Raw genomic sequence first — 55,914 nt, 5'->3', positions numbered from 1 at the left:
AGGAGGGTGCCTGCCGGCTGGTGGTCGCCGAACTCCTCGGTGACCGCGTCCCACGCAACCACCAGATCGGCCTGCAGCTTCTCTGCGACATACACCGTGACCTTCACGACGTCGGTCAGTTCGGCGCCCGCATCGGCAAGGGCCTCGCGCAGGTTCGCCATGCACTGGTGGGCTTGCCGGGTGACATCACCCGGCGCGACCGTCGCCCCCTCTGCATCGATGGGCGCGGCACCGGCGGTGAAGATCAACGCCCCCGGCGAGACGGTTGCACTGCTGGTGTGTCCACCCGAGGACCCATTGATCTGCACTGATGACATGGCGTCATCGTAACTGTCCGCTCCGACGCGCAGATTCGCTCCGCGTGCTCGCATACGAGCCAGTTGCACACGGAGCGTGCGGCGGCATGTGGTGCGAACTGCGCGGTGGCCATTCACCCTCGCGCCTGCGGGCGCAGCGGCTGCTGCACTGACACAATGCGTCCATGGGAGATGAGGTGACACCGCAGAGCGCCTACTTTGTCCTGGGGATGCCCGACCATGCTCGAGTCGGAGCCGGCCGCGACATCAGTCAGGCCCAGGTGTTCTTCGACGAAGACCATGCGGTTGCCTCGGTCGACGAACACTACGAGCTGGCTCGGTCGAACACCTCCGCGCACGTCTTGGCCGCCACCGAGTGGTTTGTGCTCACCGCTCTGATCGGCGACGGTCTCGGCCCCGCCTATGGCGAACACTTCCTCACCTACCGCACCAATGACGTGCTGTGGGCCATCGCGGGCGGATTCACCCGCCCCGAGGAGATGACCGACTGGCTGCCGTTCATCTTTGCTGCCGAGGATCTGCACGACCACTGGTCACCCGGCGGGGTGGAGCATGGCCTCGTGCCCAGCAGCGCCAAGCGGACCGGCACCATGGATCTGTCTCGATTGTGGTTCGCACCCGTCATGTCGCAGCGTGTCTTTCCCGTGCGGGCTCGCTGACACTTCCCGGCGACGCACCGGAACTCGGCGACACGGGTGCCTATGCGAAAAATATGCACCTTGCCGGTGAAGTATCCCCATGTGCGCGAAACCCGCTGAAACCCTGCCTGCAACGGCACACACGTCATGATCAAGACCTCGTGGCGGTTGCCACCCCGGACCGGCGTGACGGGCGCGCTGGTCACAACTGCAGCATTGCTGCTGGTGCTCGGCGGATGCGATGACGATGATTCGTCTTCGTCGGACAGTCGCGACGGGCTGGCGCCGATCCCGACACGGACCACACCACCGACGGCGTCCGTGGTGCCGGCAACGGATCCGGGCGGCGCACTACAGGTGGACGACTTCACCGTCCTGCCGACGTTCACGTGCCTGAAAGACACTCCCCCGCGGTCCGTGGTGACCGTCGGGTGGCGCGCACCATCGGCCACCGGGGTGGAACTGCGCCTCGACGGCCAACTGCTCCCCGTGGGCATCAAGGACCAGGTGCCTTTCCAGGTGCCTGCCGGAGGACCGACCGGAATCGGGGCATCGGTGGTCTTCGCGTGCGACGGACCGGTGCAACACACGATCGACGTCACCTGGACCGCGAACGGTATCGGCTCCACCTCACGCACCGTCACCATCACCAAGGAGCCCACCGATGGCTGAACCGAAACTGCCTGTCCCAGCGGTCAATCGCCGACTTTTCCTCACCGGCGCCGCAGCCCTCGTCGGCCTTCCCCTGCTCGGCGGGTCAGTCCTCACCGCATGCGCTTCGAGCAAAGACAACGCCGGCGGGGTCACCTGGTTCGAGCCGAGTGTCCGGGCGAGCGAGAGCGGTTCGCTGAAAACACAACTGAAGGTGGCTCGCAGCGATGTGGCCATGGGCGGCGGGAAGGTCTCGGCGGTCACCTACGAGAGCAGCTACCCCGGACCGACGCTGGACGTGCGACCGGGTGACCGCATCGAGGTGTCGTTGATCAACGACATCGACGAGCCCACCAACCTGCACACACACGGATGGCACGTCTCGCCGAAACAGCCGAGCGACGACGTTCTCATGGCCATTGAGCCCGGCGAGACCTTCGATTACTCCTACGACCTTCCCGCAGACCATTCCGCGGGCACGTTCTGGTACCACTCGCATCAGCACACCATCAGTGACACACAGGTTTTCGGCGGTCTGTTCGGGGCCCTCATCGTGCGCGGCGAGCTGGATGAACTGCCCGGCGTGAAGGGGCGCCCTGAACGCCTCCTGGTCCTGAGTCAGACCGAAATGCAAGACGGCAAGATGGTTCCGGGCGACAAGAGCTCGAACAGCCTGCAGCAGACACTGGTCAACGGCACCTTCCAACCCACCACCGAGATCGCGCCGGGTGAAGTGCAGCGGTGGCGCATCATCAACGCGAGTTCCTTGTTCCTGCGTCTGCAGCTCGACGAACATCCGATGCATGTGATCGGGATCGACGGCGCTGCCCGCACCTCGGTGTCCACCGTCGACGTTCTCGAGGTGGTGCCGGGTGGACGCGCCGATGTACTCATCGAAGGCGCCAACATCGGCACCTACCAGATGCGGTCTTTGAGCTGGGATGAGTTCGGCCCCTTCTACTCCTCGATGGTGCCCGCACCGATGCCGCTGCTCAACCTGGTGTCACAGGGGGCCAAACAGACGCCCGAGCCCATACCGGGCGCCCTGCTCCCCTTCGACGACCTGCGCGACGCCGCCATCGACCGCCGTCGGCAGTTCGTCTTCGAGGAGATGGAACCGCGCGGAACCGGCGACACCGAGCACTTCATGTACTACATCAACGGCACGATGTTCGACCACCATGTGGTCAACGAAACGATGACGCTCGGCGACACCGAAGAGTGGCACTTCATCAACCGCACCTACGAGCCCCACCCAGTTCACATCCACGTCAACGACTTTCAGGTGGTGGCGATCAACGACCAGCCGGTGGATGAGCAGCACTACCGGGACACGGCCATGCTCCCGCCGTTCGGAACACTCACCATCCGCCACCGATTCGAGGACTTCACGGGTCAATTCGTCATGCACTGCCACATCCTCTTCCACGAGGATCACGGCATGATGCAGCTACTGGAAGTGGTTGACAGACAAGCATGACCGACACCGCCAGAAACCGCCGAGGTCAGCGCATGGTCGGCAACACCCTCCAGGTCGTCGCCGGACTGATCCTCGGCCCGATCGCCGTCGCGGCACTGCTGCAAGGTCTTCCGATCGAATCAGGCGCAGTCGTCCTCACGGTGTCGATGGTCGCCACGCTCGCGGTGGCCGGCGCAGTCGCGGCACGATTACGCCCGGCCCGGCCCGGAGCGATCGCCTTCGCAGTGTCGGCAACCCTGATCAACGTCTTGGTGGCGCTGGTCGTACTCGACTTCTGAGGCCGATCCCGCCGGACGAATGTTCTGGTCGGCAACTCGACCGCAGCGGGATGCCACGGGCTGCGCTCAGCTGCTACCGAACGCGCCGCTGATGCTCTCCAAGAAGTCATCGAAGAGACCCTCGAGATAACCGCCGCCGACCGGGGTGTTGATCACGAGGTCGCCATGAAGATAGAAGTCGACCCACCGGTCACCGGTGGTCTGGCCGTGATCGGTGGTTCTCACATCGAAGTACAACTTCTGTCCGGTGCGGGCCAAGACGCCGAACGCCGGAGAGCTGAAACTCGAGATCGTGAAGTCGGCGGAACTGCGGGACGGAATGTTTCCCTCGATCACTTCGCCGGCCTTGGTATAGAACTTGAGGTACGTGCCGCCGTGGCCGTCGCTGTCGTAGACAACCCCACCATCAACGTTCACGAATCCCGCAGCTTGACTGTCATCGTAATAGCCGTGTGCATCACATCGACTGCCTTCGCGTCCGAAGGGCTGGTTCTTGACGCAGTGCACGCCACCTGCGCCTCCATCGGTCGAGCGAATATGAATGTTGAAGTGTTTGAACTGCGCACCCGGCGCAACAGGCTGCGCCGACGCTGAGCCGGATGGCACGAGCACCCCGGCCGAAAGTGCTGCGCCCACCACAACCATGGCGGCGAATCGTCCAAGACGAGAGAGCATGGAGCAAGTCCTTACGGTTGCGACGAAGTACTGATTCGGCCCAGGGGCGGACACGATCACTCTTCACCTGCGCCGCATGGATTTTGCAACCGTAGCCGGTCGCCATCCACGCGATCCCCGGTTGTCGACGTTGCAAAAATATGCATTCGGCCCCTAGGTTGCGAAGCGGGTGTGGCCGCAGCCATTCCCGCCTGTGCAAAAAGGGAGTCACCGAATTGTTTCCACGCCGCAGCAGCACAGCCCGGTTCAGAGCGGGCACGGTGTTGCTCGTCTCGGCCGTCACTGTCGCAACCCTCCTGGGCTCAGGGGTGGCGGGCGCGGAGGAGCCCACGTTTCCCTTCGACCTCCCCGGAGCCGGGTCGTCGGACAGCGGCTCGACAGACAGCGGCTCGACAGATCCGGAGAATCCCACACCCGACCCGAACACACCCGGTTCCACAGGTCCAGGTGGACTGCAACTCTTGTCCCCGAACGCCGGTGAACCAGTGCTCGGCGTCCCGATCGAAACGCTTTCGGACAACCCCTCGGCGTCCATCATCGTGGGCGGTGAGGGAATGCCGTTCGCGGCCGACCGGCAGAACCTACTCATCGCCGTCCTGGACGCCCGGACCCGTGCCCGACTCGAATCCGGAACGGCGCCCAACTTTGTCGGCGGCGTGCGACAGCTCGCTGCGATCGCCGACAGCTACAGGAATCGCAACGACACGATCATCATTGTCAGCGGCCACCGCGGCATCACCAATGCCAGTCGCGAGCCGGCTGTGGGCGACCTGCTCCGAGCCCTGGGAGCATCTCCGATCAGTGGCAATGACCTGAACCGAATGGAGGCGGGCGCACCTTTCTCGATCATCGGCAAGACCGGAGCTCCCGAGGGCACGGCATATACGCGCGTCGGCGTCGACGTGGGCGACCGCGCAGGCGCCAACATCACTGGCCTGCTCCGCTGGAGCGCCGCCGGACAGCGTTACGATTTCACCCCGCCTGCACCGCTGCCCTTCACAACGGGACAAGAAGCGACCGGCGGACCCACGGTGACCATGACGATCGGCGGCGCCAGCTACCCATCGACGCCGAGCGGCTCAGACGGCTTCGTCATCCGCGGCTTCGACAGCCAGACTCTCGAACCCGCATACAGCGCCACGGTGGTCACCAACAATGACGCCGGCAATCGTGACCTGAGCGCGAGACTCGTTGCAGCAGCAAATGAGGTCGATGCGGGTGGACGTCCGCTCCTTGTCGTCATCCAGAGTTTCGGCCGGCCCAAACCCACTGGTGCGTGGCACGATGGCGCCGACGCCATCGTTCGGCTCGGCGGGTCGAGGCTCAGCTTCCTCAGCCTCAACGGAACCAGCGACTACACCCTCGTCGGCGGAACCGCCGCCGGGTCATCTGTCGTGGAGAGGGGAGCAATTCTCGGGAAACCCGGTCCCGCAATGGGATTGATCGCCCGAAGTCACGACTCCTCCTTCCTGCCCTTGCAGTCCGGCCCGCTCGGTGGTGTGGATTTGCGACAGAACGCCATCATGTATCAGCCCTCATATCAGGGTGGCTCGGATCGAGCCCCGAACTTTCCGCCGATCAATGCCGCGGCCGAGGCTTACATCGGATCGAAGGCGAACGTACCCGGGTGCACATCGCCGACTGCGGCCACGTGCAACGTCCGCGAGAAGTACCGCACGAACTACAACGCGGCGTGGACATCGATCAAGCAGGACCTCGCGACCTCAGTCACGATGCCCACTGACGGGGCTTCCTACCCCTTCACAGCCGCAGAGTTCAACGCAGCGCTGACACAGCTTCGCACCGAAGTCACCTCGTTCGTTGCCGTCAAGACCTACTACGACAACTCGCAGAAGTCGATGGGGCTTGTCGGCACGGACGCAAAATTGAGCGTCACCCAGATCGGCGACGCCATCGTTCGCGAGGTATCACCGCCGGCTGGTAGCACCACGTTCGCTGACGGCGTCCAGCTGACGAACGTGATGATGAATGTCGTGGGGCTGGTCATACCGGAGCTGAAAACGGTGTGGGGCCCGATATCAACCCTTCTCGGACTCACCGCTTACACCAGCGCTGCCTCCGACAGGAACGCGATGTCGCTTGCCAACAAGACCAGGGTCCGAGTTGATCAACTCTCACGCCAGGTCAATGATTCGCTCACCGCCTCGACCTACGCGTTCACCACGGTTGCGTTGATCATGGCGTCCGACTACGGCAAACTCCAAGCAGCGAACGCCGAGATCTCAGCGGAACACTGGGTCGCGCCGACCGAACCCGGACAGCTGCTGAACGATCTGAAGACCGGACTGCGCACGTGGTTCACCACCACGCTCGTCCCGATCACATACCCCTGGTTGATTCGCGGAACACCGCCTCCCTTGGGTCCCGGGGACGTAAACGGGCTGAGTTGCGGTGAACCCGCGGGGTTCGGGCGCCTCATACAGCGACATCCTTGGACTCGCATGCCCAGGAACGCGCAGATGCGCGCGACTTGGAGTTTCGACGGCAACGGACCGATGCTGTGGAATATGTTCTTCACCCGGGAACGGCCGGAAGTCGACAACGACGATCAGTACAAAGACATCATCACACCGGGAATTGCCAACATGATGTTCGGAAATGGCGCCGACCAGCTGAATATCAATCTGTACGATTTCATGAGTCCCAGGCACTTCGGACCGATCATGCATCAGGCCAACGACGCTGCCCTCTTCTGCGACCTCTACTGACGCCGGGTGCTGAAGCCGGGAGTGTCGATCGGCGAGCGCGACGATCATGGCGCTGATGCGCGTCCAGCGAGCTGCCACCTCCGTCACCGGCGACGATTCAGTAGGGTCGACTCTGCCGGCCTGTGTCGTCTCGGAGGAGGGCTCGATGCCTGAGCAACCAGTGGTCCTGTACGACGGCGTCTGCGGATTCTGCAACCACGCCGTGCAGTTCCTCCTCCGCGTCGACCGTCGAGAGGAATTACGTTTTGCTGCCCTGGAGGGCGACTTCGCGCACGATGTCATCGAACGGCACCCGGAACTGGCAGGGATCGATTCGGTTGTCTACGTGGAGAACCCGGGCACGAAGCGCGAGCACGTGTCGGTGCGGTCAGACGCTGCACTACGTGTGATCACCCATGCCGACCGGCCATGGCGGTGGCTGAAGGTCGCCCGGGCGATCCCCCGCCCCGTGCGGGACCGGCTCTATGACGGCTTCGCGGCCATCCGATACCGCGTGTTCGGGAAGCTCGACACATGCCCGCTCCCCTCTCCGGAGGTACGCGCGAGATTCCTGGACTAGGACCGGTCGGTTCAATCACATGCCGGTCGCGGGTCTGAGAAATTCACCGGCGACCGCCACGGCCGGGGCAGAGCTGTTGCCACCGACCACCAGCGACGCAAAGGCGATGTCGCCGACGATCCCGGCGAACCACCCGTGAGAACGGGTGTTGTCGCCGTACTCCGCAGTACCGGTCTTACCCCCCAAGCCGTCGATGTCGCTGAGCTGGGAGGCGGTACCCGTCGACACGGTCTGGCGCATCATCGCCCGTAAGGCTTCGACAACCTCGGGATCCAGTGGCTCCGGCTCCACGCTGGCCGTCGTCGTTCGCCCGGAGATCAGGGTTGGAAGAACCATCGATCCATGTCCGAGACTTGCCTCGGCGACAGCCATGCCGAACGGCGAGGCGGTGACCTTGCCCTGACCGATGCCGTTCTCCACCCGCAGAGCCGCGCTGTCGGCACGTGGCACCGTGCCGGTGACCGTGGTGATTCCCGGGACCACGAAGTCCACGCCGATGCCGAACCGGGTGGCGGTCGCCGGGAGCGCATCAGCCCCGAGGCGGTTCGAGAGCCCCGCCATGGTGGTGTTGCAAGACCGGGCGAATGCAGTGGTCAGCGGCACCGTCCCGAGATCGAAGTCGTCTTCGTTCGGAATGGTCCGGCCTTCGATGGTGGCGCGTCCCGGGCACGGCAGCGGTGTCTGCGGTGTCACGATCCCCTCCGACAACGCTGCCGCGGTGGTCACCGTCTTGAATGTCGAACCCGGTGGATACAGTCCGCTGAGCGCAATCGCACCTTCCCGATCCGCCGCAGCGTTCTGTGCGACCGCGAGGATTCCTCCGGCGTTTGTCGAAATGGCCACCAGCGCAGTCGGTTCGGACCGGGTCGCCACAGCTCTTTGCGCGATCAGCTGAAGACGTCGATCAATGGACAACTGTAGCGGCTCGGTTGCTCGGGGTGGCACCGCCGTGAGCTGATCGATCGCGTTGCCCTCGGCATCCACCAACGACACCGACCACCCGGCGCGTTCGGTGATCACGTCGTTCCAGGTCCGTTCGATGTCGCCCAGAACCGGTGACCGCAAGGCGCGATCGGTGGTCAACAACTTTCCCTGGTCCACGATCGTGACGCCCTCGATTGATTCGAGCTGCGCACGAACGGCGTCGACGTCATCTTCCCTGAGCGTGACGACGGTGACGGCATCGCCCTGCTGCTGTTCCGCGGCCGTTCGAATCGACATCTCCGTGATAGACGCATCGAACCGGCGCAGCGTCCTCGCCAACGCGGTGGATGCTGCGTCAACGGCGTCGCGTCGCACGGAGACCACTCCGACCGTCTGCCAGTCGAGGAGCGCCGCTCCACCGCGGTCCACCACCGGTGTCATCAGATCTTTGTCGTCCGAATATCGGAATGTCGAACCGGGAAGCAAGTTGTCGTGCAGCAGCGTCGGATCCCAGACCATCTTTCGGTCGCCATCGGATTCGACTGTTCTGCCGCGCGTCTCGTACCGGAGATCCTTGCCCGGCCCGAAATTCCATGCCATGGTCAGGCGACCGTCGCTCCCATCGGACTCCACGTCGTTCGCGGTGACCACCACCTTGGCCCCATCGCCGAGACCCTCGAACATGTCGTTGATCGCCGTGGTTGCCGCGGCAGGATCGGTGGTCAGTTCGGCGGCGTCTCCGACGTGCCGCCCGCTGAGGGCTGAGGCGAAATCGCCAAAAGTGTCTTCGGGGTCGTCACTCAGCCATGAACAGCTCGAACCGACAAGAGCAAACAGGATCAACGGGATGATACGACGCAAGTAGGGCGACCGGTGTTTTTCGTCCACGCTCCGACTCAAGCAGGCGGGCCGCGGCCCGGCAATGTCGCATCGCCTCCGCAGCCGATAGCGATTCGCTATCGGGCGTGGCAGAGCCCGTGACGATCACCGTGTCAGAGGGGGCTTCGCACTGCTGTCACCGCGATTCGCGCAGCTCGCCCGACGGCTGCCTCCACCGTCGGCAGTGACAGTTCGGCTCTGGCTGCCAGCGTGAAGACGGCAACCGCGATCGGGTGTTCGCCGGGATATTCGACAACAGCGATCTCGTTGCGGATGGCGCCGAGTGTGCCGGTCTTACCCGCGATGGTTGCCACGCCCAATGGGAACCCCGACGAAAGACGTTGTTGCCAGGCCTGTTTACGCATCGTTGACCGAACGAATTCGCTCATCTGTGCCGATACCGCCTGATCGGTCCAGATGAGTTGCAACAGACGTGTGGCGTCGCGGGGCGTCGTCGCGCTGGCAAGCGCCGGGTCGTAGGCCGTGACGGTCATCGTCCGGTCTGCGTCGGCAAGCACCGAGAACGCCTCCACCACAGTGTTGGTGCCCGTTTCCCGGACCAATTGTTGTTGCAGTTCTGCCATGCCCCCGACCACTCTGGTCTCGGTCAGGCCGAGCGCATCGAGTTTCTCCTGCACCCGCGGTAGCCCCACCCGGTCGAGGATCACGTCGGCTGCCGCGTTGTCAGAAATCACCATCATCTGTACGGCCAGATCACGCCAGCTCAATGTCACCGGGTCGTGCAAGGTCGCGATACCCGTGGGCCCCACCGCCCAATCCGCCGGGTCTACCACCACCGTCGCAGTCAGGTCGATCTGCCCGATTTCGGCCAGGTCACACAGAGCAAGAAGGAGCGGCAGCTTGTAGACCGATGCCATCACGACGGGATCATCTGCCGCCCAGCCGAATTCCCGTTCGACCGCCCGACCGATCGTCCTGGCATGTACCCATCCGGCACATCCGGCATCAGCGAAGACCTCGGCCATCTGCCTCGACGCGTCCGCATCCTGAGCCGGCCCGCTCACCGCGCGAGCTTCCAGAGAGCTGATTCGATTGCGTCGACCGCGGGCTGGGCAGTGCCCGGGTGGCGAACTGTACGCAGGCGCAACGCCACGTCGTCCGGAATCATCGCCACGCGCTTGACGCCGCGGACCTGTGAGGTACCCGTTGCCAGAGCGAAGGCCTCCCCACAGGCGACAGCTGCCACCAGTTCACCTGCCGAATGCGTGGGCAGCACAACCGGATCGAGACCGCGCACGTGCAGCGTGTCGATCAGCAGGTCGAAGGCCGGTGGGTTGGTGGCCCGCGGCGCGTGGGCACAGGCCAGCCCGTCGAGCATTCGCACAGTCGGTTTCTTTGCCTTGGCCACCGGGTGATCCGCAGGCACCAGAAAGGAGCGGGGTATCCGGGCGGCCGGTCCCGCATCAAGACCTTCGACCACGGACGGGTGTTCCACCACTGCGCAATCGAGGAGACCGGCGCGGACATCCTTGACGAGGTCGATGATGGACGCGGTGGTCATCCGGAAGTGATGGTCGGGGCGCAGGCGGCTGAGGGAGACAGCGCATGCGGCCGCGATCGCAGGGTCGAGGTCGCTCGGCAACCCACATCTCAGGACATCGTGGTGCCCCCGAAGTCGACGGGCCTCGCCGACAAACCGTTCGGCGTCATCAACCAGGACACGTGCCCGCGGCAGCAGATCCCGGCCCGCGCTGGTCAGCTCGGCGCCCTGGGTGCTCCGGCGGATCAGTTCCACCCCGAGTTCCTTCTCCAGGCGACGCAGGCCCTGCGACACAGGAGGCTGGGTCATCTGCAGGCGCGCGGCAGCGTGCCCGAAATGACCCTCCTCGGCGACGGCGACAAAGAACCTGAGATGCCTGACAAGATCCACGTCACCACTGTGACAGCTGTGGAACGCGTACAGCAGGGGTCGGGGTCAGGCGCAACCCCCGTGGAATCGACGTCAGCCGTTCGGAGGTCTGCAGTCGATAGCCGGGCTCGGCGGCCAGATCGTATTGCCGCGTAAGACTGGCCAGCGTCAAAACGGCTTCGTGGATTGCGAATTGGCGGCCGATACACGCGCGCAGACCGGTTCCGAACGGCTTGTAGAGATGGGCGGGGCGGGCACGGACGCGGTCGGGCAGAAATCTGTCCGGGTCGAAGAGGTCAGGATTTGGCCCCCAGGCCGGGTCTCGATGCAGGCCTCCTACCAGGACGAGGAACCAGTCGCCGGCCGCCACCTGGTACCCCGTGCACAATGTCGTGGCCTGACGGGCCTGACGAAAATACCCGGGAACGGTCGGATGCAGACGAAGAGTTTCATCGAGTACCCGTCGGACGTATCGCAGTTTGGTGATCTGCTCGAATGTCGGACGGTCGGCATCACCCCACACCCGATCAACCTCCTCACGGATCGAAGCCACCACATCGGGCCGCCCTGAGAGATGATGCAGAGCAAAAGACATTGCGCCCGCGGTGGTTTCGTGGCCAGCGATGAGAAACGTGATCAGCTGGTGGCGGATATTCTCCTCGTTCAGCACCGGATTGCCATCCGGACCCGGCGCCAGCATCAGGGCCAGCAGATCGCTGGTCTCGGCGGACGATCGCCGCCGTTCGGCCACGATGGTGTCGACGATGTCTTTCATGTGGTCGCCGTGCCGCCTTACTCGCCTTTCAGCCAGGGTCGCGGTCCATTTCGGCAACCAGGAGCGTCGCAGGAACGCCTCAATCGAGCTGCCCTGCAGGGCTCCCACCATGTGCCGCACGAAGGGGTGTGTCCCGGTCGACTGAAGACTGTCGAAACTGTGACCGGCCGCCGACCGGCTGATGGTCTCGAGCGCGACCCTGGTCATGTCCGCGGAGACGTCGACAGGCTTGCCGATCCTGCGGTCCCATTTCGCGACCAGTTCGGCAACCACATCGACCATCACCGGGTGATAGTTGCGCATCGAGTTCTGACTGAACGCAGGAATCAAGAGCTGATGCGCCGCTGCCCACTCGGGGTCTTCATTGGTGGCGGTGAAGAGCCCGTTACCGGCAGCGGGTACGAGCCCCTCGAGTTCAGGCCCGAGGTGTTTGGCGAATCGCTTCTCGTCGTTGATCTCGGCAACCACCTCGGCGCCGACGGCCAGCACATACCGTGCGCCCAATGTGGTGGTCTCGAACAACGGCCCGACTTTCGGCGCAATGTCGACCAGCGCCTGCATCGGTGCCCGCGCGCTCATCCCGATGATGTCCCCGAAGACAGGTACCCGCCTCGGCGGATGCGGCAAGTTCACAAACGCCCCCTAGTAGATGAATGTCTACTAACAGACTGAGCTACTATTCAACACGTGTCAACTAAAGCCGGAGACGCGCCGAGACGTCGGCTGACGCCAGAGGTCCGCCGAGACGAGATCGTCCGCGTCGGCGCCCGCCTGTTCGGTGCCAACGCATACAACTCGGTGCGCATGGAGGCCGTCGCGGAAGCCGCGGGCGTTTCCAGAGCGCTGATGTATAGATACTTCCCCGACAAGCGGGCTTTGTTTGTCGCCGTGGTCACTTCGCTGTCGGACGAGATGCTCGCACGAACTGCGGAGTCCATCGATCCCGATGCCGGCGCGTTCGCTCAGTTACGCACCGGCGTCCTCGGGTATCTCGAACAGTACGAAAAACACCCCCACGCGGCCGAAGCGATCGTGTTGGGCGTCGGCAGCACCGATCCACAGCTGATCCGCCGCGACCGTCATGACAACGAGCGCCTGAGTGAACTGGTGGTCGGTCGCGTATGCGCAATGCTCGACATCGATCGCTCGGACAAGGCCGTCCAACTGTTGCCGTCCGTCACCCATGCTTGGCTGGCATTCACCAACGAGATGATCCGTCAGTGGTTGATCGATCCAAACCTCGGGCGTGATGAGGTGGCCGATCACTGCGCGCATGCCCTTCTCGATGTATGCGGGCGCATACCAGGGCTGCCCGACCACGCGCTCACACTTCTCACCGACCGGTCCTGAGCCGCACGCAACTCTCCAAGAGCCTCCGAAGGAATGCTCGACGCGCAGCGCTCGAAGGGCGGCCGACGGTCGAGAGGGCGGCGGAAGACGTTCTGGCAGCCGGCTACCCGAGGGACCTCCACCGCCTATCAAGAACTGGCGGATCTGGTCCGACCGACGTCAAGAAGGTTCGGTGAGTTCCCGGAGCAAGGCGAACCCGTGCTTGTCCACCGACACCGCAGTTGCGGACAAGATCACCAGGCCTGTCCCGGCGGCACGGTCCACCCCGATCCAGCTTGCGAATCCCCCCGTTGCTCCGTTGTGCCAGCTGATCTTTCGGCCCTTCACGTCAAGGGTCATCCAGCCGGCACCGATGCGCGCAGGACCCATCAGCTTGGCAACCGGGTCGAGAGCTGCCATGCCCGGGGAAGATTCGTCGAGCAGAGCGCAGACGAGGCGACCCATGTCCGCGATGGACGCACGGACGCCGCCCGCGGGTGCGATGGCCTCCCCCGTCCAGGGCTGCTGAATCCGGCCGAACCGGCTTCGGCCGACCACGGTGTCCGGGGTCAATTCTGCCGGTGTGTATGGGGCATAGGTGTTCTCGAGTCCGAGCGGTCGCGCCAGGCGATCGCTCAACAACGTCCGGAAACTCTGGCCGGCGGCCTGGGCCAGCGCATGCCCGAGTAGCTGAAAACCGAGATTGGAGTACCTCGTCTTGGGCGACCTCAGCTTGGTGTTGCGTACCTGCGCGAGGAGTTCCTCGAGGGTCTCACCGTACGGCGAGGCACCGTGCGTCCACATCTGCACGGTGCGACGGAGCGGGTTCATGCCCGCGGGCAGCCGCGGCAGTCCAGATCGGTGTGTACTCAGCGATCCGAGTGTGATCGCACCGATCTCCTTGTCCGGCAACGGAAGCAGCGTTCCCAACGTTGTCTCGGGTGTCACTTCTCCGCGCGAGCATGCATCTGCGTACAGCAGTCCGGTGAGCGCTTTGGAGATCGAGCCTATCTCCAGGTCGGCTGTGGTGGTGGCCCCGGTGGTCGCCAGTGACAGCCCGCGGGGACCGATCGAAGCCACCGCCACGATCGGATGACGCCCACCCAGACGCCGGCGAATGTTCGAACCCAGCGCGGCGTCGCCATCCATTGCGGTCATATGCGCCTTCGGTTTCCTGTCACAGGGCGACCCTAGTCAACCTCTGCGCGCGGGAGTGAAAGACGGTTGACGCGGGGCACCAGCTGGGTCGGCGACGGGATCACAGCGCACACAGGGGCTGTTCACGCCCGGTCGGTTACCTGGCGTCTGGGTGCAGCACGCACGTGCGCGCGTTCCCCCTGTTTGCCGACCAGGCTGAGGAACTCCACCGGGCCGGAGCTCGTCGCACCGAACCAATGCGGGGTGCGGGTGTCGAACTCGGCAGCCTCTCCGGGCTCGAGGATGAGGTCGTGCTCGCCGAGCACCAGCCGGAGTCGTCCGTTGAGAACAAAGGCCCAGTCGTAACCCTCATGGCTCCGCAGCTCCGGTTCGACCTCGTCGCGTCCGGCAGGCAAGACGAACTTGTACGCCTGGATGCCCCCTGGCCGACGGGTCAGCGGAACCACGGTGGAACCGTCGCCAATGGGGATCGGACGCATGTTGACTCGCGGGTCTCCGGTCGGTGGCGCGTCGACGAGCTCATCCAACGTGACCCCGTACGCCCGAGCCAGCGGCAACAGCTGTTCCAGTGTCGGTCGCCGCAGGCCGGCCTCGAGTCTGGACAGAGTGCTCGCCGAGATGCCCGTCTCTCCGGCCAGATCGATCAGGGTGAGGTCGCGGTGCTGCCGAAGCTGTTTGAGCCGCGGCCCCACGGCATCGAGAGTGCGGTCGATCGAAGCGTTCATCTCCTGCACTTTGCCATTCGGCAATGAACCTTGCCATCGCGACCGACGCCAACGCACCATCAAGCGATCCCCGGTGCCACTGCGCAGCCGGCACCGGCAACCCGAGAAAAGAGCACAATGACGCACTCGTTCGACAAGAAGTACTGGGATGAGATCTGGCAAGGCGACCGCGCCACGGCGATGGCGGCCGGCGCGCCCAACCCACACCTGTTACACGAGGTGGCGGGCCTGGCGGCCGGGACCGCTCTCGACGCGGGATGCGGCGGCGGGACCGAGGCAGTGTGGCTGGCAACGCAAGGCTGGCAGGTGACAGGTGCGGACATCGCCGCCGAGGCCCTGGCTCGAGCCGCCGACAAGGCGGCGCAGGCGGGGGTTGCCGATCAGATGCGATGGGTCGAGGCCGACCTGTCCACCTGGGAACCCGAAGCCCGCTACGACCTGGTCACCACGCACTACGCACACCCCGCGATACCGCAGCTGGACTTCTATCGCCGCATCGCCGATTGGGTGGCTCCCGCCGGCACGCTGTTCATCGTCGGTCACCTCCACCACGACCACAACGGCACAACCGCCTCGGGGGGTGCCGACCACGGCCATCACGACGGAGAGAATCAACCGCCGGAGTCGGCGTCGGTGTGCGCAGCCGACATCACCGCACAGCTCGACCCGACCGAGTGGGAGATCTCGACGGCCCGCGAGACACACCGATCGGTGACCGGACCCGACGGGCGAGATGTTCAGCTCCACGATGTGGTGGTCGCAGCGGTTCGCCGGAGCTGAGGCAAGCACCGCGACGCCTCGACATCCGGCGTAGGCCCAGCCGAGCAGCCGAAACGCACGTTCCATGAGAAACGTTCTCTGGCGGAACATATTTCGGGTGACCCGGACCACTCTCGTCCACATCGTCGGACCAGGAGATCCCGCGACTTTGGTGGTCCTCAGGTGGTCGCCCTACCCTGTCTCCGGGAGGTTGATCCGCCCCCGTCGGGGCACCCGGATCGTCGGAGCCCCCTGTCAGGATTGAACTGACGACCGCTCGCTTACAAGGCGAGTGCTCTACCACTGAGCTAAGGAGGCAAACTGCGTGCGCGAGTATATCGCGACTCTTGCGGGCCGCCTCGTCGGGAACCACCGAGCGACGATCGACACCATCGAACCGTTCGAACCGGCGGTGTCCCCACGTCGGCCGATCGACCTCACCGACGACGGCGCCGTCACCGAAGTCCTCGATCTGGCGATCAAGGTCGGTGCGGTGCTGCTCGACTCCGGAACCGGTGCGATCGACACCCAGACACAGGTGCGGTTCGTCGCGAGCATGTACGGAGTCGAGAACTGCGAAGTGGACGTCACGTACAACACCATCTGGGTCAGTGCCCGGCGCGGCGCATCGATGCCGCCCGTGACCGCGATGAGAACGGTGCACTACCGGTCACTCGACTTCACCCGGCTGGCGGCGGTCGACCGCCTGGTCCGCAAGATCCGCAGTCGCGCGATCGACCCCGGCGAAGCGCACGAGGTCATCGACTCGATCATCGCCGCGCCGCACCCGTACCGTCGCTGGATAGCAACTCTGGCGTGGTCATCGATGGCAGCGTCGCTGTCGGTGCTGCTGGGAGGTGGCTGGCTCGTCGCCTTGGTCGCCTTCATCACCACCGCTGTGATCGACCGGACCAATCGACTGCTCAACAAGATCGGCACACCGCTGTTCTTCCAGCAGGTCACCGGCGGCTTCATCGCGGTGATCCCCGCCGCGCTCGTGTTCCAGTACCAGGACACCCTTGGCGTCGACATCGCTCCCTCGCAGGTCATCGCGGCCGGCGTCATCGTGCTGCTGTCCGGTCTGTCCCTCGTCGGTTCGGTGCAGGACGCCATCACCGGCGCGCCCATCACCGGCGCCGCCCGGTTCTTCGAACTGATGATCATGACCGGCGGCATCATCAGCGGTGTCGGTATCGCGATCCGCGCCCTCGAAGGCACGGGCATCTATCTGCCGACCATCACCACCTCCACGTCGTTCGACCTGGCCACCACACCGACGCGCGTCGTCGCAGGCGGTCTGGCCGCGGCCGCATTCGCGCTCGCCAGTTACGCCGAGCGCCGCGCACTCTCCACCGCCTTCTTCGGTGGTGCCCTCGGTGCCGCGGTGGTCGCGGCAGCCGAACACTTCAGCATCGGTTCGGTGATCTCCGCCGGATTCGCCGCAGCCCTGGTCGGGCTGGTCGGTGGTCTGCTGGCCCGCCGAGCGGTGACCCCGCCGCTTGTGGTCGCGGTCGCAGGCATCACACCGCTGCTCCCAGGTCTGGCGATCTACCGCGGCCTCTACGGAATCCTGGGCGACCAGACCGTCGACGGCTTCACGGCCTTGGCAGCCGCGGTGGGTACGGGCGTGAGCCTGGCGGCCGGTGTGACCCTCGGCGAGTTCATCGCACGCACCCTGCGACGGCCTCGTATCCCGACCAAACCGACACGGGTTCTGTTGACCGCCCGCTCGGCCATTCGGCCCGGTCGTCTGACCGAAGAACCAGACGCCGATCCCGACGCCGCCACCGAGCCGATGCACCAGATCCAGGCGCGCCCCGGCGTGACCGAACATCAAAACTGAACAGGTATTATGGTCGCCATGCCTGCCAAGACCAGCGATAAGACTGACCTCGCAGACGAGGATCTGGAGCCCGTCGCCGACGAGACCGCCAACTCCGCGCGGCGAGTCGTCGCGGCATACGCCACCGACGCCGACGAATGCCGGATGTTGCTGGCAATGCTCGGAATCGCGCCGGGCGAAGCCTGATTCGTGACTCCGCAGCGATCGAATGAGTCCGATACCCGTGCCGATTTCGTCGTAGTCGCGAATCGCCTGCCGGTAGACAAAGAGACGCTCGCGGATGGCACCGTGCGCTGGAAGCGCAGTCCGGGTGGACTGGTCACCGCCCTGGAGCCGATCCTGCGGTCGCAGACAGGCGCGTGGGTCGGGTGGTCGGGTGTGGCCGACGCCGCGGAACACCCCGAGGTCGAAGGGCTCCAGCTCTACGCCGTATCACTGAGCGCGCAGGAGATCGCCGACTACTACGAGGGTTTCTCCAACGCCACCCTCTGGCCGCTGTACCACGACGTCATCGTCAAACCCGAGTACAACCGCACGTGGTGGAACAGCTACGTCGCCATCAACCGCAGGTTCGCCGAGGCAGCGTCCGAGGCCGCCGCCGAGGGTGCGTTGGTCTGGATCCAGGACTACCAGTTGCAACTGGTGCCGAAAATGCTGCGCATGCTGCGTCCCGATCTCCGGATCGGATTCTTCCTGCACATCCCGTTCCCGCCGGTGGAACTGTTCATGCAGATGCCGTGGCGCACCGAGATCATCGAGGGTCTGCTCGGCGCCGACCTGATCGGCTTCCACCTTCCCGGCGGCGCGCAGAACTTCTTGTACCTCGCCCGGCGGCTGGCCGGACAGGCGACATCCAAAGGACAGGTCGGCGTCCGATCCAAGTTCGGTGTGGTCCAGGTCGGCTTCCGTACGGTCCGGGTGGGTGCATTCCCCATCTCGATCGACTCCGGCGAACTCGACAGCCAGGCCAAGACCAAAGAGATCCGCAAACGCGCCGTCGAGATCCGTGAGGAGCTGGGCAGCCCGAAGAAGGTGCTGCTCGGTGTCGACCGCCTCGACTACACCAAAGGCATCGACGTCCGACTGCAGGCGCTGTCCGAACTGTTCGAAGAAGGCCGGGTCGACCCCAATGAGGTCACCATGTTGCAGCTGGCGACGCCCAGCCGCGAGCGGGTCGACAGCTACATCAAGATGCGCGGCGAGATCGAGCAGTTGGTGGGCAACATCAACGGCACCTACGGACGTGTCGGACACCCGGTCATCCAGTACTTGCACCAGCCGGTCCCCCGCGAAGACCTGATCGCCTTCTTCGTGGCCGCCGACGTCATGTTGATCACGCCGCTGCGCGACGGCATGAACCTGGTCGCCAAGGAGTACGTCGCCTGCCGCAGCGACCTCGGTGGGGCTCTGGTCCTCAGTGAGTTCACCGGCGCGGCAGCCGAATTGCGTCAGGCGTTCCAGGCCAACCCGTACGACACCGAAGGTGTCAAGAACGCGATCGTCGCCGCCCTCGAGCAAGACCCGGACGAGGGTCGACGTCGGATGCGGGCGCTGCGCCGCCAGGTGCTCGCGCATGACGTGCAGCGGTGGGCCGAGAGTTTCCTCGGCGCACTCGGCGCCGACCCCGAGACCATGTCGAGCGGCGACCGCCGCATCGATCTGGTCGAAGAAGTGTGACGAACGCAGCAATTATCGGTCCAGGGTAGGACGGATTGGACGCCACAGGGGTCGGCGGTCTTAGACTCGCTGAGTGAGTGCACAAGACCTCGACCCGGAATTGCGTCGCGCCCTCAAAACCATCGCACGTATGCCCCGGCTGCTGGTCGCCTCGGACTACGACGGCTGCATGGCCCCGATCGTCTCCAGACCCGAGGACGCCCGCCCCAACACCGACTCGGTGCGCGCCATGCGTGCGCTCGCCGAACTCGACAGCACCACTGCAGCCGTGATCTCCGGCCGCGCCCTCCGCGATCTGGCGACCCTGTCCCGGCTGCCCGCCGAGGTGCACCTGGTCGGTAGTCACGGCAGCGAGTTCGACATCGGCTTCGTGCACGAGATCACCCCGGCCGCCCACGAACTGCTCGACACCCTCGTCGTTGAATTCCGTGCGATCGCGGCCGACTACGAGGGCGTCACGGTGGAGGCCAAGCCGGCCAGTACCGCTCTGCATGTGCGCAACGCCTCCAAAACCGACGCCGACGCCGCCCTGCATCGCGCCCGCACGGGGCCGGCCACCTGGGACGGGGTCCAGGTCACCGAGGGCAAGTCGGTCATCGAACTGGCTGTGATCATCACCGACAAGGGCCAGGCGCTCGACATCCTGCGTCACGAGGCCGGGGCCAGCGCTGCGATCTTCTTCGGTGACGACGTCACCGACGAGAAGGCGTTCCTGCGACTGCACGGACCCGACCTGGGGGTCAAGGTCGGAGAGGGCGACTCGCTGGCCGCCTACCGCGTGGACGACACCGAGCAGGTCGCCACCGCGTTGGCCTTCCTGGTCGAGGAACGACGCACCTGGCTCCGCGGCGGCAACGCCGTCCCCATCGAACGCCTCACCATGCTCGCGTCGCCGCGCACCGTCGCCCTCGTCACGCCCGACGCCAAAATCTGCTGGATGTGCCACCCCGAACCCGACTCCGCCGCACTGTTCGGCAGCCTTTTGGGCACCGACGAAGCCGGCGAGTTCGCGGTCGGTCCGCCCATCGAGCCGGGCAAGGCAGCACCCTTGCCGCTCAGCCAGCGCTACATCGACAGCACCATGACGGTCCGCACCCGATGGGCCGGGCTCGAGGTCACCGACTATCTGCCCCACGATGTCCCGGTCGGCCGCACCGACCTCACCCGGGTCATCCGCGGCGATGTCCCCGTCCATGTTCGTTTCGCGCCCCGGCCCGAGTTCGGACAGGCGGCCGTGCGCATCGAGGCGTCCGACGAGGGGCTGCGGGTGCTCGGCTCCAACGAACCACTCGTCCTCCGGTCGCCGGGAGTCACCTGGGAGATCGAGAGCGAGCGGCATCATCAGACGGCCACCGCGGTGATCGATCCATCCGGCGGCGAGATCGTCCTCGAATTGCGTTGCGGCACGGAAGATCTCGATGCCCATCCGCTGCCCGAAGCCGAGCGTCGTGCCGCGGCCGAGAGTTACTGGAGCGACTGGGCCAAAACCCTGGACCTGCCCAACGTCAAACGCGACCTGATGAAGCGTTCGGCGCTCACCCTGCGTGGGTTGGTGCACGCCGACACCGGCTCGATCATGGCGGCGGCCACCACGTCATTGCCCGAGGAGATCGGCGGAGTCCGCAACTGGGACTACCGCTACTGCTGGCTGCGTGATGCCGCATTGACCGCGTCCGCGCTGGTCTCGGTCGGTTCGTACACCGAGGCCGAGGACTACCTCGGCTGGCTGCACCAGGTGCTCGGGACGGTCACCGGCCCCGAGTGGCTCCACCCGCTCTACACACTGGCCGGCACCGGCCTTCCCCCCGAGGCCGTGATCGACTCCCTGCCCGGATACGCGGGATCGCGTCCCGTCCGCGTCGGCAACGCCGCCAACCAGCAGGTGCAGCTCGATGTGTTCGGCCCGATCGTCGATTTGATCTCGACCCTGTCGCACGCACGCCAGGCGGCCGGTGATCCGAAACCCCTCAGGGACGAGGACTGGGATCTGGTGCGCGACATGGTCTATGCCGTCGAACGCCGGTGGACCGAACCGGACCACGGCATCTGGGAGATCCGCGGCAATCCGCGACACCACGTCTATTCCAAGGTGATGTGCTGGATGACCGTGGACCGGGCTCTCAAGCTCGGCGACGAGTTCGGCCGTCAGGTGCAACTCGGATGGTCCGTCCTGCGTGACACCATTGCGCGCCAGGTATTGCGCGAAGGCTGGAACGACACCGCGCGCTCGTACACCGCAGCCTATGACGGCATCGATCTCGACGCCGCCACACTGCACATCGGGCTGTCGGGGCTGATCGATCCGTCCGATCCGCGATTCACCGCGACGGTGAACGCGACGGAGGCCGAACTTCGCAGCGGCTCAACGGTGTACCGGTACCACCACGACGACGGCCTGCCCGGCGGCGAGGGCGGCTTCCACCTGTGTGCCGCCTGGCTGATCGAGTCCTACCTGCTGATAGACCGTCGCAACGATGCCGAGGCCCTGTTCGATCAGATGGTCAAGGCCGCCGGTCCGACGGGATTGCTGTCCGAAGAGTACGACCCGGTCGCGGAACGGTCCCTCGGAAATCATCCGCAGGCCTACAGCCACATCGGGTTACTTCGTTGCGCGAGGTTGCTGGGGGTCTGACAAGCGCCGGTGTCGGGCGTCGGCGGCGCCAAGTCGGTTCCAAGTGATCACCAAGCACCGCCGCGCACTGTTGTCGCATGAGCTACGCACCGCGGCACACCAGACGATTCCCACTGGCTTGTCCGGCGTCGGCGCCGGCACCGGAAAACCCGGGGTCGGCGGCACCGCCCGTCGGCCACCTCACCCGATGCACCTCACCGTCGTGGCGGTCGTACGTCAGACCGCGCTCCCGATGATCGACGCATAGGCAGCGATCAGCGCAATTGAACCTGCTCGGCATGGTCGTCGAGGGGAAGATCGCCCGAGACGACCGCGCTGACCTGGTAGCTGTTCAGCACGACGTCTCCCCCGTGGTTGTCGAGGAATGCGGTGTCGGCGGCGTCGCGACCGGTGGCGATGCGCACCAGTGATTGCCGGGGCGCCAGTCCGGTGGCGTCCACCACCACCCAACGATCGTCGATGAGCGCCTCGGCCACCGCGTGAAAGTCCATCGGCGACAGGCCCGGTGCGTACACCGCGACCAACCGGGCCGGAATCCCCAAGGCGCGCAACAGTGCGACCACGAGATGCGCGAAGTCGCGACACACACCCGCCCCCGACATCAGGGTGTCGGCAGCGCCGTCGATCGGGTCGCTGGCGCCGAAGATGTACGAAATGCGTTGTCGCACGAAGTCGGTCACCGCTACCAGCTGATCAGACGGAGAGGCGGTGGTGTCGAACTGCCCGGCCGCGAAGCCGAAGAACTTGTCCGCCTCCGCATAGCGACTGGGCCGCAGGTACAGCGATGGGTCGAAGCGGCCGACCCCCGCGGGATCTGCCTGCCCATCGACGCGGGCGCGGTACTGGACGTAGAGATTGCCCGGCTCGGCATGGATCCAGTGAATCCGGTTCCCGCTGTCGCTGATGATCTCGTCGGGGACGATGGTGTTGCCGTTCAGTGTGATCGACAACTCGTCGGAGAAGTCCAGCCCGGGCATCCGGGCGACCGCGACCTGTAGCTCTATCTCGGTGGCGGCGTTCACGGCGACATCGAGGTACATCGATACATCGCGCTGGGCTTGGGGATCAAGGTCGGCCATGTGCGGTGGAGGGTCCTTCCGGGAGTCGCGTCATACCCTCGCGTCCTGCAAGGCTCCGATGGGATCAGCGTAGATCGCACCGAGCGACACCACCATCGCGGCACCCTCCTGCACACGCGCACCGAACCGCGGCGGCGACAACTCCATCGGCGGCAACGTGCTCGCGGCGTCGAAAGCGGCCTGCACCGGCGCCAGCCCGTGCGGGTGTTCGGCGAACACCTGGCCCGCGAGAACCACCCGGTCGGGGTTGATGAGGTCTCGCACCAGCGCGACCGCTTCGCCCAACACCCGTGCGCGCTCATCGAGGACATCGTTCACGTTCGCCCCTGCGGCGACAGCCTGGTCGAAGACCTTGCGACCCACCACATCCTGCAATTTCGCGTCGGCAGAACCCGACAGTAGCGGCGCCATGACCGGGAGATGCGCGATGTTGCCAGGCCGCCGCTGCACCCGGCCGTCGATCGTGGTGGCCAGTCCCACCGTCTCACGCACGTAGAACAGCAGGTCCACGCCCGAACTGTCGCCTGACCCGGCCAGGAGCAACTCGGCCGCGGCCATGGCCTGCACGTGAGGGCTGACCGACACCGGGAGACCCAGCTCGTCGGAGAGCACCTGCCCCACCGGGGCCCGTCTCCATCCGAGCTGCGCATGGTCGACGCTGCCATCGTCATAGACCTCACCGCCGACGGCAGCACCGGCCCAGAGCGGAACCCGGTGGGTGAACGACGCCGCCTCCAGCGCAGCCCGTCTGGCGATCAACGCGAGGGCCGGCCCGACGGGCCCGCTGGGTGTCGACATCGCGGCGGTCTGCAGCAGTCGGCCACCGAGGTCGGCGACCACCAAGAGGGTGGACCGGGCACCGATGTGAATGGCGATCACACAGAACCGATCTCGGTCGATGGTCAGCGGGATCTTCGGTCGGCCGATGGCCCCGGCCGCGATCAGATCCGGTCGTTCGCGTACCAGTCCGAGCCGCTCGAGCGCCTGCAGCTGCCGGTTGACGGTGGCTGCCGAAAGCCCGGTCGCCGAGGGCAGACGGTCACGCGTCACCGGGCCCTGGGTGCGCACCGCACGCAGGACCACCGCCGCCGCGCCGTCGCCGCGCTCGAACGACACGGTCCGCGTGGTTCGGGATCGGGTGTTCACAGTCGACTACCGCGTCCTGGTCCCATGCTGGAGAAATCTACCGGGCACCACAGCTTTAGACTGTCGGCCATGACAATTGCAGGCAGCCCAGAGTCCAAACCTGGCGAACGCAAGGTCGCCGTAGTAACCGGTGCCAGTTCAGGCATCGGGGAGGCAACCGCCAGAGTTCTTGCCGCTCAGGGCTATCACGTGGTCGTCGGCGCCCGCAGGGTGGACCGCATCGATGCCCTCGCCGCCGAGATCGGCGGAACCGCCATCGCCCTCGACGTCACCGACGACACGTCCGTCCAGGAGTTCTGTGACCAGGTGCCCGCGGTGGAGATTCTGGTGAACAACGCCGGTGGGGCCAAGGGGCTCGCCACCGTAGCCGACGCGGACCTCGACGACTGGCGGTGGATGTGGGAGACCAACGTGCTGGGCACCCTGCGGATCACCAAGGCGTTGCTGCCCAAGCTGATCGAATCGGGCGACGGACTCATCGTGACCATCACGTCCATCGCAGCGATCGAGGCCTACGACAACGGCGCCGGATACACCTCGGCCAAGCACGCCCAGGCCCTCCTGCATCGAACGCTTCGCCCGGAGCTGCTGGGTAAACCGGTTCGGCTGACCGAGATCCAGCCCGGCATGGTCGAGACCGAGTTCTCACTGGTCCGATTCGGCGGCGACCAGGCCAAGGCCGACTCCGTCTACGAGGGGCTGACACCGCTGACCGCCCACGACGTCGCCGAGGTGGTCGGTTTCGTGGCGAGCCGGCCCCCGCACGTCAATCTCGACACGATCCTGCTCAAACCGCGGGATCAGGCATCCGCACGCCGGAACATCAAGACCGGATAGGTCTTTCTCCGATCAGCCGGCGGGGGGTGTGCCGGTGTTCTGCGGGGTCGGCGGGATGCCGGAGACGTCGGGGGCGTCGGTGGGTGTGGCCGGGGCGTTCTTGACCTCGGGATCCCCGCCAAGCGCCGACATCGACTTCCAGGTCTGCCAGTCGTAGATCCAGTCGTAGATGTCACCGTCGGCCTCGGACAACGGGATTCGGGTGTTGGTGACCTCCACCGGGTCTCCGTACATCGCGGTGTTGAAGTACTGCTCGGCGTTCGCCAGCGACAGATTGATGCACCCGTTGGTGACGTTGGACGAACCCTGCACTCCGACGGTGTCGGGGTTGGCGTGGATGAACTCACCGTTGTTCGAGATCCGTACGGCAAACCGTTCGCGGACGTTGAAATATCCCGCCGCCGGGTTGCTCATGTAGAAGTCTTCGTGCTTCTCGCTGACCACATGGATGCCCGATCGAGTCACGTTGCGGTCGAGGTCGCCCTCGCCGTAGCTGCAAGGCAGCGTCATCAAGGTGTTGCCGTCGTTCTGGACGACGATCTGATGCGAGTCGGCGTCCGCGAGCACCACCTGATTGCGCCCGATCACGAAGTCACTGGTTACGTCGGCCTCGCCGTAGTAGCCGTCACCGTGGTCGAGGCCGTAGAGCTTTCCAACCATCGAGACCTTGGTGCCTGGCTGGTAGTAGTCCTTGGTGCGCCAATGCACCCGCGACCCACCGTCTTCGCCGAGCCAGCCCCAGCTGCCCTCGGTCTCGGGTGTCGTGGTGACTTTCAGCGCCTGCTCGACCGCTTTCTTGTCGGTCACGACCTCATCGAACTTGATGATGAGAGGCGCAGCGACACCCACTTCCTGGCCGTCGGCGATGTTGATGACCACGCCGATCTGGTTCTGCGGGGTGACGGTGGTGAAGGTGCCGGCCACGGGAACCGTCTGGCGGTCGTTGCCGGTTGCCGAGCCCGCCCACGTGTACTGGCCGCCGTAGCCGAGGGGCTCGGAGATGGAGAACGTCGTGCGGTCCTCGGACATGGTGCCCGCCACCACACGCCCGTTTGCGTTGGTGAGCTGGACGTCGGGGTTCAGCACGCCGTCTTTCACGGTTACCGAGATCTCGCCGACCGGGGAGGCGTCCGTGGAGTCGAGGGCGGGGCTGTACGACACCTCGGCGACAGGCTCTGCGGGGCCCTTCTCGCCGGAGGCAGAGCTGCCAGATTTGTCATCGGCCGAGCAGGCTGCGGCGGTCACGCCGGCGACGCCGACGGCGAGTGCGGTGAGAGCCGAGCGCCTGGTGAGCAGCATGCGGTCACGGGGTTCGGTCATGCGACAGACAATACCTGCAGGCAACGATCCCAAACCACGACCTGGCCTGGTCAGCGTCCCAGGCCAGGACAGATGTCATTCAGAGGCTGCAACCAACCAGGACAGGCTCGGGTTCGAGCCAGAGGCCGAACCTGGCGTGAACTCCGTCACGCACCTGCCGCGCGAGGTCGATGATGTCCGACGTCCGCGCGTTTCCCCTGTTTGTCACCGCCAGCGAGTGCTTTGTCGACAGCCGTGCCGGCGCGTCCGTCCCAGGAAAACCCCGTCCGAAACCGGCCCGTTCGATGAGCCATCCGGCCGACATCTTGACGCCACCCTCAGCCGGGAACTGAGGCACCTTCGCGTCGTCGCCGAGTTCGTCGACGATCCTCGTCAGAACCGTCGGGAGGTGCTCCTGCGGAACGATGGGATTGGTGAAGAACGACCCCACGCTCCAGGTGTCGTGGTCGTCCGGATCGAGAACCATCCCCTTGCCCGCCCGTAGCGCGAGGACGGCCGCCCTCACCTCGGCGGCAGACGCCCGCTCGCCTTCCCCGACGCCCAGCGTCCGGGCCAGTTCGCCGTACCTGATCGGCTGGCTGAGTCCATCAGCGTTCAGCCGGAATGACACTCGGATCACCACCTCGTCGCTTCGGCGCTTGAGGCGGCTGCTGCGGTACGCCAGCTCGAGGTCGCCGGGGTCCACCCAGTTCACCGCACCCGTTTGGCGGTCGAGTAGCTGCACCGAACGCATCAACGCCCCCACCTCGACCCCGTAGGCGCCGACGTTCTGCACCGGGGTCGCACCGACGGACCCTGGGATCCCCGACAAACACTCGAGCCCACCGAATCCCCGCTCGACGCTCTGTGCCACCAGCGCATCCCAGTTCACCCCGGCATCGGCGGTCACCTGATCATCGCCCCAGTCCAGATCGGTGCCGGCGATGCGCACCACCGTGCCGTCGAACCCGTCGTCGCCGACCACCAGGTTGGATCCGCCGCCCACCAATAACACCGGGATGCCGGCCTCGTCGAGGTCGCGGACGGTCTCGATCAGCGAGCCGGCGTCGGGGCAGGTGATCACCTCACTGGCCGGACCGCCCACACGCAATGTGGTCATCTTTGCCAGAGGTACACGGTTGTCGGTTTGTGTGGCCACCCAGCAACGGTAGCCTGCACTCATGGCGACCAAGTTGCACCATTCCATCGACTTCCCCTGTCCCCCGGCTCAGTTCGCTGCGGCAGTGGCCGATGAGCAGTACTGGAAAGACCTGGTGGCCAATGTCGCCGCCGACCTCTCCGACCTCGATTCGTTCACCGACGAGGGCGACAAGGTCACCGTGGTGCTTCGACAGCGGGTCCCCGAGAAGAACCTCCCGTCGATGGTGACCAAGATCCGGCCGGGCGATCTGGAGATCACCCGCACCGTGGTGTGGTCCAAAGGCGAGGCCGCCGAAGGGACTTTCACCGCAGTCGTCTCGGGCGCGCCGGCCAAGGTCAAGGGGTCGCAAAGGCTGATCCCGACGTCCACCGGTTGCGAGATCGCGTTCGATGGTTCGGTCGAGGTGTCCATTCCGTTTGTCGGCGGAAAGGTAGAGAAGGCCATCGCCGAGAACGTGGTGCAGCTCATCGAGGCCGAGCACGAATACACCACCGAATGGATCAACACTCACTGACCGGCGTTACGCTCTCCCTCATGGCACGACGTCTCTCCTACTCCGCCCGGTACCACCATCCTGCGAAAACGGTGTACGAGGCGCTCTCCTCCCGGGAGTTCTGGGACGCGCAGATGGAAGAGTTCCGCAAGCTGACGCCACAATCCGACATCGAGTCGCTCACGGTGGACGACAACGGCGTGGATCTGGTCCTCAAGCAGGTCCTTCCCCGCAGCGAGCTCCCGGCGATCGCCCAGACGGTGATGAAAAAAGACATGATCATCACCCGCAAGGAGTTCCTCGGTCCGTTCGACCCGGAGAACACCAAGGGCACCTACGACGCCTCCATCCCCGCCGGGCCCGGCAGCCTGACGGGCTGGCAGGAACTGTTCCCGACCGAGACCGGCAGCACCATCCGCAAGACCACCGAGGTCAAGGTCTACATCCCGTTCATCAACGGCAAACTCGAGCAGCTCATGCTGGTGAACTTGGTGGACCTCTTCCGCGGCGAAGCGGAATTCACGTCGGGATGGATCGACGCCAACCTCTAGGCCCAAACCCGACGGCGCCATCACCAGGGGCACCACCGGGATCAACCGGTTGCGGCGGGTGGACCGCTGGATCGTCCATCACGACCTGATCATCGAGGCCCTGGCATCGGCCGACAGTCCCCTGGCAGTCGACCTCGGCTACGGCGCACGTCCCGACACCGCTCTCGAACTCGCAGCCCGACTGCGCACCGTCGTCGCGGGTACCCAACTCGTCGGTCTCGAGATCGACCCCGGCCGAGTGGTCCCGGCGCAGGACGGCGTTCGATTCGCGGTCGGCGGATTCGAACTCGCCGGCCTGCGACCCCATCTCGTGCGGGTCTTCAACGTGTTGCGGCAATACGACGAGTCAGAGGTCGCTGCGGCGTGGTCGAGGATGCAGCGGGGGCTCGCACCCGGCGGATACATCGTCGAGGGAACGTGCGACGAACTCGGCAGGCGGTGTTGCTGGATTCTGCTGGACAACGCGAGGCCGTTGACGTTCACCTTGTCCTGGGACCCGGCGCACAGCGACCGGCCGTCCGATCTCGCCGAGCGCCTACCCAAGGCTTTGATCCATCGCAACGTCCCCGGCGAGCGCATCCATCATCTGCTCACCGTTCTCGACCGATGCTGGGATGTCGCCGCTCCGATGGCCCCGTTCGGTCCTCGCCAGCGCTGGCGTCGCACCCTGGAGTTGCTGTCCGACAACGGGATCGACCCTATGCCCGATCGCCGTCGCCATCGCGACAACGTCGTCACGGTCCCCTGGGATGTCGTCGCCCCTGCCACCTAACCCCCGCTGACCGGGCCGAAACAGCCGTCGAGCGTGCCGAAACGGCCGCCGACCGGGCCGAAACGGCCGCTGACCGGGCCGAAACAGCCGTCGAGCGTGCCGAAACTCGCCTCGACCGGGCCAAACAAGCGTTGAGCGGGGTCCACGGGCGGGTCGGCCGAGTCGCCGATTGGCTTTCGCGATCAGCTTCAGCCCACTCGGTGCGATCGGGGGCCCGGTCGATGCGAGTTTGCGCCCGGTGAACGGCTCTTAGGGCCCGATCGACGGGAGTTTGGGCACGCTCGATGCGACTTTGGGCACGCTCGACGGCGGCTTGGGCCCGGTGAATGGAGTTATCGGCACGGTCGGTGGGTGTTTCGGCACGGTCGACGGTCGTAGGGTAGGTCGCATGCGTATCGCCCTGGCCCAGATCACCAGCGGCACCGACCCCTCCGCGAATCTGGCTCTGGTGGCCGAGCAGAGCGCCGCGGCCGCGGACGCCGGTGCCGAACTGGTGATCTTCCCCGAGGCCACCATGTGCCGTTTCGGAGTTCCGCTGGGTCCGGTGGCCGAACCACTGGACGGCCCGTGGGGGCGCGGGGTCGGCACTGTCGCACGGGACCACGGGATCACCGTGGTGGCCGGCATGTTCACTCCCGGTGACGAGGGCCGGGTGCGAAACACGCTGGTGATCGCCGACCCGGACGGCGACCTCATCGGCTACGAGAAGATCCACCTCTACGACGCGTTCGGGTTCTCCGAATCGCGGACGGTACAGGCCGGTGACGATGTGGTCACCTTCGACATCGACGAGACAGCGGTCGGTGTCGCGACCTGTTACGACATCCGCTTCCCCGCGTTGTTCACCGCGCTGGCCGATCGTGGTGCCCAGCTGATCGTGGTGCCGGCGTCCTGGGGTGCGGGCGACGGCAAGCTCGAACAGTGGCGCATCCTGGCCGCCGCCCGCGCGCTCGACAGCGGTTGTTTTGTGGTCGCGCTGGGGCAGGCCGTACCCGGTGACCCCGACGTCGCAGGGTCGTCGGCGCCGACCGGAATCGGACACTCCCTTGTGGTGAACCCGTTCGGGAACGTGCACACCGAACTGGGCGACGACCCCGAACTGGCCGTCATCGACCTCGACTTCACCGAAGTCGACCGTGCGCGTGCCTCGATCGCAGTGCTGGCGAACCGCCGTCCCATCGAATGATCACCGTGCCATTTCCATGCCATGACCTGCGGCATTGCGATACTTAGCGAACTCTTACCCCGTTTGGCCCTCTGACCATGCATTATCGACGTGATGAATCAACGCGACGACGCCGAATCGACCCAGGCCGGGCAGCCCTCCCCCAGTGCCGCCGACCGAGCCGAGGGAAACGATCTCGCCGACACAACCCAGACGCCCCGACCCGATTCCGGCCAGACCCCACCGGCGGATCCTGGTCACGGAACCAATACTGACGCTGCAGGCACCCACGCAGTGCCCGACAATGCACAGGATGACCCGAACCCGCCCACCGACAAGTTCGCACCGGTCGCGGCCGGCCGGCAGCCTGACACGGCGTGGTCGCAAGGTCGCAACGACACCACTCAGCTCGAGGTGCCTCCGGACGGTTTTGCGCCCTACGACGGACCCGGAGAGCCCCCGATCCCACCTGCCGGACCTCCCTACGGTCCAGGCGGGCCCGATGACGGCGGCGTCACGCCCCAGCGACCCAAGCGCAGGCGTGGCTTGATCGTCGGGATGGTGTCGCTCAGCCTGGTGCTGCTGCTGGTGATCCTCGGGGTCGGCAGTGAGCTGTACCTGCGAAGCAAGTCCAAGGACTGCCTCGAACAGTCCTTCGGCGAACTCACCGGAGCACCGACCTCGGTGTCGCTCAGCAAAAAGCCCATGTTGATGCAGTGGATGTCGGGCGAGATCCCGTATGTGCAGGTCGACACCAGCGACGAGGGCGACTCGGCCATGAAGCTGCATGCTCGCGCTGACGACATCAGCAGCGGCGACAAAGACGCCACCGTCGGTGAACTACAGGGCAACGGCTACGTCCCCTTCAGCCGGATCATGGAGCTCAGCCAGCAGACCCAGGACCCGGCGACCACCACGGACCCGAACACGTCCGACCCGGGCTCCGGTGGTCTCGGTGGCCTCCTGTCCGCCATGGGTGGCGGGCTGAAGGTGGACAAGGTCACCGGCAACGAGGCTGCGGGCACCATCACGATCGGTGGCAACTTCCAGCTGCTGATGTTCTCGCTGCCTGCCGAGGCGGAGCTCAAACCGATCACCAAGGACGGCAAGCTGACGTTCGAGGTCGTCGACGCCAGCGCGGCATCGTTCGGTATCCCGACCTCGTGGGCGCAGCTTCTGGTCGACCAGGTCAGTGCCGGCCTGTTCCCGCCGATGTTCGATCAGGTGAGCTTCGACCAGCTCAAGGTCACCGATCGTGGAGTCGAGTTCGCATTCTCCGGAACCGACATCGCCCTCCCGCAGAGCAGCGACTCGAGCAACAACAGCGAGAGCGACACCTGCAGCGTCGTCTGAGTGCCGGTCGACTGAACCGGGCCGGTGCTGAACCCGCAAGGAGTTCAGCTGAACACCACGGTCTTTCGGCCGTGCACCAGCACGCGGTCCTCCAGATGCCAGCGGAGTCCGCGTGCGAGCACCAGCTTCTCGATGTCGCGGCCCTGGCGCACCATGTCGGCCACCGAGTCGGAGTGGTCGATGCGGATCACGTCCTGTTCGATGATGGGGCCCGCGTCCAGCTCGCTGGTGACGTAGTGGCAGGTGGCCCCGATCAGCTTCACCCCTCGGGTGAACGCCTGGTGGTAGGGCCGAGCCCCGACAAAGGACGGGAGGAAGCTGTGGTGGATGTTGAGCGCTTTGCGCGCCCAGTGATCACACAACTCCTCGGGCAGGATCTGCATGAACCGCGCCAGCACCACCGCGTCGGGGTTGTGGATGTCGACGAGTTCGCGTAGCTCCTCGAAGGCCGCGGCCTTGTCCTCGCCGAACGGAACGTGGTGGAACGGCACGCCCATGCGCGTGGTGAAGTCCTCGAGTGCCCGGTGGTTGCCGATGACCGCGTTGATCTCGGCGGGCAGTTCGCCTCGGTAGGAGCGGCCCAGGAGATCACCGAGGCAGTGGCCTTCTTTGCTCACCAGCAGCACGGTCTTCTTCGGCACGGCCGAATCGCTCACGCGCCATTCGGTTTCCGGGCCCAGACCGGCGACCACCTCGGACTCGAACCGTGCCCGCAACTCATCGACATCCATCTGCACCGAGTCGGCGCGCACGGCCTGGCGGGTGAAGAACCAGCCGTTGTCGGGATCGGAGTGGTAGGCCGCCTCCACGATCCAGCCGCCGATCTCGGCCAAGAATCCCGCGATCCGGGCAACGATGCCCGTGGTGTCCGGGCAGCCGAGAGTCAGCACATAGCGGTGGCCGGCGGATTCGACCGGCGAGAGTGTGGTCACAACCAACCAGTGTGCCAAGCTCGGTTCATGTCCGATACCTTGCCTGCCCAGACCGGTTCGAGTCTCACCCGGCGTGTGGTCGCCGCGATGGTGGATCACACACTTCTCAAACCCGAGGCGACCCGTGCCGATGCCGAGGCCACGGTCGCCGAAGCCGCCGATCTGGGTGTGCTCGCCGTCTGCCTCTCACCGTCGATGCTGCCCATCGACACCGGCGCCCAGCGGAGCTGTGTGGTCGCCGGATTCCCCTCGGGCAAACATCATTCGTTGGTCAAGGCGGCCGAAGCACGGCTGGCGGTCGATTCCGGCGCGCAGGAGATCGACATGGTGATCGATGTCGGCGCTGCCGTGGACGGCAGGTTCGACGAGATCTTCGCCGACGTCCTCACCGTCCGCGAGGGAATCGGTGCGTCGATCACGCTGAAGGTCATCATCGAGTCCGCAGCGCTGTTGTCGCTCGCCGGCCCCGACACCGTCACGGCCGTGTGCCAGGCCGCGGTCCGGGGTGGGGCGTCGATGGTGAAGACCTCCACCGGTTTTCATCCTGCTGGAGGTGCGAGTGTGGAGGCGGTGCGACTCATGGCCGCGGCCGTCGGCCCCGGGGTGGGCGTCAAGGCCAGCGGGGGCATCCGCACGGCCGAGTTCGCCGCCGAGCTGATCGCGGCCGGTGCCACCCGGCTCGGCCTGTCCGGGTCGCGGGCAGTGCTCGACGGGTTCCCCGACTAGCGTGGTCGTGGCGTGGCGGAGAAGAGTTCCTCGATCGTCCGGTTGAATCGCTCCGGCTGCTCCCAATTGAGCAGATGCGTTGCGCCGCGCCAGGTTTCGAATCGTTCGAGCGAACCCGTGTAGCGCAGGACATTGGCCACCGGATCGGCCAGCCTGGGCGGGGTCAGCCGGTCCCGGTCCCCCACCACCACTGCGACGGGCACCGGCATGTTCGCCAACCCGCGCTCGACGTGCAGGTTCTCCAGCGATCTGCCGACCTTCGCCCTTGTCCGCCAGTCTGTCTCACGCAAGAGCGAGTCGAGGAACTTGAGTTGCGGGCGACTGATCCCCGGGAACAACGCTCCGGCGACCGTCATACCGGATCGCATCATCAGGTCACCTCCGGGCCAGTGGATCGCCCGAAATGCGAGCCAGGCGAACTCGTACTCGGCCCGGCGTGCGAGAGTTGCCGGATCGCCGAAACGCATGGCGGCTTTGGTGACCGGCGCCGTGGCCGCGGTCCCGGCGAGCATGATCGCCCGCGCGTACGTCCGGACGCTCGCCGGGAACTGGGCAGCCCAGCTCATCACCGACATGCCGCCCATGCTGTGCCCGACGATCACGGCCTTCTTGCCGTCGGTTACCACCGAACCGAGGACCGCATCGAGGTCCTGGCCGAGATGGTCGTTCACCGTGGGATCGGAACCGAGGGCCGAACGCCCGTGACCACGCTGGTCGTAGATGACCACCCGGTAGCGGTCGGCAAGTCCGTTCACCTGCGGATACCAATATTTCGAGTTGACGGCGAAGCCGTGGACGAGCACCACCACCGGACCGTCGGCGGGACCGTAGCTGCTGATCGCGATCGAGGCGCCTGCCGGCCTGTCGATCGTCCGGTGTTCCACCGGTTGTCGGGGCTTGTGCAGGACCGCTCGATCGCGGGTGGTCATCCGGCGGTGCGTTGCAGCAGGTCGGTGAGCAATTTGTTGTAACCGTCGGAGTTCTCGATACTGCTCATGTGCCCGATGCCCGGCCACATCACCAGCTCTTCGAGGTGGCCGTGGCTCTCTAGCACCTTGGCCATCTGCTCCGAATGCACCGGCGGAGTGAGCTTGTCGTCGCAGCCGACCACAACGACCGTGGGCACCACCAGGGCGTCGAGTCCGTCGGACACGTTCAGGTCCACCATCGCGTTCCCCCATTTACCACGGGAGCGACCTGGGCACGAGGCCACCATGTCGTCACAGAAGTCGACGTGGGATTTGCGCGACGTGGTGTTCAGCGCGATGTACTGGGTCACCTTGCGCGACATCTGCGTCCGCGGCAGATGGATCGTGGCACCGGCGACGAGTCGACCCGTCAGGTACTCCATCGGCGAGAGTGCCTTCGGGAGGTCGAGCGGGATCAGGCCGAGGTTGGGCAGCAGATGGTTGGAACACGTCGAGGTGAGTACCACCGCACGCGCCACTTCAGGGACGGAGTCGGGGAACTGCTGCGCCCAGGACAGGATGGTCATCCCGCCCATGCTGTGTCCGGCGATCAGCGCCTTGCGGCCCGCGGGCACCACGGCGGTGAGGACGGACTGCAGGTCCTGACCAAGCAGATCGGTGCTGAGCTTCGTCTTGCCACGAGGCGATTCCCCGTGCCCGCGCTGGTCGTACGCGACCACGCGGAAGCGGTCGGAGAAGGTGTTGATCTGCGGATACCAGTACTTGGTGTTGCAGGTCCAGCCGTGGACCAGCACCATCAGCTCTCCGTCGGGTGGACCGTACGCGACGACGTTGATCGGGGTGCCGTCAGCGGCGACCACCTCGATGTGCTCGGGGTCCTCCGGCGTGGCGAGCAGCGGGTCGGGCTCGTCTTCGATCGGGTCAGGCGCCTTCAGTGCCTCCAGCACGATCGATCCGAGGAAGGTGCCGGTGATCGCCGCTCCGGCCGCGATCACTCCTGCTCCTACCGCGGCACCGCCGACAGCCACTGATCGTGTGTTCATCTGTCCGATCTACCCATCTCTATGTGGAGCCGGACTCCGCCTGGACGCCGGCCTTCTCATCATCTGTTGCCATCATCAGTTCGGCACCGCGATCAAGCGCCTTGGAGATCTCGGTGTCCATCGCCTTGCTGAACGCGACCTCGACGATCTCGTGCGCCATGGGCCGCACGGTGTGCACGAGCTCGGCCAGCCGGATCACTTCGCTCTCCTCGAGTTCGAGCGGTGACCCTTCCTCGAAGTACTTGTCGGTGACGATCGAGACAAAACTTGCCGCGATGTCCTGCAGATCCTGCTGGACCCGCTCCCATCGCGTGAGCAAAACATCCAGATCGATGCCCGCCTTCACCAGGACCTCGGCGCCGGCCAGCACCTCGGGGTTGGTCACGGCGTAACCCGCACCCTCTTTGACCAGCAGTCCGAGACGCTGGCCGAGCGCAATGTTGCTGTCGGTGGCCCCGAGCCCTTTGCGGAGTTCGGAGATCGTGATGGTGGCCATCCGACGGAAGTTCTTCCACCGGCTACCGCGTTTGGGCTCCCCCTCAAGGACGTGTTCCACCTTCAGCCCGTAGCGGGCGGCCATCAACAATTCACTGATCGTGGCGAAGGTGTACCCGCGCTCGAGCATCTGTGAGATCACCTTGAGCCGGCTCAGATGTTCGGCCGAGTACCAGCCCGTGCGCCCCTTTATCTTTGGCGGGGGCAACAACCCACGGTCCTGATAAACCCTGATGTTGCGAACGCTGACGCCGGAGACATCCGCGAGTTCGTTGATCCGGTATTCAGCCATCCGCTCATTCTAGGTCGGGTCGGGATGCTTGACGGCGGAGGCGGGCGGTATCGCCGGTCGTCGTCAGATGATTGCGGCCCGCTTGAGCAGCAGTTTGCCGGGGCCACCGATCAGACCGCACTCATCGAGGAAGCGGATGGTCTTCGCAAAGCCGTCCCTGGTGCGGTCGCGGTAGTGCACATTGTTCCGCGCAGCGCGCTTGGCCTCGCGCTTGTCGAGGCCGGCGGCCTCGTACACCTTCGGGTTCACCAGGCTGTACATCACCAGGTACACGGTGACGGCCAGCGAGAGCTGGGTCATGCGACGACGCATGGGGCTCATCTCAGCCGCGATGCGCACCGTTTCTTCGCGGGCGAAGCGGATGTGACGGGCTTCCTCGAGCACGTGGATCTTACTCACCGTGCGTGTGACCGGTTGTACGCGATCGTCTTTCATGAAATCGCGCTGCATCATGTCGAGGATCTCCTCGGCGGCAAGGGTGCCACCGAAGGCCAGGGATCCCGACGCCAGCGCCTTGAAGGGCCGCGAGAGGAAGTTGACCCACCGGGGCCGCTGGTAGTTGGGGATACCGAAGACCTCGGCCGCCTTGGCGAACATGGTCGAGTGCCGGCACTCATCGGCGATCTCGGTGAGCGCGAACTGGAAGTGCGGGCTCGCCGGGTCCTGGCGGTAGGCGTCGCGGATGAGCATCTGCATGAGGATCAGCTCGAACCAGATGCCCGTGGCGCTGATGCTGGCGGCCTCGTGGTTGGTGAGGGTGATGCGCTGCTCTTCGGTCATCCGGTCCCACAGGTCCGTGCCGTAGAGGCTGCACCACTCTGGGGTCATGCCGTAGAGACCGGGGACCACCTCGGCATCCCAGTCCACCTCGATGAGCGGGTCGTAGGACTTGCGGGCGGCCGACTTCAACAACCTCTTGGCGATGTCCTGCCGGTCGTGCACGCGGTCGAGTCTGGACGCGGGTTCGACAGTCATTGTCATCGCGGACTCCCTTCCAAAGGACGATGTGTGCTTAGGACCACAGTCCTATACGACACCGCCCATTGTCAAGGTTATTCGTCAATCAATGTTGTCACCGTTTGCGAAACCAGGACTGGTTCTGAATGGAGTCGACCCTGGGCCTCACGTCGACGATGTAGACGATCGCAGCGACCACAGCAATGATCCCGAGGAAGCTGATCGCGCCGAACAACCAGATGATCAGTGTCGCGGCCGCGAGGATGCTCACCCAGATCACCTTCGTCTGGCGATCGACCGCCGGAAAGGCATCCGGCCGTTGAAGCGCGGCATGCACCAACGACACCGCCGCCGCGACTCCGGCTGCGACCGTCAACAGCAACAGGACAATGCTCTGCGCGTAACCCATGAAAGAGATGACATCCACGGTGGCAGCCTACTGTCCGGTTCGCCTGAGTTGGCGGTCGCGCCGAAGAAACACGGCGGCGGTGAGCCTGACGGCTCGTCGGTCGATGACTATCCGGTGGTCTTCTTGGCCGGAGCCTTCTTGGCCGGAGCAGCCTTCTTGGCGGGCGCCTTCGCTGCGGTGGCAGGTGTGGCGACCTTCGCCGGGGCCTTCTTGGCGGGGGCCTTGGCCTGAGCCGGCTCCTTGGCGGCCGGCTTTTGAGCCGCTTCCTTCGCCTCGGCGATCTTCTTGGCAGGTGAGTTCTTGGAAGCACGCGCCTTGATCTCGACCTTGCCTGCGGTGCCGTTGAGCTTGTCGGTGGCCTCGTCGGTGACGTCCTCGATGGCCTCTTCGATGTTGGCCGAGGCGCGTCCGGCGAGCTTCGCCGCGCGCTGGCCCACAGCCCGCGTCTGCGAGGAGATGGTGCCGAGGGTGTCCTCGGTCAGGTCAACAGCGTCGTTGTAGACCTTCTCGGCGCGCGAAAGCTGTTCTCCGACAGCAGGAGCGGTGCGCAGGCGCTCGACGGTCTCTTCGCCGCGTTCGGCGAGGGAGTTGTAGATGCCGGTCGCGACCTCGATGTAGGCCTCGGCGACCTTGCGCAGCTCTTCAGGGGTGAACTTGGTGCGCAGCTCTTCCACGGTCGAGGGAACCTCTTCCGGCAGCGCGGTGATGCGCTCGCGGGTTTCCTCGATGCGGCTCTGCGCGGTGGTGCGGGTCTCTTCGAAACGCGCCTGTGCCTGCTCGGTGGCGGTCTCGGTGCGCTCGCGCAGCTGGGCGATCACTTCGTTGACCTGCTTGAGGGCGAGGTCCCCGGCGCCGACAGCGGCGTAGATCGGATTGGCAAGATTGCGGTCTGACTTGGTCATGATTTGTCTCCAGTATCTGAGGTTGGTGCTGATTCTGTTGTGTCCGTGTCGCTTTCGCCCGCAGCCCGGTTCTCTTTGCAGAAGGACTCGTAGATCTCGAGCAACACTTGTTTCTGGCGTTCGCTGATGGCGGTGTCTGCCATCAGTGCGTCGCGCATCGGACTCGCGGGCCGTTCTTCCAGAATTCCGGCCCGCACGTACAGCACTTCGGCAGACACACGCAGCCCCTTGGCGATCTGGGCCAGTACGTCGGCAGAAGGTTTGCGCAACCCTCGTTCGATCTGACTGAGGTACGGATTACTCACCCCCGCGCGCTCAGCTAGCTGGCGCAATGACACCTCGGCGGCGATCCGTTGAGACCTGATGAAACTGCCTATGTCCTGGGCAGCGGTGGCAACGTTGGCACCGATGTCCTGGGCAATGTCCTGTGCCGCGTTCGCGACAACCGCCGTCACCGGATCGTCTTCGGATTCAGCTGGTGTGGGAACCATTCGGCTACTCCTTCAGGCTTCGGTTCCCCATACTGCCACGTCTGCTAGCAATTGCAAGCAATCTGCTAATTCGTGATCAAAGCCACAGCGGTGGGCTGGTCACGGGCGCGCTCGCCTGCGGTCCCGTCTCGCTCGCCTAGTGGAAGAGCAGCACAGACACTGTGTAGATGGTGAGGCCGGCCAGCGATCCCACCACGGTGCCGTTGATCCTGATGAACTGCAGATCGCGACCCACCTGCAACTCGATCTTCTTGCTCGTGTCGTCGGCGTCCCAACCACGGACCGTCTCGGTGATCACCGAGATGATCTCCTGCGAGTAGTTCTGCGAGACGTGCCGTGCCACGCGCACCATCCACTGGTTCATCTTGTTCTGCAGCACCTCGTCGTCGCGGATGCGGACGGCCACCTGGATGATCGAATCGGTCAGCGTGGCCCGCAGCGTCCCGTTGGGGTCGGCCAGCAACTGCTCGATGAGTGCCTTGCCCGCATTCCAGGCGGTCGACGCCGCACCGGTGACCTCGTCGCGTTCGAGCATCTCGGTCTTGATCGCCTCGAGTCTCGCGATGGTCGCCGGATCGTTCTGCAGGTCGGTCGCGAGTTGAACGAGCATGGCGGTCATCGCCTGGCGCACCTGATGTTCCGGATCCGACCTCACCTTGAAGGTGAACTCGACCAGCTCACGGTAGAGACGGTCGCCGACCAAGGAGTTCACGAACTTCGGGGCCCACGCAGGCCCGTCCTTGTCGATCACCCGGTCGATCAGATCCTGGCTGCCCAGAGCGAAGTCATGGGCCCGGTCGCAGACCATCTGGATCACCGGCTCCAGCCGGTTCTCCGCGATCAATTGCTCGAGAACCCGCCCGGCCGGCGGCCCCCATTCGGGTTCGGCGGCCCAGCGCATCCCCGCCATGATCAGCTGCTCGATGTCTTCGTCGTCGAGCATCTCGGCAGCGAAAGCGATACCCCGCGCCGCTTCGGCACCCACCCGGGGCGCGTTCTTCGGATCGGCGAGCCACGACGAGACCCGGGTGGGCAATGCCAGTTGCGACACCTTGTCTTCGATGACCTCAGGGGTCATGAAGTTGTCCTCGATGAAGTCGCCGAGCTGTTCGCCGATCTGGTCCTTCTTCTTCCGGATCAACGCAGTGTGCGGAATCGGAATCCCCAGTGGGTGTTTGAACAGCGCCGTCACCGCGAACCAGTCGGCGAGCGCGCCCACCATTCCGGCCTCGGACGCCGCGCGTACGTAACCCACCCAGGCAGCGACGTTGTCGCCGTCCCGATCCTCGATCCAGCGACAGAAGAAGTAGACGGCAGCGGCGAACAGCAGGAACCCGGTGGCCACCATCTTCATCCGGCGAAGCGCGGCCTTGCGTTCGGCGTCCGCTCCGCTGAGCCCGGCGATGGTCCGTTTCGGGGCCTCACCGGACGGCAAGGACGAAGGCCGACCGGACGGCAGCTCACCGGGCAGCCGGTGGCGTCCACCCGAGTCGATGGCCGGCGGCGTCGCTTGAGTCGGATTCATTCATCCAGTGTTACCCAAAGACGGGGTACAGAATCGCGCCGGCGAAGGTGACTCGGCTCTCTTTGGGTGTTGCGCAGTGCCAGGGAACATAAGCTGGACGCGACCACCCACGACCAGAAACGACTCCGCACCGATGTCACCACGTCCCAACCCGGCCGCCGCCGCCCGCGCGGCCGTTGCTGCCGCCGCCGTCGCGGCCAGCAAAGGTGTTGCGTTGCCTCAGGCGATCCGCCACCAGGTGGGCGCCGACGACGCCAAACCCGACGGCCGCAAACGCCGGTGGGAAAGCCACAAGGAAGCCCGGCGCAGCGAACTGGTCGACGGCACCCTGGCTGCGGTACGCACCCTCGGCGCCGATGCCGGGATGGATGAGATCGCCCAGGAGATAGGCGTTTCCAAGACCGTCCTCTACCGATACTTCACCGACAAGAGTGACCTCACCACTGCCGCGATGATGCGTTTTATCGAGACCGTCCTGGTGCCGCGCCTTGGCAGTGCGATCAACGAGGACGTCGGCGAGTTCGAACTGACGCGGATGGTCATCTCGGTCTACGTGCAGACCGTTGCCGACGAACCGCAGATCTACTCTTTTGTGATGTCGGGCGGATCGGGCTCGGAAGTGGTGGCGGACTCCCAGAAACTGATCGCCCAGATGCTCACGTTTGTCATGATCAACCGACTCGTGGAGCAGGGCTCGCAAACCGGCGGTGTCGAGACCTGGGCCTACAGCCTCGTCGGGGCCATCCAGCTCGCAGTGCATTGGTGGATGGTCGAGCACCGGCTGGGCAAAGAACAGCTGATCGACTACCTCACGATGATGGTGTGGTCCTCGATTGCCGGCATCACCGCAGCCGGGGGCTCGGCCGAGTACTTCAACTCCCAGGAACATCCCCTCCCGAAGGCGCCCGGCGCCTCGGAGTGACCGCTGGCGGCGATCGTTGTCGGGCGTCGGTGGCTGCGGGATAGGTTTGTTTGCATGGTTGAGCACGAGGACAACGGGGCGCACGACGACGGGGCCGGGTCCTACTCAGGTCCGGCGACGGTGACGATCGACGGGCACGAACCCGCGCAGGTTCAGGTGGAGTTGTCGGGGCATTTCGATCCGCTGGCAGGTCGTTACGTCTGGGCCGGACGCATCCGCGGGCTCGCGCCGGCGCTGCCCGCCGACGTGGTGATAACCGCCGGAACCCAGGCCGTCGTCGAGACTCCGGAAGGGGCAGGCGAGGGTGAGCTGTCCGCGGTGGACCTGTTCGGCGGCTTCACCATCGCGGGCGTCACCGCTCCCCCGTTCGCCCAGCTACCCGACGACGTCGATCGCGACGACATCCACGTCCCGGGGACGCAGACCGGAGAGGACATCCGGTGAACGAACGCGTGGCGCTGGTGACCGGCGCCAGCCGTGGCGTCGGCAAGGGTGTGGCGACGGCCTTGGGGGCTTGCGGCTGGACTGTCTACGTGACCGCACGCGGTGGTGCGGCGCCGGATGACCCACTGGGACAGACGGTGTCGGAGATCGACGCGTCCGGTGGCGCCGCAGTCGGCGTGAGCTGCGATCACTCCGACGACGCCTCGGTGGCCGCCTTGTTCGACCAGATCTCGGCCGAGCATGGTCGACTCGACCTGCTGGTCAACAATGTCTGGGCGGCCCCGAAGGGGTTCGGCGGATTCAGCGACAAGTTCTGGGAGCGGCCGGTCGGTGATTGGGACACCCTCATCACGGTCGGCCTGCGGGCACACTACGTCGCCTGCGTGGAGGCCGCGAAGATCATGGTTCCGCAGGGCAGCGGACTGATGGTCAACATCTCGTCGTTCGGGACCCGCGGCCACCTGCATTCGGTGCTGTACGGCATGAGCAAAGCCGCCCTCGACAAGATGGCCTTCGACATGGGTCACGAACTCTCCGGCACCGGCGTGTCCGCGATCTCGTTGTGGCTGGGCCTGATCCAGACCGAGCTGCTGATGTCGCTGGGCATCGAGGAGTTCGCCGGCTTCCGGCTCGATGAGGCAGAACATCCGCAGTTCGTCGGCCGCGTCATCGATCGTCTGTGGCAGGACCCCTCGTTGCCCGAGCGCAACGGTCACACCCTGGTGACTGCGGAACTCGGCGCGCAGTACGGGCTGGTGAACAACGATGGGACGCCCCCGAAATCCCACCGCGAACCGTTCGGTGGCGGACCACTGTTCCCACCCGCCTGACTCGGGCATACATCCGCGCGCGACGCACCGGTTCAGCCGGTGCTCAACGCACGTGAGCCTGCGCCACTGCGGTCAGTTGCCTCAGGTCCAGCCTGTCAGTTCTTGACGCCGGCCTTCGCGGACTCGTACTTGTAGAACCCGCGCCCGGACTTCTTGCCGAGCCGGCCGGCCTCCACCATGCGCAGCAACACAGGGGGCGGGGCGTACAGCGGTTCTTTGAACTCTTCGTACATCTTGTCGGCGATCGCCTTGACCGTGTCGAGACCGACGAGGTCACTCAGTTTGAGCGGGCCCATCGGGTGGGCACAGCCGAGCACCATGGCCTTGTCGATGTCTTCCACCGTGGCAAATCCGCTCTCCACCATGCGAATCGCGGAGAGAAGGTATGGAACCAGGAGTGCGTTGACGACAAACCCGGACCGATCTGCCGATCGGACCACTTCTTTGCCCAGGATGTCGCGTGCGAATTGTTCTGCGCGCGTGGTCACCTCGGACGAGGTCATCAACGTGGTCACCAATTCGACCAGTGGGAGTACCGGAACCGGGTTGAAAAAGTGCATGCCGATCACACGGTCGGCATTGGCTGTGGCCATGCCGAGCTTCATGATCGGGATCGAGGAGGTGTTGGAAGCGAGAACGGCGTTCGGGTCGGTGACCACTTTGTCGAGCTGCTTGAAGATCTCGGTCTTGATCGATTCGTCTTCGATCACTGCCTCACACACCATCTGCCGGTCAGCGAAGTCGCCCAGATCGGTGGTGAACCGCAGCCGCGCGGAGGCCTGCTCCCGTTCGCGTTCGGTGAGCTTTCCGCTGCTCACACCGCGATCGAGGGATCGCAGGATGCGGGTTCTTCCGGCGGCTGCGAGCTCGCGGGTCGTCTCGTACACCAACACGTCGGCGTGCGCCCGGGCACAGACCTCGGCAATGCCTGCGCCCATCTGACCGGCACCGATCACGCCGACCCGCGAAATCTTCTCGCTCACAACAAGCTCCTAAAAACAACGAGCACAACATCTTTGACCAAGAGAAATCTGAACAAAGAACAACCAACACAAAAGGCGAGAGGAGGGTAACCCTTGTGGGGCACGCCCAAAGCCCGCACAAAGCCAGCAGGCGGCCCGCAACGGTAGTCGCGAGCCGCCTGACTAGTTCGCCAAAGTCCCCAGAGAGGTGGTCCAGTTCTAGTGGAATTGACCCTCTTCGGTGCTTCCTGCCAGCGCGGTGGTGCTGCTGGTGGGATCGACGGTGGTGGCGATGTTGTCGAAGTAGCCGGCGCCGACCTCACGCTGGTGCTTGACGGCGGTGAAGCCACGCTCGTCGGCGGCCTTGAACTCGCGGTTCTGCAGGTCGACGAACGCCGTCATCTGCTCGCGGGCGTAACCGTAGGCGAGATCGAACATGCCGTAGTTGAGCGAGTGGAAGCCGGCCAGGGTGATGAACTGGAACGTGAATCCCATGGCGCCGAGCTCGTTCTGGAACTTCGCGATCGTGGAATCGTCGAGGTGCTTGCTCCAGTTGAACGACGGGCTGCAGTTGTAGGACAGCAGCTGGTCCGGGAACTCGCTCTTGACGGACTCGGCGAACTTGCGGGCGAGCTCGAGATCGGGGGTACCGGTCTCCATCCAGATCATGTCGGCGTACGGCGCGTAGGACTTGGCGCGCTCGATGCACGGCTCGATGCCGTTCTTGACGTGGTAGTAGCCCTCGGCGGTGCGCTCACCGGTGACGAACTTCTTGTCCCGATCGTCGACGTCAGAGGTGATCAGGGTGGCGGCCTCGGCGTCGGTGCGGGCGATGACCACGGTCGGAACGTTGGCGACGTCTGCAGCCAGTCGCGCCGCGCTCAGGGTGCGGATGTGCTGCTGGGTCGGGATGAGCACCTTGCCACCGAGGTGGCCGCACTTCTTCTCCGAAGCCAGCTGGTCTTCCCAGTGGGTGCCGGCGGCACCTGCGGCGATCATGGCCTTCTGCAGCTCGTAGACGTTCAGCGCGCCACCGAAGCCGGCTTCACCGTCGGCGACGATGGGAACAACCCAGTTGTCGACCGAGTTGTCGCCCTCGACGCGGGCGATCTCGTCGGCGCGCAGCAGAGCGTTGTTGATGCGACGGACGACCGAGGGAACCGAGTTCGCGGGGTACAGCGACTGGTCCGGGTAGGTGTGGCCCGAGAGGTTGGCGTCGCCGGCGACCTGCCAGCCGGAGAGGTACACGGCCTTGAGGCCGGCGCGAACCTGCTGCACAGCCTGGTTACCGGTCAGGGCACCGAGTGCGTTGATGTAGCTGCCGTCACCCTGGGTGACACCCTCCCAGAGGATCTCGGCGCCACGGCGCGCGAGGGTCTGCTCTTCGACCACAGAACCCTGGAGGTTCGCGACCGACTCCGCGCTGTAGTCGCGGGTGATGCCCTTCCAACGAGGATTGGTGTCCCAGTCCTGCTGGATCTCTTCGGCAGTCCTTGGTTTTCCGACGGTGCTCATATCTCGCACTCCATTTTCGTTAGCTTGCTGGTGTAGTGGCCCGCTCCGGTGGGTCCGGAGCCCAGCCGAACCTGATCGGGGCAAATTAACAACTTCTTCACCCTGGCGAGGCGGTGCCTTAACCGAGAGTGCCACACACAAATCCGCAGGTCCACAGGTTGTCTCGTGTGAATTCGGGCCAGCTTTTCTCACCGTTTTGCAAACTTTGCGAAGATCAGGCTGTGAACCGGCCCGAATTAACTACTCTCCGGTACGCAAAAAGTACGCGCGTACTGGGATTTTGCAGCGGGCCTCCCACTCGATTCCTGTGACCGTGAGCAACACTCAATCGGCGCCGCCGAGCGGCGACCGAGCAGCTGGCGTGACCACAATCACATACAAAATCGGACACGACCCGCGTCCGGCCGATGCCAAACGGTCAGGCGTCAGCGCGAAGGACCGCGCGTTTGAATAGGTCCGAGAAGCCGAGGTCGCTCATCCCACCCTCGGACGAGATGGCCACCACTTGCACCGTGGTCCCGTCGACGACCGCGTAGCCGGCCAAGGTCTGCTGGACGTCGGTACGGCCACCGGGATACGTCGTCGTCGCGGTCGACTTCACCAGCAACGACACCGACGTCGGCAACGGCGGCGGGCTCAGCCGCTGGTTTTCGGTCACCACCGTGGTGCCCGCAGTGCTCCCCTGCGTGACCGTGACGGTGACCCTGGCGCACCCGCCGGTGCTCGTCCGGACATCGGCGTCGATGTCTCGGACCGCAGTGGTCACGAGCTCGGTGATCGTGTTCCCGACCGGGGACTGACGAGCCGATACGGCGGCGTTGCCCGCATCGAGTTGTTCGTTGAGATCGGCGTCGGCGGTGGGCCGGCACTGCGCAGGTTCGAACACGGCGGTCTGCGCCGCGGCCAGGGCGGCCGCATTCTGGTCGCGGAGATCGACGATCCCCAAGTCCGTCGGTTGGTATCCGTCCGGGAACTCACGGGCGGGCAGCAACTTCTCGGCAAGACTCGTCGGTTCCTCCGACGACGACGATGCGGGCCCATCGTCTGTCGAATCGTCGCCGCATCCGGCACTGATCAGGCCCAGCACCGTCAGGACGATGACGCCTGCACCCGCTCGTCTGCGCAACACCCCCACAGATTAGACAGGTCAGACAGTGCCGCCGGCGACCACGGCAGCACAGCCGCCGCAGCGCATCCGTCCGGACAACTCGCTGGTCGACCTCGTTCCGGCACACCTGGCGTCGGTCGCGAGCCCGCCTACGCTAGAAGGATGCCCAAGACCTACGTCGGCGCCCGACTGCGACAGCTGCGCTCCGAGCGCGGCATCTCCCAGGTTGCCCTGGCGCAGTCACTGGACATCTCCCCGTCGTATCTCAACCAGATCGAGCACGACGCACGACCTCTGACCGCTCCCGTATTGCTCAAGATCAGCGAGGTGTTCGGCGTCGACACCTCATTCTTCGATTCTCAGGACAATGCGCGACTGATCGCCGAGGTGCGTGAGGTGGTGATGGACGAGGACGTGGGCGCCAGCGCCGACGCTCAAGAGATCACCGATCTGGTTGCCAGCCATCCCGAACTCGCCAAGGCCATGGTGAACCTGCACCGCAGATATCGGATCGCCACCGACCAACTCGCAGCCGCAACCGACGACCGGGGCGACGGCAGCATGCGGGGTTCGATCAGCGCACCGCACGAAGAGGTGCGCGACTACTTCTATCAGCGTCACAACTACCTCCACGAGCTCGACACCGCCGCCGAGGAACTCACCACCCGCATGCGGATGCACTCCGGCGACGTTCGGCACGAGATCACCGACAGACTGCAGACGGTGCACGGGGTACAGATCGTGCGACGCGTCGACCTGGGTGACACCGTGCTGCACCGATTCGACCCGGCCACACGACGTCTGGAGATCTCGGGGCACCTCTCCCAGGGACAGCGGGTGTTCAAGCTGGCAGCCGAACTCGGACACCTCGAGTGCGGCGACCTCATGCGTCAGATGGTCGACGAGGGCAACTTCACCTCGGACGAGGCCCGGCGGCTGGCCCTACTCGGGATGGCCAACTACTACGCCGCCGCCGCGGTGCTGCCCTATTCCCAATTCCACGGTGCCGCCGAGGATTATCGCTACGACATCGAACGACTCTCGGCGTTCTTCTCGGTGTCGTACGAGACGATCTGCCATCGGCTGTCCACGCTGCAGCGTCCCAACCTGCGCGGTGTGCCGTTCACGTTCGTGCGCGTCGACCGCGCCGGCAACATGTCGAAACGACAGTCCGCCACCGGTTTCCACTTCTCGAACAGCGGCGGCACATGCCCGCTGTGGAACGTGTACGAGACGTTCGGCTCGCCGGGCAAGATCCAGATCCAGATCGCCCAGATGCCCGACGGTCGCAACTACCTCTGGGTGGCGCGCACCGTCGAGCGGCGGGCGGCGCGGTTCGGCCAGCCCGGCAAGACCTTTGCCATCGGGCTGGGTTGCGAGCAACGTCATGCGGCGCGGCTCGTGTACTCCGACGGTCTCGAGATCGGTCCGCAGGCCAACGTGACCCCGATCGGTGCCGGGTGCCGGGTCTGTGAACGGGTCAATTGCCCACAAAGAGCTTTCCCAGCGCTCGGCGTCAAGCTCGACATCGACGAGCACCGCAGCACCGTCTCGCCGTACCTGGTGCGCTGAACCCGAGCCGCCAGGATCTAGACCGGGTCGAGAATACGCCGCAGAAACTGCTTGGTCCGTTGGTGTTTGGGTGCGCCGATGACCTCAGCAGGTGGCCCCTTCTCCAACACCACCCCGCCGTCGGCAAACAGCACCTGGTCGGCGACCTTCTGCGCGAAGTGGATCTCGTGGGTCACCACGATCATCGTCCAACCCTGTGCGGCAAGGTCTTTCATCACCCCGAGCACCTCCCCCACCAGTTCGGGGTCCAGAGCTGACGTGGGCTCATCGAACAGCATCAGTTTGGGTTTGAGTGCGAGCGCCCGGGCGATTCCGACGCGCTGCTGCTGGCCCCCGGACAGCTGATGCGGGTACTGGTCGCGCTTGTCGGTCAGTCCGACTTGCTCCAGCAATGCGTTGGCCTCGGTGATGACCTCGTCGCGCGGGCGCTTCTGCACGATGGTCGGGCCTTCGATGATGTTCTCCAGCACCGTCTTGTGCGGAAACAGATTGTGCCCTTGGAACACCATGCCCGACTGCGCCCGGTACCGGGCCAGCAGGGGCTTTGCGACCGGTGTGTCGAAGTCGACCGCGACGTCGGCGATGGAGACCTGGCCGCCGTCGGGGATGTCGAGGGCGTTGAGCGACCGCAGGATGGTGGTCTTGCCTGATCCGGAAGGGCCGATCAGTGTGGTGACCGATCCGGTTGCAACGGTGAAGTCGATGCCCCGGAGCACGTGGTTGTCGCCGAATGATTTGGAGAGACCGGTGACGGTGACCAGGTCGCCGGTGGGCTGGGATTTACGGAGATCGGTCATTTGGCCACAAACCTGTCCAGTCGGAACTCGAGGCGTCCCTGCGCAAAGGACAGCGCAAGGCACACAATCCAGTAATACAGGGCGGCGGTGCCGTAGAGAGCGAAGTACTCGAAGGCGGGGGCTGCCGCGATCTGTGCGGTCCGTAGAAGCTCGGTCACCAGGATCGTGGAGGCCAGCGATGTGTCTTTCACCAATGAGATCAGGGTGTTCGACAGCGGCGGAACAGCCGTGCGCAGAGCCTGAGGCAGGATGATGCGCCGGAGCGCGGTGGTGTAGCCCATCCCGATCGTCTCCGCGGCCTCCCACTGGCCCTTGGGAATGCTGCCGATGGCCGCCCTGATGATCTCGGCAGCGTAGCCACCGACGTTGAGGCTGAACGCGATTGCTGCGGCCGGGAACGGATTGATGAGGATGTTCAATTCGGGCAGTGCGTAGAAGATGATGAAGAGCTGCACCAGCAACGGGGTGCCTCGGATCAGGGATATGTAGATCCGGGCCACCGACGAGATGGCCCGGTTCCTCGACATCCTGGCCAGTGCCACGCCAAGCGCGATGACCAGTCCGAAGAAGAAGCTGATCGCCGTCAGCGGGATGGTGACGGTGATGGTGGCCTTGGCCATCGGCCACAGGTTGTCGGCGATGAGTTCCCACGTGCTCGGTGCTGTCTTCTCCTCGGCCGTGCCGGCTGCGTTGGCGTCGAGGTAGGTCTGCGAGATCTCTTCCAGTGTTCCGTCCGCCCGGAGCTCGTCCAGCGCGCCGTTGATGTTGTCGAGCAGTCCGCTGTCCTTACGGGCGGCAAACGCCTGCTCAGAGCGCTCCCCGATGTTCGCGGCGATCTTGATGCTGGTGTCGCCGGTGGTGGCCTGATAGGCGAGCACCGAGAGACTGTCGTTGACCGTGGCCTGTACCCGGCCCTGGTTGAGCAGTTTGATCGCGGGGGTGAAACCGTCCACCGACTCCACGGTTGCCCCGGCGTCTCGTGCGACCCCGGCCCAGTTGCTGGTCTCCGTCTGCGCGGTGGTCTTGCCCCGGAGGTCGGCCAGAGACGTGATGGACGTGTCGTCGGCCTGGGTGACGATCACGCCCTCTCCGATCGCGTAGGGCTCCGACAGGTCGTATTTCGCCTTGCGCTCGTCGGTGATGGTGACCTGATTGGCCACCACATCGAAGCGGTCGGCCTCGAGGGCGGCGAAGATCGAGTCGAAGGGCACCTCGACGAACTCCACCCGGAGACCGAGCTTGTCGCCCACGGCCTTGGCGACGTCGACGTCGTAGCCGACCAGTTCGCCGGTCTGAGAGTCGTGGTAGCTGAAGGGCGCATAGGTGCCCTCGGTCCCCACCCGCAGCACACCTGATTTCTCGAGTTCGGCAAAACCACCGACATCGTTGCCGCCACACCCGGCAAGAACGGCCATGGCCGCAAGCGCGGCCCCGACCACGATCAGTATCCGACGCACGAGTCGCTCCACTCCTCGATCATCAAGCCGCCCCGCTCAACTCTGCCCGAATGCCCCGCTCGGCGACCACTCAGGTACACCGAATACCGGCGACGCTGTTCAGGATCTCAAATGATTGTGTGCGCTCCGGGGCGGCGGCACTCCGATAGGTTGGCGTGGTGAGTTCACAACGGATCGGCCCCGGAAACCTTCGTCAGCTCGGACCGTTCAACTGGGTGATCAGCAAGGGTGCCGCGCGCGCCCTCGGCCTCTCGGACATGCACCTGTTCTCCACGCTGGGCCGCGGCAAGGGCCTCTTTCGTGGATGGCTGCACTATTCGGCGAAGATGATGCCTTTCGGCTCACTGGCTCGGCACGACACCGAACTCGTGATCATCAGAACCGCTCATCTACGCACCTGCGAGTACGAACTCGACCATCACAAGCGTCTCGGCAAGCGAGCAGGCATCGACGAGGCGGAGTTCTCGCGGATCCTCCAGGGGCCGGACGCGGGATGGACAGGCAAAGAACTGGCGTTGCTGCGCGCGGTCGACGAGCTGGTGGGTACCAAGGACCTGAGCGACGTGACGTGGAAAGAGCTGTCGGCGCATCTCGACGACCGCCGACTCATCGAGTTCGTCCTGCTCGTCGGTCAATACGATTCGCTGGCCACCACGATCGGAACGTTGCGCATCGAGCGTGACCATTGAGCGCCGCCACCGACAAGGTTCGCGGCATGCTCGACCCGGGGCGGGTGCCCGGGTCCATCGACGACAGCCGGGGTTACCTCGACCTCCTGGGACCACCCGAGCCCGCTGCGAGCACCAGTTTGTCGATCATGCAGAACCCGGTGTTCGCCACCATCTATGAGCGGGCATGGCGGCCGGTGTTCACCCGACTGTTCAGCCTGGGCGGCACGTCCACAAAGGAGTTCGACCGGCAACTGGTTGCGCGTCTGGGCCGCGCCGGCGACCGCACCATCCTCGATGTGGCATGTGGCCCCGGCAATTACACCCGCACACTGTCCGATCAGCTGACCGGGGAGGGAGTGTGCGTGGGTCTGGACTTCTCGGTTCCGATGATCGAACGGGCGGTACGCACCAACAGCGGTCCGCGAGTGGCCTACATACGCGCCGACGCACACGAAATCCCCTTCCCCGACGGCACTTTCGACACCGTCTGCTGCCTGGCCGCTCTCTACCTCGTTCCCGACCCCGGTGTGGTGCTCGATGAGCTCGCCAGGGTGACGGCGCCGCAGGGCGAGGTTGCGGTCTTCACCTCACTGCGCACCCCACTCACATCGCTTCCGGGCGTGTCGTTGGTCGCCGGCCGGAGCGGCTACCACCTCTTCGAACCAAACGAGGTGACCGACCGACTGCGGGCCGCCGGTCTTGTCGACATCGAACAGACCGTCACCGGCCAGGCCCAGTACGTCACGGCGCGCAAACCCGGCTGACGATCTCGAGCGCCGGGACAATGGGGTCAACTCAGGGCGTGGAGGTTTTTCGCCGTCGGTGACTTCTCGACCGACTCGGGGTCAGGGTCCGTCCCCAGCAGCCGATCGGCCGTACTGGAGGTGGTCACGGTGAACCAATAGTGCTCGTTCTTGTAGTGATGAAACCGGTGATTGCGCCAGGTCGCCTTGTATAGACGGCTTTTCGGCTTGTAGTCGGTATGGATCAGATAGTGCGTCCACTCGTACACGAGCCCCAGCGCACCCAGAGTGGCCAGGAATGTCAGTCCCAGCCCGAGCCGCCCGAATGCGAAGACGCCGATCAGAATTGCGGTCGGGATCACGGCGCAGAGCACCTGCCACGGAATGAAGATCAGCGGTATGTTGCGCGGATCCCGGTGGTGTTCGCGGTGTTTGCGCGAGAGCAGCGAATCGACCTTGAGCGAACCGACCGACCTCGGGCGCCAGTGGAGAACGCCGATGTGAATGATCCACTCCGCCAACGGGAACGACGCGACCATCACCGCCGGTATCACTGCATCGGTCCACTGCCAATCGGCCACCAGCACGCGGGCTGTACCGGAACCGGCCAACAGCACCGCGATCATCCACGGTGTGGGATGTCGCGCGAACTCGCCGAACGCGGCGCCCAGGGTCATGCCGCGACGCGTACTCGATCGTCCCTGCTCGTCTCTGCGAACCCGGCCATGGGCTCGACGGTCAGATGTCATCGGTGTCCTCCGCATCGCTTTCTCCCTCGCGCAACAAGGTCTCCATGTCACCGAACGCCGACATCAAGATCGATGTGGCGGGTGCGAGCAGGGTGGCGGCCGCCTGGGTGGCCGCCGCTGGATCGCGATCCGCGATCGCCTCGACGATCGCGCGATAGCCGTCGGCGTTGCCGACTTCGTCAGCCAGTGCCACCGCGAACGCTGACAACGCCGGTTCGTAAGCGGCCCGCATGGTGTTGTACAAGAGCCGGAAGGTGATCGAATCGGCACCGTCGACCACCGCGTCCCAGAAATCGAGCGCCGCAACCTGTTGGGCCACTGGCTCTGCTGTGTCGGCGAGCTTCTGCGCCGCCGACCGCGCCGCGGCTATCTGGGTATCGTTTGCACGCTGCGCAGCCAGCTCGGCCACTTTGGGTCCGATGTGCGCCCTGGCCTCCACCACCGAGCGCGCCACGGACACATCGAGTTCGCCTCCTCGAAAGAGCAGTCGCGGAAGCAGATCGAGTCCGCCGAACCTCCTGACGTCCTGCACCGTGGTGCCCCCACCCTGCCGGATGGAGACCAGACCGGCTGCGGCCACACGCTTCATGGCCTCACGAATTGCGGGTCTCGACACTCCCAGCACTCTGGCCAACTCCCGCTCGCTGGGCAGGTTCTGGCCTGCGGGCAGATCCCCGCTGAGCACCCCGTCGACGATCTGCTCGTACACGTCTTCGGGCACGCTGCGATGTTTGATCGGTTCGAACGGCATGGCCCGACCGTAGAAGCAACCCTGGCTATAGGTCAAGTGGTCTTACCAATATCGGTCGGCTAGCGTGAGTCCATGACCGACCGAACCCACGTCCATGCGTTCACCGACGACGCGCTCGGCGAACACGACGCCACGTCTCTGGCCGCAGCGATCGCCGCAGGTGAGATCAGCGCGCGCGAGGCCGCCGACGCCGCCATCGCCCGTGCTGAGAAGGTGAATCCCGCACTCAACGCGATCGTGGTGACGGACTACGACCGCGCCCGCACTGCTTCCGAACGGCCGGCCGGCGGGGTTTTCGCTGGGGTCCCCACCTTCATCAAAGACAACACCGATATCGCCGGCCTGCCGACGGGCCACGGCTCCGAAGCCGTTCACCCGAAGGTCAAGGCCACCACGGAGCCATACGCCGAGCAGTACCTCGCCTCAGGCATGACGATGCTGGGCAAGACCACCCTGCCCGAGTTCGGCTTCAACGCGACCACCGAGTTCCAGCACCTGCCGCCCACCCGAAATCCGTGGAACACCGCGTATTCCGCCGGTGCCTCATCGGGCGGGTCGGCCGCCCTGGTCGCTGCAGGGGTGGTGCCGATCGCTCACGCCAACGACGGCGGCGGGTCAATCCGTATTCCGGCTGCCGCATGCGGACTGGTCGGCCTCAAACTGACGCGCGGCCGCGAGGTGCAGTCGTTGCAGGGCAAGCAGATGCCGGTCGACATCGTGTCGAACAACGCGGTGACCCGTACCGTGCGCGACACCGCTGCGTTCGTCGCAGCAATCGAACAGTTCCGGCCCGCCGCGAGGTTGCCCCGCGTGGGCAAGGTGGAAGGCCCATCCGAGCGACGTCTGCGGATCGGATTGATCACCGATTCCATCGCAGGCGAGCCCACCGACGCGGAGACCAAATCGGCCGTCGACGACACGGCAGCGCTGCTGGCATCTCTCGGTCACGACGTCCGCGACATCACGATTCCCACCGATCAGACCTTTGTCCGCGACTTCATCCACTACTGGGCTCTGATGGCCTTCTCCACCCAGCATTTCGGCGGTCGGGTGACGGGCTCTCCGTTCGACAAGTCGAAGACGGACTCGCTGACCAAAGGCCTGGCGCGGCAATTCGTTCGCCGGCCATGGCTGACGCCGTTGTCGATCCGTGGCCTCAAGAGAAGCGAGCGCCAGTACCGCGAGGCATTCACCGACCTCGACATCGTGCTGTCACCGGTTCTCGGACACACCACCCCGGAGCTCGGATACCTCTCCCCCGCAGCCGGATTCGACGTGATGTTCCCACGCTTGGTGAACTACGTGAGCTTCACTCCGTTGAACAACGCAGCCGGTGGACCGGCCATGTCGCTACCGCTGGGTCGCACCACCGGCGGCCTGCCCATCGGAGTCCACTTCTCTGCGGCACATGGTGACGAACGAACCCTGCTGGAATTGGCGTTCGAGCTCGAGGCAGCGCGTCCCTTTGCCCGTATCCAGGACCAGGTGCAGGCAACCGGCTGAGCCACCCCGCACTTCGGCGGCGACTAGCTCACACTTGCCAGCGCGAACGGCAGCACCTCGCTCGCACCGGCCCGGCGTACCTGGCGGGCGGCCATCGTCAAGGTCCATCCGGTGTCGGCGATGTCGTCGACCAGCAGCACTGGCCCCGCCACCTCGGAGAGCACTGCCGGGTCTGGGTCGATCCACGAGTCGGCAAGTGCGGCAACGCGATATGCGGAGTTGGCAGCAGTCACCGGCCGACGGTCGGGCGCGTACCGCAGCGTGCCGAGGTTGGTCAGTCGGCCCAGTTCCGACAAGCGGTCGGTGACCGAACCGATCAGGATCGGGTGGGTGTCAGAGTCCAGCCCCATGATGGCTGTGGGCCGGTTCTGCCAGGGCCACGCCGCCAGAACTGCGACGGCTGCCTTGATCACTTCTTCCGGGGCCGGGGCGTCCGGCTCGTCGAGCAACCGGCGCAGGCGTGTGCCCCAGCCCAGGTCGGTGAGACGCCCGATGACCCGGCCCATCTCGGGGCCGTCTTTGATCTTGCCGGACAGCTCTACACCGAGCTTCTTCATCCCCGACGGCCATTGCTTGCGTGGGGCCAGTTCGACGCCCGGCCGTTGCAACTGTTCGCGGGCCGCATCCAGTGCTGCCCGGTCGACGTCGGCCGAATACCGTTGTCCCGCACAGTTGTCACACCGCCCGCACTTGCTGCCCGACTCCAGCTCGGGGTCGTCCAACTGTTCCCTCAGGAACGCCATCCGGCACCCATCGGTGTCCTGGTAGTCGAGCATCGCCTGCTGTTCGCGGCGGCGCGCCTGCTCGAGCTTCTCGTACCGCGCCTCGTCGTACGTCCACGGCTGACCGGTTCCCAGCCAGCCGCCCTTGACCCGTCGAACCGCCCCGTCGACGTCGAGCACCTTGAGCACCATCTCCAGCCGCGACCGGCCGAGGTCGACCAGCGGCTCCAACGCCGGTGTCGATTGTGGTCGCTCGGTGTCGAGCGCCTCGATGACCCTGCGCACCAACGCTTCCGGGGGAAAGGCCACCGACGCGAAGTAGCGCCAGATCTCCTGATCTTCGCTGCCCGGCAGCAGGATCACCTCGGCGCTCGCCGTGGAGCGGCCCGCGCGGCCGACCTGCTGGTAGTAGGCGATCGGCGATGACGGCGCGCCGAGGTGGATGACAAAGCCGAGGTCCGGCTTGTCGAAGCCCATGCCGAGGGCCGAGGTGGCCACCAAGGCCTTCACCCGATTCGCGAGGAGGTCGGCCTCGAGCTGTTCCCGCTCGGCCGCATCGGTGGATCCTGTGTAGGCCGCGACCTGATGGCCCATGTCGGTGAGCAGCGTCGCCACATCGCGGGCCGCCGAGACGGTGAGCGTGTAGATAATGCCCGATCCTTCGATCGAACCGATGTGTGCGGCAAGCCAAGCCACCCGCTCGGCCGAAGTC

Annotated in this window: 56 protein-coding genes and 1 tRNA gene (2 of these 57 running past the window's edge); 27 read left to right on the top strand and 30 right to left on the bottom strand. The window is 65.2% G+C overall.

Annotation, left to right across the window (positions count from 1 at the left end; translation table 11 throughout):
• Positions 1 to 317 carry the 5' portion of a RidA family protein gene (locus CSW57_RS02820; RefSeq protein ID WP_099382000.1) on the bottom strand. It extends 73 nt beyond the left edge of the window, so the window shows 317 of its 390 coding nt (coding positions 1-317); it begins with the start codon at positions 315 to 317; the stop codon falls past the left edge of the window.
• A 164-nt stretch (positions 318 to 481) separates the two neighbouring features.
• Here CSW57_RS02820 and CSW57_RS02815 point away from each other — a divergent pair, with 164 nt between their 5' ends.
• From CSW57_RS02815 to CSW57_RS02800, 4 genes are all read left to right on the top strand, one after another.
• Positions 482 to 976 carry a hypothetical protein gene (locus CSW57_RS02815; RefSeq protein ID WP_099381351.1) on the top strand — a complete coding sequence of 165 codons (495 nt, stop codon included), beginning with the start codon at positions 482 to 484 and terminating at the stop codon, positions 974 to 976.
• A gap of 126 nt (positions 977 to 1,102) precedes the next feature.
• Positions 1,103 to 1,627 (top strand): hypothetical protein, encoded by a 525-nt coding sequence (locus CSW57_RS02810; protein WP_099381350.1) that lies wholly within the window; start codon positions 1,103 to 1,105, stop codon positions 1,625 to 1,627.
• Positions 1,620 to 3,086 (top strand): multicopper oxidase family protein, encoded by a 1,467-nt coding sequence (locus tag CSW57_RS02805; RefSeq protein WP_099381349.1) that lies wholly within the window; start codon positions 1,620 to 1,622, stop codon positions 3,084 to 3,086. The genes CSW57_RS02810 and CSW57_RS02805 overlap by 8 nt, the downstream gene beginning before the upstream one ends.
• Before the next feature lie 32 nt (positions 3,087 to 3,118).
• Positions 3,119 to 3,364 carry a hypothetical protein gene (locus CSW57_RS02800; RefSeq protein WP_143696458.1) on the top strand — a complete coding sequence of 82 codons (246 nt, stop codon included), beginning with the start codon at positions 3,119 to 3,121 and terminating at the stop codon, positions 3,362 to 3,364.
• Between the two features lie 66 nt (positions 3,365 to 3,430).
• On the opposite strand, the gene CSW57_RS02795 is transcribed toward CSW57_RS02800, so the two are convergent.
• A complete protein-coding gene (locus tag CSW57_RS02795) occupies positions 3,431 to 4,039 on the bottom strand; it encodes a hypothetical protein (RefSeq protein WP_099381347.1) in 609 nt (202 codons plus the stop codon).
• Between the two features lie 260 nt (positions 4,040 to 4,299).
• Here CSW57_RS02795 and CSW57_RS02790 point away from each other — a divergent pair, with 260 nt between their 5' ends.
• Both CSW57_RS02790 and CSW57_RS02785 read left to right on the top strand, forming a co-directional pair.
• The gene (locus CSW57_RS02790; protein WP_099381346.1) at positions 4,300 to 6,768 is read left to right on the top strand and encodes a hypothetical protein; all 2,469 of its coding nucleotides are present in this window, start codon (positions 4,300 to 4,302) and stop codon (positions 6,766 to 6,768) included.
• Positions 6,769 to 6,913: 145 nt separating this feature from the next.
• Positions 6,914 to 7,327, top strand: coding sequence for a thiol-disulfide oxidoreductase DCC family protein (locus CSW57_RS02785; RefSeq protein ID WP_099381999.1), 414 nt, complete (start codon positions 6,914 to 6,916; stop codon positions 7,325 to 7,327).
• A 15-nt stretch (positions 7,328 to 7,342) separates the two neighbouring features.
• Here the strand turns inward: CSW57_RS02785 and CSW57_RS02780 are convergent, their stop codons facing one another.
• The 4 genes from CSW57_RS02780 to CSW57_RS02765 form a co-directional block, all read right to left on the bottom strand.
• Entirely contained in the window at positions 7,343 to 9,139 is a 1,797-nt protein-coding gene (locus CSW57_RS02780) for a penicillin-binding transpeptidase domain-containing protein (RefSeq protein ID WP_223249000.1), read from the bottom strand.
• A gap of 104 nt (positions 9,140 to 9,243) precedes the next feature.
• Positions 9,244 to 10,116, bottom strand: a complete 873-nt coding sequence (locus CSW57_RS02775; RefSeq protein ID WP_099381997.1) for a serine hydrolase — start codon at positions 10,114 to 10,116, stop codon at positions 9,244 to 9,246.
• Between the two features lie 35 nt (positions 10,117 to 10,151).
• Positions 10,152 to 11,021, bottom strand: coding sequence for a LysR family transcriptional regulator (locus CSW57_RS02770; RefSeq protein WP_099381345.1), 870 nt, complete (start codon positions 11,019 to 11,021; stop codon positions 10,152 to 10,154).
• 1 nt (position 11,022) lies between these two features.
• On the bottom strand, positions 11,023 to 12,408 hold the full coding sequence (locus CSW57_RS02765; RefSeq protein ID WP_223248999.1) for a cytochrome P450: 1,386 nt from the start codon (positions 12,406 to 12,408) through the stop codon (positions 11,023 to 11,025).
• A 54-nt stretch (positions 12,409 to 12,462) separates the two neighbouring features.
• Between CSW57_RS02765 and CSW57_RS02760 the strand changes: the two genes are divergently transcribed.
• A complete protein-coding gene (locus CSW57_RS02760; RefSeq protein ID WP_189339115.1) occupies positions 12,463 to 13,125 on the top strand; it encodes a TetR/AcrR family transcriptional regulator in 663 nt (220 codons plus the stop codon).
• A 159-nt stretch (positions 13,126 to 13,284) separates the two neighbouring features.
• Here CSW57_RS02760 and CSW57_RS02755 read toward each other — a convergent pair whose 3' ends face one another.
• Positions 13,285 to 14,262: a serine hydrolase domain-containing protein gene (locus CSW57_RS02755; protein ID WP_223248998.1), complete on the bottom strand. Its 978-nt coding sequence runs from the start codon at positions 14,260 to 14,262 to the stop codon at positions 13,285 to 13,287.
• 122 nt (positions 14,263 to 14,384) lie between these two features.
• On the bottom strand, positions 14,385 to 14,987 hold the full coding sequence (locus CSW57_RS02750) for a helix-turn-helix domain-containing protein (RefSeq protein WP_099381341.1): 603 nt from the start codon (positions 14,985 to 14,987) through the stop codon (positions 14,385 to 14,387).
• Positions 14,988 to 15,104: 117 nt separating this feature from the next.
• Between CSW57_RS02750 and CSW57_RS02745 the strand changes: the two genes are divergently transcribed.
• Positions 15,105 to 15,767, top strand: a complete 663-nt coding sequence (locus tag CSW57_RS02745) for a class I SAM-dependent methyltransferase (RefSeq protein WP_099381340.1) — start codon at positions 15,105 to 15,107, stop codon at positions 15,765 to 15,767.
• 225 nt (positions 15,768 to 15,992) lie between these two features.
• Here the strand turns inward: CSW57_RS02745 and CSW57_RS02740 are convergent.
• Positions 15,993 to 16,064 (bottom strand) — tRNA-Thr (locus tag CSW57_RS02740).
• 7 nt (positions 16,065 to 16,071) lie between these two features.
• Here CSW57_RS02740 and CSW57_RS02735 point away from each other — a divergent pair.
• From CSW57_RS02735 to CSW57_RS02720, 5 genes are all read left to right on the top strand, one after another.
• The gene (locus CSW57_RS02735; protein ID WP_099381339.1) at positions 16,072 to 17,589 is read left to right on the top strand and encodes a threonine/serine ThrE exporter family protein; all 1,518 of its coding nucleotides are present in this window, start codon (positions 16,072 to 16,074) and stop codon (positions 17,587 to 17,589) included.
• Between the two features lie 18 nt (positions 17,590 to 17,607).
• Complete coding sequence (locus CSW57_RS24385) at positions 17,608 to 17,775, top strand: hypothetical protein (protein WP_189339114.1); 168 nt, start codon at positions 17,608 to 17,610, stop codon at positions 17,773 to 17,775.
• A gap of 3 nt (positions 17,776 to 17,778) precedes the next feature.
• Positions 17,779 to 19,266: an alpha,alpha-trehalose-phosphate synthase (UDP-forming) gene (locus tag CSW57_RS02730; protein ID WP_099381338.1), complete on the top strand. Its 1,488-nt coding sequence runs from the start codon at positions 17,779 to 17,781 to the stop codon at positions 19,264 to 19,266.
• A 73-nt stretch (positions 19,267 to 19,339) separates the two neighbouring features.
• Positions 19,340 to 21,898 (top strand): trehalose-phosphatase, encoded by a 2,559-nt coding sequence (gene otsB / locus CSW57_RS02725; protein WP_099381337.1) that lies wholly within the window; start codon positions 19,340 to 19,342, stop codon positions 21,896 to 21,898.
• Positions 21,899 to 21,941: 43 nt separating this feature from the next.
• Complete coding sequence (locus CSW57_RS02720; RefSeq protein WP_099381336.1) at positions 21,942 to 22,145, top strand: hypothetical protein; 204 nt, start codon at positions 21,942 to 21,944, stop codon at positions 22,143 to 22,145.
• A gap of 7 nt (positions 22,146 to 22,152) precedes the next feature.
• Here the strand turns inward: CSW57_RS02720 and CSW57_RS02715 are convergent, their stop codons facing one another.
• Together CSW57_RS02715 and CSW57_RS02710 are read right to left on the bottom strand one after the other, a co-directional pair.
• The gene (locus CSW57_RS02715; protein WP_099381335.1) at positions 22,153 to 22,977 is read right to left on the bottom strand and encodes a transglutaminase-like domain-containing protein; all 825 of its coding nucleotides are present in this window, start codon (positions 22,975 to 22,977) and stop codon (positions 22,153 to 22,155) included.
• Between the two features lie 30 nt (positions 22,978 to 23,007).
• On the bottom strand, positions 23,008 to 24,093 hold the full coding sequence (locus CSW57_RS02710; RefSeq protein WP_099381996.1) for an ROK family transcriptional regulator: 1,086 nt from the start codon (positions 24,091 to 24,093) through the stop codon (positions 23,008 to 23,010).
• A gap of 99 nt (positions 24,094 to 24,192) precedes the next feature.
• Between CSW57_RS02710 and CSW57_RS02705 the strand changes: the two genes are divergently transcribed.
• Positions 24,193 to 24,960: an SDR family NAD(P)-dependent oxidoreductase gene (locus CSW57_RS02705; RefSeq protein WP_099381334.1), complete on the top strand. Its 768-nt coding sequence runs from the start codon at positions 24,193 to 24,195 to the stop codon at positions 24,958 to 24,960.
• Between the two features lie 12 nt (positions 24,961 to 24,972).
• Here CSW57_RS02705 and CSW57_RS02700 read toward each other — a convergent pair whose 3' ends face one another.
• Both CSW57_RS02700 and CSW57_RS02695 read right to left on the bottom strand, forming a co-directional pair.
• Positions 24,973 to 26,280 carry a L,D-transpeptidase gene (locus CSW57_RS02700; protein ID WP_099381333.1) on the bottom strand — a complete coding sequence of 436 codons (1,308 nt, stop codon included), beginning with the start codon at positions 26,278 to 26,280 and terminating at the stop codon, positions 24,973 to 24,975.
• A gap of 79 nt (positions 26,281 to 26,359) precedes the next feature.
• Positions 26,360 to 27,442: a UDP-N-acetylmuramate dehydrogenase gene (locus CSW57_RS02695; protein WP_099381332.1), complete on the bottom strand. Its 1,083-nt coding sequence runs from the start codon at positions 27,440 to 27,442 to the stop codon at positions 26,360 to 26,362.
• Here CSW57_RS02695 and CSW57_RS02690 point away from each other — a divergent pair.
• From CSW57_RS02690 to CSW57_RS02670, 5 genes are all read left to right on the top strand, one after another.
• The gene (locus tag CSW57_RS02690) at positions 27,441 to 27,935 is read left to right on the top strand and encodes a DUF2505 domain-containing protein (RefSeq protein WP_099381331.1); all 495 of its coding nucleotides are present in this window, start codon (positions 27,441 to 27,443) and stop codon (positions 27,933 to 27,935) included. The genes CSW57_RS02695 and CSW57_RS02690 overlap by 2 nt on opposite strands.
• A gap of 20 nt (positions 27,936 to 27,955) precedes the next feature.
• Positions 27,956 to 28,465 carry a DUF2505 domain-containing protein gene (locus CSW57_RS02685; protein WP_023957471.1) on the top strand — a complete coding sequence of 170 codons (510 nt, stop codon included), beginning with the start codon at positions 27,956 to 27,958 and terminating at the stop codon, positions 28,463 to 28,465.
• A 49-nt stretch (positions 28,466 to 28,514) separates the two neighbouring features.
• On the top strand, positions 28,515 to 29,237 hold the full coding sequence (locus CSW57_RS02680) for a class I SAM-dependent methyltransferase (RefSeq protein WP_223248997.1): 723 nt from the start codon (positions 28,515 to 28,517) through the stop codon (positions 29,235 to 29,237).
• 388 nt (positions 29,238 to 29,625) lie between these two features.
• Positions 29,626 to 30,423, top strand: coding sequence for a carbon-nitrogen hydrolase family protein (locus tag CSW57_RS02675; RefSeq protein WP_099381329.1), 798 nt, complete (start codon positions 29,626 to 29,628; stop codon positions 30,421 to 30,423).
• Positions 30,424 to 30,516: 93 nt separating this feature from the next.
• Entirely contained in the window at positions 30,517 to 31,755 is a 1,239-nt protein-coding gene (locus tag CSW57_RS02670) for an LmeA family phospholipid-binding protein (RefSeq protein WP_099381328.1), read from the top strand.
• 44 nt (positions 31,756 to 31,799) lie between these two features.
• Here the strand turns inward: CSW57_RS02670 and purU are convergent, their stop codons facing one another.
• The gene (gene purU / locus CSW57_RS02665) at positions 31,800 to 32,687 is read right to left on the bottom strand and encodes a formyltetrahydrofolate deformylase (protein ID WP_099381327.1); all 888 of its coding nucleotides are present in this window, start codon (positions 32,685 to 32,687) and stop codon (positions 31,800 to 31,802) included.
• 27 nt (positions 32,688 to 32,714) lie between these two features.
• Here purU and deoC point away from each other — a divergent pair, with 27 nt between their 5' ends.
• Positions 32,715 to 33,413 carry a deoxyribose-phosphate aldolase gene (gene deoC, locus CSW57_RS02660; protein ID WP_099381995.1) on the top strand — a complete coding sequence of 233 codons (699 nt, stop codon included), beginning with the start codon at positions 32,715 to 32,717 and terminating at the stop codon, positions 33,411 to 33,413.
• On the opposite strand, the gene CSW57_RS02655 is transcribed toward deoC, so the two are convergent.
• From CSW57_RS02655 to CSW57_RS02620, 8 genes are all read right to left on the bottom strand, one after another.
• Entirely contained in the window at positions 33,410 to 34,342 is a 933-nt protein-coding gene (locus tag CSW57_RS02655) for an alpha/beta fold hydrolase (RefSeq protein WP_099381326.1), read from the bottom strand. The genes deoC and CSW57_RS02655 overlap by 4 nt on opposite strands.
• On the bottom strand, positions 34,339 to 35,385 hold the full coding sequence (locus CSW57_RS02650) for an alpha/beta fold hydrolase (protein ID WP_099381325.1): 1,047 nt from the start codon (positions 35,383 to 35,385) through the stop codon (positions 34,339 to 34,341). Before CSW57_RS02650 ends, CSW57_RS02655 begins: the two co-directional genes overlap by 4 nt.
• A 19-nt stretch (positions 35,386 to 35,404) precedes the next feature.
• Positions 35,405 to 36,172: a MerR family transcriptional regulator gene (locus CSW57_RS02645; protein WP_099381324.1), complete on the bottom strand. Its 768-nt coding sequence runs from the start codon at positions 36,170 to 36,172 to the stop codon at positions 35,405 to 35,407.
• A 63-nt stretch (positions 36,173 to 36,235) separates the two neighbouring features.
• A complete protein-coding gene (locus CSW57_RS02640; protein WP_051721954.1) occupies positions 36,236 to 37,153 on the bottom strand; it encodes an AurF N-oxygenase family protein in 918 nt (305 codons plus the stop codon).
• A gap of 91 nt (positions 37,154 to 37,244) precedes the next feature.
• The gene (locus tag CSW57_RS02635) at positions 37,245 to 37,538 is read right to left on the bottom strand and encodes a DUF2516 family protein (protein WP_033336109.1); all 294 of its coding nucleotides are present in this window, start codon (positions 37,536 to 37,538) and stop codon (positions 37,245 to 37,247) included.
• Between the two features lie 107 nt (positions 37,539 to 37,645).
• Positions 37,646 to 38,440: a heparin-binding hemagglutinin gene (locus tag CSW57_RS02630; protein WP_099381323.1), complete on the bottom strand. Its 795-nt coding sequence runs from the start codon at positions 38,438 to 38,440 to the stop codon at positions 37,646 to 37,648.
• The gene (locus tag CSW57_RS02625) at positions 38,437 to 38,931 is read right to left on the bottom strand and encodes a helix-turn-helix domain-containing protein (RefSeq protein ID WP_223248996.1); all 495 of its coding nucleotides are present in this window, start codon (positions 38,929 to 38,931) and stop codon (positions 38,437 to 38,439) included. Before CSW57_RS02625 ends, CSW57_RS02630 begins: the two co-directional genes overlap by 4 nt.
• A gap of 136 nt (positions 38,932 to 39,067) precedes the next feature.
• Complete coding sequence (locus CSW57_RS02620) at positions 39,068 to 40,285, bottom strand: DUF445 domain-containing protein (protein WP_099381993.1); 1,218 nt, start codon at positions 40,283 to 40,285, stop codon at positions 39,068 to 39,070.
• A 304-nt stretch (positions 40,286 to 40,589) separates the two neighbouring features.
• Here CSW57_RS02620 and CSW57_RS02615 point away from each other — a divergent pair, with 304 nt between their 5' ends.
• The 3 genes from CSW57_RS02615 to CSW57_RS02605 are packed head-to-tail and all read left to right on the top strand — an operon-like array spanning position 40,590 to position 42,652.
• Positions 40,590 to 41,378: a TetR/AcrR family transcriptional regulator gene (locus tag CSW57_RS02615; protein ID WP_099381322.1), complete on the top strand. Its 789-nt coding sequence runs from the start codon at positions 40,590 to 40,592 to the stop codon at positions 41,376 to 41,378.
• A 54-nt stretch (positions 41,379 to 41,432) separates the two neighbouring features.
• Positions 41,433 to 41,822 carry a DUF4873 domain-containing protein gene (locus CSW57_RS02610; RefSeq protein ID WP_099381321.1) on the top strand — a complete coding sequence of 130 codons (390 nt, stop codon included), beginning with the start codon at positions 41,433 to 41,435 and terminating at the stop codon, positions 41,820 to 41,822.
• The gene (locus tag CSW57_RS02605; RefSeq protein WP_099381320.1) at positions 41,819 to 42,652 is read left to right on the top strand and encodes an SDR family NAD(P)-dependent oxidoreductase; all 834 of its coding nucleotides are present in this window, start codon (positions 41,819 to 41,821) and stop codon (positions 42,650 to 42,652) included. The genes CSW57_RS02610 and CSW57_RS02605 overlap by 4 nt, the downstream gene beginning before the upstream one ends.
• A gap of 95 nt (positions 42,653 to 42,747) precedes the next feature.
• On the opposite strand, the gene CSW57_RS02600 is transcribed toward CSW57_RS02605, so the two are convergent.
• From CSW57_RS02600 to CSW57_RS02590, 3 genes are all read right to left on the bottom strand, one after another.
• Complete coding sequence (locus CSW57_RS02600; RefSeq protein ID WP_099381319.1) at positions 42,748 to 43,635, bottom strand: 3-hydroxybutyryl-CoA dehydrogenase; 888 nt, start codon at positions 43,633 to 43,635, stop codon at positions 42,748 to 42,750.
• Between the two features lie 198 nt (positions 43,636 to 43,833).
• Entirely contained in the window at positions 43,834 to 45,129 is a 1,296-nt protein-coding gene (gene aceA, locus CSW57_RS02595) for an isocitrate lyase (protein WP_023957510.1), read from the bottom strand.
• Between the two features lie 418 nt (positions 45,130 to 45,547).
• Entirely contained in the window at positions 45,548 to 46,258 is a 711-nt protein-coding gene (locus CSW57_RS02590) for a hypothetical protein (protein WP_099381318.1), read from the bottom strand.
• 141 nt (positions 46,259 to 46,399) lie between these two features.
• Here CSW57_RS02590 and ramB point away from each other — a divergent pair, with 141 nt between their 5' ends.
• Entirely contained in the window at positions 46,400 to 47,809 is a 1,410-nt protein-coding gene (gene ramB, locus CSW57_RS02585; protein ID WP_099381317.1) for an acetate metabolism transcriptional regulator RamB, read from the top strand.
• A gap of 17 nt (positions 47,810 to 47,826) precedes the next feature.
• Here ramB and CSW57_RS02580 read toward each other — a convergent pair whose 3' ends face one another.
• Positions 47,827 to 48,606 (bottom strand): amino acid ABC transporter ATP-binding protein, encoded by a 780-nt coding sequence (locus tag CSW57_RS02580; RefSeq protein WP_099381316.1) that lies wholly within the window; start codon positions 48,604 to 48,606, stop codon positions 47,827 to 47,829.
• The gene (locus CSW57_RS02575; protein ID WP_099381992.1) at positions 48,603 to 50,021 is read right to left on the bottom strand and encodes an ABC transporter permease subunit; all 1,419 of its coding nucleotides are present in this window, start codon (positions 50,019 to 50,021) and stop codon (positions 48,603 to 48,605) included. The genes CSW57_RS02580 and CSW57_RS02575 overlap by 4 nt, the downstream gene beginning before the upstream one ends.
• 200 nt (positions 50,022 to 50,221) lie before the next feature.
• On the opposite strand from CSW57_RS02575, the gene CSW57_RS02570 reads away from it, so the two are divergent.
• Both CSW57_RS02570 and CSW57_RS02565 read left to right on the top strand, forming a co-directional pair.
• Positions 50,222 to 50,752 (top strand): carboxymuconolactone decarboxylase family protein, encoded by a 531-nt coding sequence (locus tag CSW57_RS02570; RefSeq protein ID WP_099381315.1) that lies wholly within the window; start codon positions 50,222 to 50,224, stop codon positions 50,750 to 50,752.
• Between the two features lie 26 nt (positions 50,753 to 50,778).
• The gene (locus CSW57_RS02565; RefSeq protein ID WP_099381991.1) at positions 50,779 to 51,498 is read left to right on the top strand and encodes a class I SAM-dependent methyltransferase; all 720 of its coding nucleotides are present in this window, start codon (positions 50,779 to 50,781) and stop codon (positions 51,496 to 51,498) included.
• Between the two features lie 26 nt (positions 51,499 to 51,524).
• On the opposite strand, the gene CSW57_RS02560 is transcribed toward CSW57_RS02565, so the two are convergent.
• Positions 51,525 to 52,226 (bottom strand): sterol desaturase family protein, encoded by a 702-nt coding sequence (locus tag CSW57_RS02560; RefSeq protein ID WP_099381314.1) that lies wholly within the window; start codon positions 52,224 to 52,226, stop codon positions 51,525 to 51,527.
• Entirely contained in the window at positions 52,216 to 52,977 is a 762-nt protein-coding gene (locus CSW57_RS02555; RefSeq protein ID WP_099381313.1) for a FadR/GntR family transcriptional regulator, read from the bottom strand. Before CSW57_RS02555 ends, CSW57_RS02560 begins: the two co-directional genes overlap by 11 nt.
• Before the next feature lie 72 nt (positions 52,978 to 53,049).
• On the opposite strand from CSW57_RS02555, the gene CSW57_RS02550 reads away from it, so the two are divergent.
• Positions 53,050 to 54,480, top strand: a complete 1,431-nt coding sequence (locus CSW57_RS02550) for an amidase (protein ID WP_099381312.1) — start codon at positions 53,050 to 53,052, stop codon at positions 54,478 to 54,480.
• 23 nt (positions 54,481 to 54,503) lie between these two features.
• On the opposite strand, the gene CSW57_RS02545 is transcribed toward CSW57_RS02550, so the two are convergent.
• Positions 54,504 to 55,914, bottom strand: partial view of a RecQ family ATP-dependent DNA helicase gene (locus tag CSW57_RS02545; RefSeq protein ID WP_099381990.1) — the 3' portion only. Its footprint extends 692 nt past the window's final position; 1,411 of the gene's 2,103 nt are visible here — the last part of the coding sequence; the start codon falls outside the window, past its right edge; its stop codon occupies positions 54,504 to 54,506.

It is taken from the genome of Williamsia muralis (genome assembly GCF_002735905.1).
Classification (GTDB): Bacteria; Actinomycetota; Actinomycetes; order Mycobacteriales; family Mycobacteriaceae; genus Williamsia; species Williamsia muralis_A.
Note: the sequence above shows the minus strand (reverse complement) of the source record. Positions and strands in the feature narration are given on the sequence as shown.

Excerpts from the sequence above, each read along its gene's own strand:
- CSW57_RS02630 (WP_099381323.1), bottom strand. The coding sequence starts at position 38,440 with ATGACCAAGTCAGACCGCAATCTTGCCAATCCGATCTACGCCGCTGTC.
- CSW57_RS02625 (WP_223248996.1), bottom strand. The coding sequence starts at position 38,931 with ATGGTTCCCACACCAGCTGAATCCGAAGACGATCCGGTGACGGCGGTT.
- CSW57_RS02610 (WP_099381321.1), top strand. The coding sequence starts at position 41,433 with ATGGTTGAGCACGAGGACAACGGGGCGCACGACGACGGGGCCGGGTCC.
- CSW57_RS02580 (WP_099381316.1), bottom strand. The coding sequence starts at position 48,606 with ATGACCGATCTCCGTAAATCCCAGCCCACCGGCGACCTGGTCACCGTC.
- CSW57_RS02635 (WP_033336109.1), bottom strand. The coding sequence starts at position 37,538 with ATGGGTTACGCGCAGAGCATTGTCCTGTTGCTGTTGACGGTCGCAGCC.
- aceA (WP_023957510.1), bottom strand. The coding sequence starts at position 45,129 with ATGAGCACCGTCGGAAAACCAAGGACTGCCGAAGAGATCCAGCAGGAC.
- CSW57_RS02615 (WP_099381322.1), top strand. The coding sequence starts at position 40,590 with ATGTCACCACGTCCCAACCCGGCCGCCGCCGCCCGCGCGGCCGTTGCT.
- CSW57_RS02650 (WP_099381325.1), bottom strand. The coding sequence starts at position 35,385 with ATGAACACACGATCAGTGGCTGTCGGCGGTGCCGCGGTAGGAGCAGGA.
- CSW57_RS02675 (WP_099381329.1), top strand. The coding sequence starts at position 29,626 with ATGCGTATCGCCCTGGCCCAGATCACCAGCGGCACCGACCCCTCCGCG.
- CSW57_RS02775 (WP_099381997.1), bottom strand. The coding sequence starts at position 10,116 with ATGGCCGAGGTCTTCGCTGATGCCGGATGTGCCGGATGGGTACATGCC.
- CSW57_RS02695 (WP_099381332.1), bottom strand. The coding sequence starts at position 27,442 with ATGAGTGCAGGCTACCGTTGCTGGGTGGCCACACAAACCGACAACCGT.
- CSW57_RS02565 (WP_099381991.1), top strand. The coding sequence starts at position 50,779 with ATGCTCGACCCGGGGCGGGTGCCCGGGTCCATCGACGACAGCCGGGGT.
- CSW57_RS02645 (WP_099381324.1), bottom strand. The coding sequence starts at position 36,172 with ATGGCTGAATACCGGATCAACGAACTCGCGGATGTCTCCGGCGTCAGC.
- CSW57_RS02560 (WP_099381314.1), bottom strand. The coding sequence starts at position 52,226 with ATGACATCTGACCGTCGAGCCCATGGCCGGGTTCGCAGAGACGAGCAG.
- CSW57_RS02690 (WP_099381331.1), top strand. The coding sequence starts at position 27,441 with ATGGCGACCAAGTTGCACCATTCCATCGACTTCCCCTGTCCCCCGGCT.
- CSW57_RS02700 (WP_099381333.1), bottom strand. The coding sequence starts at position 26,280 with ATGACCGAACCCCGTGACCGCATGCTGCTCACCAGGCGCTCGGCTCTC.
- CSW57_RS02575 (WP_099381992.1), bottom strand. The coding sequence starts at position 50,021 with ATGGCCGTTCTTGCCGGGTGTGGCGGCAACGATGTCGGTGGTTTTGCC.
- CSW57_RS02795 (WP_099381347.1), bottom strand. The coding sequence starts at position 4,039 with ATGCTCTCTCGTCTTGGACGATTCGCCGCCATGGTTGTGGTGGGCGCA.
- CSW57_RS02810 (WP_099381350.1), top strand. The coding sequence starts at position 1,103 with ATGATCAAGACCTCGTGGCGGTTGCCACCCCGGACCGGCGTGACGGGC.
- CSW57_RS02715 (WP_099381335.1), bottom strand. The coding sequence starts at position 22,977 with ATGGCCGACCTTGATCCCCAAGCCCAGCGCGATGTATCGATGTACCTC.
- deoC (WP_099381995.1), top strand. The coding sequence starts at position 32,715 with ATGTCCGATACCTTGCCTGCCCAGACCGGTTCGAGTCTCACCCGGCGT.
- CSW57_RS02670 (WP_099381328.1), top strand. The coding sequence starts at position 30,517 with ATGAATCAACGCGACGACGCCGAATCGACCCAGGCCGGGCAGCCCTCC.
- CSW57_RS02800 (WP_143696458.1), top strand. The coding sequence starts at position 3,119 with ATGGTCGGCAACACCCTCCAGGTCGTCGCCGGACTGATCCTCGGCCCG.
- CSW57_RS02805 (WP_099381349.1), top strand. The coding sequence starts at position 1,620 with ATGGCTGAACCGAAACTGCCTGTCCCAGCGGTCAATCGCCGACTTTTC.
- CSW57_RS02550 (WP_099381312.1), top strand. The coding sequence starts at position 53,050 with ATGACCGACCGAACCCACGTCCATGCGTTCACCGACGACGCGCTCGGC.
- CSW57_RS02705 (WP_099381334.1), top strand. The coding sequence starts at position 24,193 with ATGACAATTGCAGGCAGCCCAGAGTCCAAACCTGGCGAACGCAAGGTC.
- CSW57_RS02620 (WP_099381993.1), bottom strand. The coding sequence starts at position 40,285 with ATGAAGATGGTGGCCACCGGGTTCCTGCTGTTCGCCGCTGCCGTCTAC.
- CSW57_RS02755 (WP_223248998.1), bottom strand. The coding sequence starts at position 14,262 with ATGACCGCAATGGATGGCGACGCCGCGCTGGGTTCGAACATTCGCCGG.
- ramB (WP_099381317.1), top strand. The coding sequence starts at position 46,400 with ATGCCCAAGACCTACGTCGGCGCCCGACTGCGACAGCTGCGCTCCGAG.
- CSW57_RS02685 (WP_023957471.1), top strand. The coding sequence starts at position 27,956 with ATGGCACGACGTCTCTCCTACTCCGCCCGGTACCACCATCCTGCGAAA.
- CSW57_RS02555 (WP_099381313.1), bottom strand. The coding sequence starts at position 52,977 with ATGCCGTTCGAACCGATCAAACATCGCAGCGTGCCCGAAGACGTGTAC.
- CSW57_RS02750 (WP_099381341.1), bottom strand. The coding sequence starts at position 14,987 with ATGAACGCTTCGATCGACCGCACTCTCGATGCCGTGGGGCCGCGGCTC.
- CSW57_RS02815 (WP_099381351.1), top strand. The coding sequence starts at position 482 with ATGGGAGATGAGGTGACACCGCAGAGCGCCTACTTTGTCCTGGGGATG.
- CSW57_RS02655 (WP_099381326.1), bottom strand. The coding sequence starts at position 34,342 with ATGACCACCCGCGATCGAGCGGTCCTGCACAAGCCCCGACAACCGGTG.
- CSW57_RS02785 (WP_099381999.1), top strand. The coding sequence starts at position 6,914 with ATGCCTGAGCAACCAGTGGTCCTGTACGACGGCGTCTGCGGATTCTGC.
- CSW57_RS02745 (WP_099381340.1), top strand. The coding sequence starts at position 15,105 with ATGACGCACTCGTTCGACAAGAAGTACTGGGATGAGATCTGGCAAGGC.
- CSW57_RS02640 (WP_051721954.1), bottom strand. The coding sequence starts at position 37,153 with ATGACAATGACTGTCGAACCCGCGTCCAGACTCGACCGCGTGCACGAC.
- CSW57_RS24385 (WP_189339114.1), top strand. The coding sequence starts at position 17,608 with ATGCCTGCCAAGACCAGCGATAAGACTGACCTCGCAGACGAGGATCTG.